The sequence below is a fragment of the Klebsiella sp. EMBS2024 genome, from assembly GCF_036233805.1.
In the GTDB taxonomy this organism is placed as follows: domain Bacteria; phylum Pseudomonadota; class Gammaproteobacteria; order Enterobacterales; family Enterobacteriaceae; genus Klebsiella; species Klebsiella pneumoniae.
On sequence record NZ_JAZARW010000001.1, the window covers coordinates 1,992,959 to 2,040,134 of the forward strand.

The following is a 47,176-nucleotide window of genomic DNA, read 5'->3' on the forward strand; positions in this document are numbered from 1 at the left end:
GATGTAGGCCGGGCAAGCGCAGCGCCGCCCGGCAATGGGTATAAGGGCTGGAGGGTTCCGTCCGCCAGACGCCTGCGCCGCGGGTCAGGCTTTGCTCTCCTGCAGCAGCTGCTGGATCACCTGCTCCTGGCGGGCATAATCCCCTTCGCCGAAGGCGGTATAACGCAGCTGCCCGCGAGCGTCGAAAATGTAATGCGCCGGCCAGTACTGATTGCCGAAGGCGTTCCAGATGGCGTACTCATTATCCGCCACCACCGGGTAGGTTATCCGCCAGTCCTTCACCGCCTGGCGCAGCAGGGGCAACGAACGCTCCCAGGGATATTCCGGGGTATGAACGCCAATCACCACCAGGCCCGCCGCGCGGTATTTGTTCGCCCAGTCGCGCACGTAAGGCAGGGTATGCTGACAGTTGATACACTCCCGGGTCCAGAAATCCACCAGCACCACTTTGCCCTTCAGACGCTCCGGAGTTAACGCCGGGCTGTTGATCCATGCGCTGCCCCCCGCCAGAGAGGGCATCGCGCTACTGGGCTGCGGCGCGGCGATCGGCTGGAGGCTGGTCTTTTGCTCCGGCTGCGGCAGACGGGCGGCCAGCCGCTGCTCCAGCGCCTGGCTCAGTCCACCAGCGCTTTGCAGATAGCGATCGCCGCCGCTAGCGATCAGCGCCACCGAGGCCAGCATTGCCCCCCCTGCCAACCGGCGCAGCCGTTCGCCGAACGCCTGTCCGCGACGCAATCTGGCGATCAACGCCGCCCCGCACCACCCCAGCAGGAATAACATCAGCGCCCCGCCGCTGCCGTAGGCCAGCAGCAAGCCGCCGGTAGTCGCCTGCCCCGGATGCACAAAGCCCAGGCTAAGTATCGCCCCCAATACCGGCCCGGCGCACGGCGCCCACAGCAGGCCCACCGCCAGCCCGGCCAGCAGAGAACCGATCCAGCCGCGCTGGCGTGAACTGGCATCGTTAAGCTGATTCCCCAACGCTACCAGGGGTGAGGTCAGCCGTTGCGCGACGCGTTGCGAAAGCAGACTCAGCCCGACCAGGGCGAAGAACGCCAGCGCCAGACCGCGGCCTGCGAGGGTCAGATTCACCACCCAGCCGCTGGCGACCGTCACCAGCCAGGAGACAGCGCCGAACATCAGCGCCATTCCTGCCAGCATGATCGCCAGCTGCCCCCGGCGGCCCCGGACGCTGGCGAACAGCAGCGGGATCACCGGCAGTGTACAGGGGCTCAGCAGGGTTAACATCCCGCCCAAAAATGCAATTAATATCGACATCGCCTTCTCCTCATTATGCCGTCGCTGCCGAGAGTGGCAGCCACGACATTACAGCAAGGCCATGTAAGGCGAATGTGTCGGGAAAGGGGGAGAATTGTCGGCTTAGTTATCCGTCTTACCCGGAGATACAGCAGGATACAATCCCGCCGCGGCAAGGCGAACACTGGCGTCCAGGCCGCCCTGCGGGCGGTTGGCCAGGCGCAGCGCGCCGTCCATCTGGCTGACCAGCTGCGCGGCGATCGCCAGCCCCAGGCCGGTGCCGCCGGTATCGCGATTGCGCGAGTCCTCCAGGCGATAAAATGGCTGCAGCACCTCCTGCAGCGAGGCCTCGGGGATCCCCGGCCCCTCATCCAGCACATGAAGGGTGATATCCCCCACGGCGTCACGGGTCAGGGTTACCGTGGCCGTCGTACCGAATTTCAAGGCGTTATCGATAAGATTGGTCATCACCCGTCGCAGAGCCTGCGGCGGGATCCACACCACCCCGGCGGTCTCTTCGGGACAAAACTGGACCGGCCGGCCGACATCGGCATAATCGCAGACGATGGTGTCGAGAAACGCATCGAGATTCAGCCGCTGTCGCGCCTCCTCCAGCGGCTGCGAGGTGCGGGCGAAGGCGATGCCCTCCCGCACCAGACGGGTCATATTGTCGAGATCCTGCAGTAGCTTATCGCGCAGTTCCGGCTGGTCGGCCATCTCCACCCGCAGCTTCATTCGGGTTATCGGGGTTTGCAGATCGTGGGAGATGGCGGCAAGGATCCGCGCTCGCTCCTGCAGATGATCGTGGATGCGCGCCTGCATCGCGTTAAACGCGCGGGCGGCGCGACGCACCTCCTCCGGCCCCTGCTCGGCCATAGTTCCCGCCGTGTCGCTGGCCGGCTCCAAGGCATTTACCGCGTGGGTAAAGCGGGAGATGGGCAGCAATACCTGGCGAACCGCGTACCAGGCGCAGGCCAGCAGGAGGACAAACTGAGCGATCAGCACCACCGGCAGCCAGCGGGCGATGGCCGGTAGTTTCGGCCACAGGTCGAGGGTCAACGGCGCGCCGTCGTGAAGGGTAATATGGGCCTGAATATGCTGCCGCGGGCCGGGGATCGCCACAATACTTACCGGATACTGCGCGCTCAGCGCCTCCTGCAGGGAGCGGGCCGCGTCCCGGGCGCGCCAGCTGGCCGGGTAATCGCCGCGCTCCCCGGCGTCCAGCAGATAGCGATAATTGCCGCGCGCCAGCTTCGGCAGCCATTGTGGGCGCTCAGCGGCCGGCAGGCGGTCAAGGATCGCCACGCTGGTGGCGACATCGGAAGCCAGATTGCCCAGCATCACGCTGCGAGCGCTGCTCATACGCTCATAAAACAGCAGCGACAGGGTTAAGGTATTCGCCAGCAGCAGCGCCAGAAACAGCAGCGCCATCAGCCTCGACTGCAGCGAGGCGGGCCAGAACCTCATTCATGCCTCTCGCGAATGGAGACCGGTACCGACAGCACATAGCCTTCGCTGCGCACCGTTTTAATGTAGGCCGGCTCGCGAGCATCCTCCCGTAGCCGCTGGCGCAGTCGGCTCACCAGCAGGTCAATTGACCGCTCAAACAGTTCCGCGTCGCGTCCCTGGGTCAGATTGAGCAGCTGATCGCGGTTCAGCACCCGCTGGGGATGGTCGAGAAACACCCGCAGCAGCCGATACTCCGCCCCGCTGAGGGCGACGATGGCGCCGCTGTCGTCCAGCAGATGACGGGCGGCGGTATCGAGCAGCCAGTCGCCAAAGACGATCAGCCTGCCCGCCTCGGTGATCTGCAGGTTCGGCGGCAGCGCCCGGGTGCGGCGTAAAATGGCTTTGATGCGCGCCAGCAGTTCGCGGGCCACAAAGGGCTTAATCAGATAATCGTCAGCCCCCATTTCCAGGCCGAGGATCCGGTCGCTGTCATCGGTGCGGGCGGTGAGCATCAGCACCGGGATATCCTGCTGCGGGTTAGCGCGCAGCTGGCGACAGAGCGTTAAGCCATCCTCGCCCGGCATCATAATATCCAGCACAATCAGGTCAATTTGATGGTTTTTGAGTACCGACCACATGGCTTTGCCGTTCGCCGCGCCGCTGGCGCGATATCCCGATTTTTCCAGATAGTCGACAATCAGTTCCCGGATGTCGCGGTCGTCGTCGACGACCAGGATGTGGTCAATACGCTCCAAAGGCTGCTCCTGCGGCAAAATAAACTCTTCACAAGCATAAGCCGTGTTGCCGGAAGCGCAACGTCGCGCCGCCGGCAAGGCGCGGGTTACAAACGATCGGCGTCCACCACCGCCTGCACAAACGCCGTCGGATCCTCCTGCGGCGGGTTATGGCCCACCGCTCCCGGCAGATCCCGGTGCTCATATTTACCGGTAAATTTGGCACGGTAGCTGGCGGGAGCCGGATGCGGCGCGCCGTTATTCGCCCCTTCCAGGGTGATGGTGGGCACGGTTATCGGCGGTAGCGCCGCCAGCCGTTGTTCATAGCCGGCATACTCCGCTTCCCCTTTCTCCAGCCCCAGGCGCCAGCGGTAGTTGCTGATGGTGATCGCCACATGGTCCGGGTTATCCAGCGCCCGGGCGGTTTTGGCAAAGGTCGCGTCGCTGAATTGCCACTGCGGCGACGCCTGATGCCAGATAAATTTCGCAAAGTCGTGGGTGTTTTGCCGGTAACCGGCCTCCCCACGCGGGGTGGCAAAATAGAATTGATACCACCACGACAGCTCAGCCTGCGGCGGCAGCGGTTTTTCGCCAATCTGCTGACTGCTGATCAGATACCNGCTCACCGAGACCAGGGATTTCACCCGCTGCGGCCACAGCGCGGCGACGATATCCGCCGTGCGCGCGCCNCAGTCAAAACCGGCCAGATCCGCCTGCCTGATGTTAAGGGCGTCCATCAGATGGACAATATCGGCCGCCATCGCCGACGGCTGACCGTTACGCGGCGTGCTGGCGGAGAGGAAACGGGTCGTGCCGTAGCCACGCAGATACGGCACGATCACCCGGTAACCCTTCTGCGCTAGAGCCGGCGCCACCTGGGCATAGCTCTGAATGTCGTAGGGCCAGCCGTGCAGCAGGATCACCGGCTGGCCGTCGCGTGGGCCGATATCCACGTAGCCAATATTCAGGTCGCCGGCGCGGATCTGCTGGATCTTGTCGAACGCCCCCGCGTCTTCAGCGGCGCAAACGGCGGCGGACCACAGGGTGGATAACCCCAGCGCCACGGCGCTGGTATAGCGGACAAGGGATAATCTGTTCATCGTTTTCTCACCTTTTATCGTCATCAAGAGAGTACGTGACCAGTAAAGCGGAAATTTGTATCCGCCATGTGCCCGACCGGGGCCATTTTTATCTCTTAATGTCAGCGCTGCGCCGCGAGATACAGTGTGATACAAAGTCGAGGTTGGCAATTGTTGCGGGCATGTGAATTTATGCTTGCCCCGGGAGATAAATCCGTTACCGTGGCAGGCATTTTTCACCACTTGAGAACGCAGGAACCCGCTATGGCGATTTTTGATGGTCACAATGACCTGCTGCTGAATCTCTGGCTTCACCATCGCGCGGATCCGGTGAGCGCCTTCTTTGCCGGGATAGAGAACGGCCATCTCGACTATCCGCGCATGCTGCAAGGCGGATTTGCCGGCGGGCTATTCGCGCTATTCGTGCCACCGCAGGAATATATTGCCCGTATGACGCCGCAATACGCCAGCCAACGATGGGATCCGATCGATATCCTCTGGCAGCAACTGGCTATCCTGAAGCAACTTATCGCCCACTCCGCTGGACGCTTGAGATTGTGTCTGAGCGCGGCGGATATCGAACGCTGCCGCGAGGATAAGGTACTGGCGATGGTGGCGCATATTGAGGGTGCCGGAGGTTTTGATGGCGAGGGCCGCGACCTGCAGGCCTTTTATGCCGCCGGGGTCCGCAGCATTGGTCCGTTCTGGAATATTGCGAACCGCTTCGGCAGCGGCGTTAACGGTTCGTTTCCCGGTAGCCCGGACACTGGGCCTGGACTGACAGCGGCAGGTATCGATCTGATTAAGCAGGTCAATGCCTTGAAGATGCAGATGGACGTGTCTCATATGAATGAAAAAGCGTTCTGGGATACCGCCCATCACTCAACGTCACCGCTGGTGGCCACCCACTCCAATGCCCACGCCCTGTGCCCGCAGCCGCGCAATCTGACCGACCAGCAACTGCGGGCGATCCGCGACAGCGGCGGCGTGGTGGGCGTCAATTTCGGCAATGCTTTCCTGCGCGCCGACGGCCGGCGCGATAGCGACACGCCCTTAACCACCATTGTCCGGCATATCGACTATCTTATTAACATAATGGGTGAGGATCATGTGGCCCTTGGCTCGGATTTTGACGGCATCACCCTGCCGGACGAGCTGGGCGATGTGGCCGGCTTACCGCGGCTTATCAATACGTTGCGCGCTAGCGGCTATGATCAATTGGTGCTGGATAAGCTGCTGTGGCGTAACTGGCTACGGGTATTAAAAAATGTTTGGCAACAATAGGTTATATTGTAAACATAAAGTTAATTCCTTACAGATTCCGGGTTGATCTCTCTCCCGGTGAAGCGCAATATGCGGCAGCCGTCACAGATCCACCATTATCCGTGAGGCCTGTAGTCATTTTTAAGAGGAACAAAACATGTGGAAGAAACCTGCTTTTATCGATTTACGTCTCGGTCTGGAAGTGACGCTGTACATTTCTAACCGTTAATCGCCCCGCCCGCCGTTCGCGCGGGCACCTTCATTCATTACCCGGTCCGTCTTCATGTTCATTAAAGTCCTCGGTTCCGCCGCCGGCGGCGGTTTCCCGCAATGGAACTGCAACTGCGCCAACTGTCAGGGTCTGCGCGATGGCACCANTCAGGCTGCCCCCCGCACCCAGTCGTCAATTATCGTCAGCGACAACGGTAAAGAGTGGGTGCTGTGCAACGCCTCGCCGGATATCAGCCAGCAGATTGCCCATACCCCCGAGTTAAATAAAGCCGGCGTACTGCGCGGAACGCATATCGGCGGCATTATTCTCACCGACAGCCAGATCGACCACACCACCGGGTTGCTGAGCCTGCGGGAAGGCTGCCCACATCAGGTCTGGTGCACCCCGGAGGTTCATGAGGATCTCTCCACCGGCTTCCCGGTGTTTACCATGCTGCGGCACTGGAACGGCGGCCTGGTGCATCATCCCATCGCTCCGCAGCAGCCTTTTACCGTTCACGCCTGTCCTGATTTGCAGTTTACCGCGGTGCCTATCGCCAGCAACGCGCCGCCCTATTCGCCGTATCGCGACCGGCCGCTGCCGGGTCATAACGTGGCGCTGTTTATCGAAAACCGCCGCAACGGGCAGACGCTGTTCTATGCCCCGGGGCTGGGTGAGCCGGATGAAACCCTTCTGCCGTGGCTGCAAAAAGCGGACTGTCTGCTGATCGATGGCACCGTCTGGCAGGATGACGAGCTGCAGGCCGCCGGCGTCGGGCGCAATACCGGCCGCGATATGGGCCACCTGGCGCTCGGCGATGAGCACGGGATGATGGCCCTGCTGGCCTCCCTGCCGGCAAAACGCAAAATTCTCATTCATATTAATAACACCAACCCGATCCTTAACGAGCAGTCTCCCCAGCGCCAGGCGCTAACGCAACAGGGGATCGAAGTGAGCTGGGACGGGATGGCAATCACCCTTCAGGATACCGCATGTTGATCACTGACACGCTGTCGCCGCAGGCCTTTGAAGAGGCTCTGCGGGCTAAAGGCGCCTTCTACCATATTCACCACCCTTACCACATCGCCATGCATAACGGCGACGCGACCCGCGAGCAAATTCAGGGTTGGGTGGCGAACCGGTTTTATTACCAGACCACTATTCCGCTGAAAGACGCGGCGATTATGGCCAACTGCCCGGATGCGCAGACCCGGCGCAAATGGGTGCAGCGGATCCTCGACCACGACGGCAGCCACGGCGAGGACGGCGGGATTGAAGCCTGGCTGCGGCTGGGGGAAGCGGTCGGTTTGAGCCGCGACGATCTGCTCAGCGAGCGTCACGTGCTGCCCGGTGTGCGCTTCGCGGTGGATGCCTATCTTAATTTCGCCCGTCGCGCCTGCTGGCAGGAGGCGGCCTGCAGCTCCCTGACCGAGCTGTTCGCCCCGCAGATCCATCAGTCGCGCCTCGACAGCTGGCCGCAGCACTATCCATGGATCAAAGAGGAAGGCTACTTTTACTTCCGCAGTCGTCTGAGCCAGGCCAATCGCGACGTTGAGCATGGCCTGGCGCTGGCGAAGGCCTACTGCGACAGCGCTGAAAAACAGAACCGGATGCTGGAGATCCTGCAGTTTAAGCTCGACATTCTGTGGTCGATGCTCGATGCCATGACCATGGCCTATGCCCTGCAGCGCCCACCCTATCACACGGTCACCGACAAGGCGGCCTGGCACACGACCCGACTGGTGTAATCATGCAGAAAACGTCCATCGTTGCCTTTCGTCGCGGCTACCGACTGCAGTGGGAAGCCGCCCAGGAGAGCCATGTGATCCTCTATCCGGAGGGTATGGCCAAACTCAATGAGACCGCCGCGGCGATCCTCGAGCTGGTCGATGGCCGGCGCGACGTCGCGGCGATTATCGCCATGCTTAATGAACGTTTCCCGGAAGCCGGCGGCGTCGATGACGACGTCATCGAGTTCCTGCAGATCGCCTGTCAACAGAAGTGGATCACCTGCCGTGAACCAGAGTAAACCCACCGTCAATCCGCCGCTGTGGCTGCTGGCGGAGCTGACCTACCGCTGCCCGCTGCAGTGTCCCTACTGTTCCAATCCGCTGGACTTCGCCCGGCAGGATAAGGAGCTGACCACCGAACAATGGATCGAGGTCTTTCGCCAGGCGCGGGCGATGGGCAGCGTTCAGCTGGGCTTTTCCGGCGGCGAGCCGCTGACCCGTAAAGATCTGCCGGAGCTGATCCGCGCCGCGCGCGACCTCGGGTTCTATACCAACCTGATCACCTCCGGGATAGGGCTGACGGAGAGCAAACTGGACGCCTTCAGCGAGGCCGGGCTGGACCATATCCAGATTAGCTTCCAGGCCAGCGATGAAGTGCTCAACGCCGCGCTGGCCGGCAACAAAAAAGCCTTCCAGCAGAAGCTGACCATGGCCAAAGCCGTGAAAGCGCGCGACTACCCGATGGTGCTCAACTTCGTTCTCCACCGGCACAACATCGACCAGCTCGATAAAATTATCGAGCTGTGCATTGAGCTGGAAGCCGATGACGTTGAGCTGGCCACCTGCCAGTTCTACGGGTGGGCGTTTCTTAATCGCGAAGGGCTGCTGCCGACCCGGGAACAGATCGCCCGCGCCGAGCAGGTGGTCGCTGACTACCGGCAGAAAATGGCCGCCAGCGGCAACCTCACCAACCTGCTGTTCGTCACCCCGGACTATTACGAAGAGCGGCCGAAAGGCTGCATGGGCGGCTGGGGATCGATTTTCCTCAGCGTCACCCCGGAAGGCACCGCCCTGCCTTGCCACAGCGCGCGCCAGCTGCCGGTGGCATTTCCGTCGGTGCTGGAGCAGAGTCTGGAATCGATCTGGTATGACTCATTCGGCTTCAATCGCTACCGCGGGTATGACTGGATGCCGGAGCCGTGCCGCTCCTGTGATGAAAAAGAGAAGGACTTCGGCGGCTGCCGCTGCCAGGCCTTTATGCTGACCGGCAGCGCCGATAACGCCGACCCGGTGTGCAGCAAATCCCCGCATCATCACAAAATCCTCGAGGCCAGGCGCGAAGCGGCCTGCAGCGACATAAAAGTCAGCCAGCTGCAGTTCCGCAACCGTACCCGCTCGCAGCTGATCTACCAAACCCGGGACCTGTAATGACGCTGGCGACCCGCACCGTCATTTTGCCGGGCGGCCTGCAGGCCACCCTGGTCCATCAGCCGCAGGCGGATCGCGCGGCTGCCCTGGCGCGGGTCGCCGCCGGCAGCCACCACGAACCGTCGCGCTTCCCTGGGCTGGCGCACCTGCTGGAACACCTGCTGTTTTACGGCGGAGAGCGCTACCAGGATGATGACCGACTGATGGGCTGGGTGCAGCGCCAGGGCGGAAGCGTGAATGCCACCACCCTGGCTCGCCATAGCGCGTTCTTTTTCGAGGTTGCCGCCGATGCTCTGGCTGATGGCGTCGCGCGTCTACAGGAGATGCTGCAGGCCCCGCTGCTGCTCAGGGAAGATATTCAGCGCGAAGTGGCGGTGATTGACGCCGAGTACCGCCTGATCCAGCAGCATGAGCCATCGCGCCGGGAAGCCGCGGTGCGCCACGCCGCCAGCGCGCCCGCGGCGTTTCGCCGCTTTCAGGTAGGCAGCGCCGACGCGCTGGCGGGCGATCTCGCTGCGCTGCAGGCCGCCTTAGGCGATTTTCACCGCACCCATTACGTCGCCCGGCGAATGCAGCTCTGGCTGCAGGGACCGCAGTCGCTGGAGGCGCTCGGCGAGCTGGCGGCCCGTTTCNCCGCCGGGCTTGCCGCAGGCGAGCCTCCGCCGCCGGCGCCGCCGCTGCGCCTGGGCGAGTTCACTGCACTGCAGCTGGCGGTCTCCAGCCAGCCCGCGCTGTGGCGCTGCCCGCTGATCGCTTTAAGTGACAACGTCACGTTACTGCGCGAGTTTTTGCTGGATGAAGCCCCCGGCAGCCTGATGGCCAGCCTGCGCCAGCGCCGGNTGGCCGGGGATGTGGCGCTGAACTGGCTGTATCAGGATCGGCACCTCGGCTGGCTGGCGCTGGTCTTCGCCAGCGACCGGCCGGAAGAGGTCGACCGGCAGATAACCCACTGGCTGCAGGCGCTACAGCAAACGACGCCTGAGCAGCAGCAACACTACTATCAGCTATCCCGCCGCCGCTTTCAGGCGCTGTCGCCTCTCGATCAGCTGCGCCAGCGGGCATTCGGCTTTGCCCCCGGCGCGCCGCCCGCCGGGTTCGCCGATTTTTGCGCCGCCCTGCAGGCCGCCCCGTCGGTCAGCCTGGCCTGTCAAACCGTTTCCCCAGGGGAGCCTGTTGCCACCCAGGGCTTTAGCCTGCCGCTTAGCCGCTGGCGCCGCCGCCCTGAGTCTGACCCGGCGCTGGGGTTCGCTTTTTATCCGCAGGCCGCTGGCGATCTCGTTGCCAAATGCCCGGAGAAAGCCGCGCCGCTGCTCCATCTCCCGTTACCGGAAGAGCCGCCGAGGCTCCTGCTGCGACCGCCCTTCTACTGCTCGCCCGATCAGGCCGAAGGACTGGCGCGTGGGGAACAGCTGCGCCCACTGCTTGCCGCCCTGCGCCATGCCGGGGGACACGGCGAGTGGCATCTGTTCGACGGCAGCTGGCAGTTGACCCTCCAGCTGCCGGAGCCAGGCCGACGGCCGGAGGCGATCCTGCAGGCCATCCTGCGGCAGCTCGCGCTCCCGGTCGCCTCGCTGACCCCACCGCCGGATAGTATCGCTATCCGTCATCTCATGGCTCAACTCCCCGAACGGCTGGGTACATCCGGGCATCAGGAAGGTTGGCTGGCGGCCCTGGCCGGCGGCAGCGCAGAAGATGCGCAGTGGGTAGCGCGTCAGCTGAGCCTGATTACCGCCCCGGTTAATCCGCCGATGCCCGCTCCGGCGCCCTGCCGCCGCGGCGTCGAACGTCTGGTTTATCCGGGAGGCGATACAGCGCTGCTGGTCTTTATTCCGCTGCCGGATGGCGCCTCGCTGGCGGCCCTGCGGCTGCTGGCGCAGCATTGTGAGCCGCTATTTTTCCAGCGCCTGCGGGTGGAGCAGCAGATTGGCTATGTGGTGAGCTGCCGCTATCAGCGGGTCGCCGATCGCGACGGGCTGCTGATGGCGCTCCAGTCCCCGGATCGCCGCGCCGGGGAATTGCTGCGCTGTGGTAAAGACTTTCTGCGCCAGCTGGCCCCCATGGATGAGGCGACCTTCAGACCGCTACAGCAGCGCCTGGCCGCTCAGATCCGCGCCAGCAGGCCGCCAGAGGCGCGGGCGCTGTCCGCCCTGCGTCAGGAGTATGGTTTACCAGAGCTAACGCCGCAGGCGGTTGACGCGCTGCGCGTTGCAGAGGTGGCCGATCTGGCACGCGAAATGACCCGCCGGCGTCGCCGCTGGCAGGTGCTGTTCACGACAGGGGATTAATTGCCGGGGGCATCCGGGGTCAGAAAGGCGCTGACGAAGCGCGTAAGGATCGCCGCGCCCTGCGGGCTCTCCTGCACCTCGTCGTGTAACCGCTGCGCGTCAATACCTTCCGCCTGCAGCACCGCCTCCCGGTGGCGGATCAGCGAACGGGCTATCGGCGCGGTAAATTCCGGGTGAAATTGCGTAGAGACCGCGTGCGGCCCATAGCGCACAATCTGGTGGGGATCGTGGGCGGACGCGGCCAGCACCGTGGCCCCTTCCGGCAGACGAGTCACGGTTTGCAAATGGCTCAGATGCGCAGGAAATGTAGCCGGCAGGCCGCTCAGCAGCGGATCATCGACACCCCATGGCGACAGCGTAATGGTTTGGCTGCCGCTTTCCCGCCCGCCAGGATGATACGCCACCTCGCCCCCCAGGGCATGGGCCATCAGCTGATGACCATAGCAAACGCCGAACAGCGGCATGTCGATAGCCACCGCCTGCCGGATCCAGTCGGCGGTCCGTTCGCTCCACGCCAGACGATCGGTCACCATCGCCCACGAGCCGGTTAGCACCGCTATGGTCTGGTTATCCGGCGTCGGCAGCGGTTCATCTTCAAACACCCGCACCGTGGTGAGCTGCGTCTGCCACGGCGCCAGCAGCGTGCGAAACCAGCGCGGCAGATCGCCATGCGCCTGGCGAATGGCCGTCGGCGGCGTGCCGGTCTGGACCAGCAGTAATCGGTTACGTGTCACCTTTCCTCCTCGCTCCGGGTCATGTTCCCGTAAAACACTATGCCGCCGGGAAGACGATGGGACAAATAACCAATTACTATGGACGATGCGCCTGCGGAATAAGTCCTGTCGCTTACTGGGCATCGGCGCTATCACGCTGCGGCACATCGGCTGCCGCCGAAGATGCCTGCTGCGGGACAAAAATATGGTCCAGGATGGCGCGCGCCGTCGGTCCGGCTACCACCCCATCCCCGCCGCCGTTCTCCAGAATCAGCGCCATCGCCACCTTCGGATGCTGATAAGGGGCAAACAGGGTGTAGAAGATATGGTCGCGCAGACGCACCGGGATCATTTTGGCGTTATAGGTCTGGTTTTGCTTCAGGCTAAAGACCTGCGAGGTCCCGGACTTCGCCGCGATCTGATACGGCGCAGTATGAAACAGCTTATAGCCGGTGCCGTTGGGCTGATTCGCCATCCCATACATGCCGTTGCGCACAATGCCCCAGTACGGGGATTTCGGGTCACCCACCTGCGGCAGGTTCGCCGGCTGCTGATAACGTTCCACATGGTTGCCCTGCTTCATCGAATAGAGCAGATGCGGATCCTGTACTTTACCATTGTTCAGCAGAGTGGTAAGCGCCTTCACCATCTGGATCGGGGTGGCGATCCAGTACCCCTGGCCGATGCCGACCGAGATGGTGTCCCCCTGATACCAGGGCTTTTTATGCACCCGCTGTTTCCACTCCCGGCTGGGCAGCACCCCGGCGTACTCCTCATTAAGGTCGATGCCGGTGGACTGGCCGTAGCCGAACTTGCTCAGCCATTCATGGATCCGGTCAATGCCCATCTCGAAGGCGACCTGATAGAAAAAGGTGTCCGCTGACTCTTCGATGGCTTTAGTCACGTTGAGCATGCCGTGGCCGGTTTTCAGCCAGTCGCGGTAGCGGCGTTGCGTGCCCGGCAGCGTCCACGTCGGCGCCCCGAAGAAGGTGGTGTTCGGGGTGATGACCCCAGCGGAGAGCGCCGACAGCGCCATATAGGGTTTGACCGTCGAAGCCGGAGGATATAGCCCCTGGGTGACGCGGTTGATCAGCGGCCGGTCCGGATTCTCCAGCAGCGATTTATAGGCCTGATAGCCGATACCTTTGACGAACGGATTAGGATCGTAGCTGGGGCTGGAGACCATCGCCAGCACGCCGCCATCCCGGGGATCGACCACCACCACCGCCGCGCGCTGCCCCTTCAGCACCGACTCAATATACTGCTGCAGGTGCAGGTCGAGGGTCAGATAGAGGTTTTTCCCGGCCACAGGCGGCACCTCTTTCAGTAGACGCACCACCCGGCCGTGGTTATCCACCTCCACTTCCTGATAGCCGGTGGTGCCGTGGAGCGCTTTTTCATAATAGCCCTCGATGCCCTGCTTACCGATATTGCGGTCGGCGGCGTAGTTCTCCTCTTCGCCGTTTTTCGCCAGCCGCTGCAGATCGCTGTCGTTGATTTTCGACACATAGCCCACCACGTGCGCCAGCTCTGCGCCGTAGGGGTATTCCCGTTGTTGGTAGCTCTCCACCGTCACGCCGGGGAAACGGAATTCGTTGACCGCGAAGCGGGCCACCTCCACATCGCTGAGGTCTGACTTGAGGGTGACCGCTTTGTAGCGGCTGGTGTGGTGCATATCGTCGCGAAAGCTGGCGATGTCGTCCGGCGTCAGGTCGACGATAGGCGTCAGCTGCTGCAACAGCGCGGCCATATCGGGAATTTTGCTCGGGATCACCTGCAGGCGATACAGGGTGATATTCTGCACCAGCGGAATGCCGTTGCGATCGAATATCAGCCCGCGGCTGGGGGCGATGGGCAGCATTTTGATGTCGTTCTGGTTTGACCGGGTCTGGTAAAAATCGTGCTGCTCAACCTGCAGATGGTAGAGGTTAACGATCAGCACGCCAAAGCAGACCACCACCAGCAGAAAAGCAATTGCGGCCCGGCGGATAAACAGCATCTCTTCCGCGGAGTGGTCGCGAATTTCATCTCTCAAAAGGGGCATTAGCGGTACATCACCTGAATCACTGGAAAAGCCAACGGCGTAACGGCCGGGAAGCATAGCCTTATCGCAGCGTCAGCCCTACTGAAAGGTTGCTAATGATCTGGCAGAAATGTTTCAGCATGTTAGAGGGATCGTTATTCTTAACCTTGCCCGTGACGCGTCAGACTGTATTCACGTTGCCCGACGCGTCGGCGCGGCTCACTGTTCTGCGCGGGCCGCCTTGTCGGAGGCAGCCGACTTCCCTGAGGTATAGATTAAGTACAGCGCCAGGGCCAGGCATATCACCGCCGCCAGTCGCGCAGGCGAGAACGCCATCGTGCTGTTGCCCAGCCAGCCAAAGTTGTCGATTAGCAAGCTCATCGTCAGCTGGCCAAAGATCACCGCCACGGTGGCCGTCGCGGTGCCTATCCGCTGCACCGCCAGCACCATAATGACGATGTAGGGCACACCGCAAAAAGCGCCCAGCAGCTGCCACTTAGGCACCTGTAGTAGCGTTACCGACGTCGCCGGAGCAAAAAACAGGATCAGTAATCCGGTCACCAGCGCGCCGGTGGCAAAGGTTAAAAAGGCGCTGCGCAGCACCCCCACCTGGCTGCCAAGACGGCCGTTTATCGCCGCCTGAATGCTAAGCAATGCGCCGCCGCACAGCGCCAGAATAATTATCAGCGTACTCATTTTTACTCCTTAACCCAGGGCCACCAGCAGTAACGCCGCCATAATCAACCCCAGCGCCACGGCGCGTCGCGGATCGATTTTGCGCCGTGGGCTGCCGAATAACCCGTAATGGTCGATCGCCAGGCTTTTCGCCACCTGACCCGCCAGGATGCCGATCATGGTCATGGCAATACCAATCACCGGCGTCGCCATGGTCAAGATCACCACGTACCCCGCCCCCAACAGACCGCCGGTGAGTTGCCAGCCGGGCAGAGAAAAGAACGACGGGCTGCTACGCGGGCTGAAAAAGAGCATCAGAAAAAAGGTTAACACTGCGCCAATCCCAAAGATGCTCATGGTTGCCCACAGATCCCCCACCTGGCTCGCCAGCGGCCCCAGCAGGCCGGCCTCGACCGATAATCCCATGCCGCCGGCAATCACTAATAAAATGAATAATAACGCCATTACTGCGCCTCCTCTGTACAACAGGCGGCTGAGGATAAAACAGCGTGCTGATGCGATAAACGGTATAATGCAGAAAACACTATTGCAGGAATTGCACAGATGGCCGATGCCAGCAGCGTCGATTTTCGCGCCCTTCAGCTTTTCATCGCGGTTTACGATAACCAGAGTTTTTCCGTAGTGGCCCGCCGCGAAGGGGTCTCTCCCTCGCTGATCTCGCGAACCATCCAGCAGCTGGAAGATGCCCTCGGGCAGCAGCTGTTCTACCGCAACACCCGTGCCGTGGTACCGACCGAAGCAGGACGCTTTTTCGCAGCGTCCGCCCGCGAACTGCTGGGACAGTACGCCGACGCGCAACGGGCGTTACAGGATCGGGCACAGGTCCCCGGCGGACTGGTGCGGATCAATGCGCCGGTCTATTTTGGTCAGCGTCATATCGCCCCCTGGCTTCCGGAACTGGCGGCCCGGCATCCCAAACTGCAGTTTGACCTGATGCTGACCGACGATTTTATCGATCCCCATCGCGATGCGACGGATATCCTTTTTCGCATCAGCAGCCTGCCGGACGCGGGCTATCACGCCAGAGTGTTTGGCAGCCAGCGCTATTACCTGACCGCCTCCCCGGAGTATGTTTCACGGTACGGCAGCCCGACTTCGCCGGAGGCATTGCATCAACATCGCACGCTGGTGTATGGCGGTTCGCAGGGAGCCAACCGCTGGCTGTTTCGCCAGCGCGAAGAGGCATGGGTGCACTATCCGTTGACCCCGCTCATGACCTCGAACAATGCCGATGCCCTGCTCACTTCAGCCATCGGCGGGATGGGGATCGTGTTATTTCCCGACTGGATGGTCAGCGGGGCGCTGCACAACGGGACATTAGTCACGCTGATGGATCGCTATTCGGCGGCCATCAGCCACACGCCATCGTATATCGCGGCGATTTATCCTTATACCCGCCATCCCTCTCTCAACGTGCGGACAGTGATTGACTATTTTGCCGACGTGTTTGGATCGCCGCCCTACTGGCAGCGCTAATGCGAGATTCGTAGTAAAACTTGTCATATCTCAAACAATTAGCATTCCTTCGCCCAGCTTGACGCGAATCGTTTCCTTTGCCGCCTCGTTACGGCTATGGTTACTAATGAGGTTAATCTCAATCTCCAGGCCGACACGGTCCCACCAGGGGGTTGCCTAACCCTTCATTGAACGGAAATAGCTATTAAATCCGTAGATTCATTCAAATATCGCTTATTGGTAGCAGTGTATATCGTAACGGCATTCACAAAAGCAAACGGAGCCTGATATGAGCACGTCTAACGACCCATCCAACAATGCATCCGCCGGGAAGTGCCCTTTCCACGCCGAGACGCCAAAACAGAGCGCCGGCAGCGGCACCGCCAACCGCGACTGGTGGCCGAACCAGCTGCGTGTCGATCTGTTAAACCAGCACTCCAATCGCTCCAACCCGTTGGGTGAGAATTTTAACTACAGGGAAGAGTTTAAAAAGCTCGATTACTCCGCGCTGAAGGCTGATCTCAGAGCGCTGCTGACCGATTCGCAAGAGTGGTGGCCGGCAGACTGGGGTAGCTATATTGGCTTGTTTATTCGTATGGCCTGGCACGGCGCCGGCACCTACCGCACCGTTGACGGTCGCGGCGGCGCAGGTCGTGGACAGCAGCGCTTTGCCCCCCTGAACTCCTGGCCTGACAACGTCAGCCTCGATAAGGCCCGCCGTCTGCTGTGGCCGGTGAAACAGAAATATGGCCAGAAAATCTCCTGGGCCGACCTTTACATGCTGGCGGGTAACGTCGCTCTGGAAAACGCCGGCTTCCGCACCTTTGGCTTTGGCGCCGGTCGCGAAGACGTCTGGGAACCGGATCTCGACGTCGACTGGGGCGATGAGAAAGAGTGGCTGGCCCACCGTCATCCGGAAAGCCTGGCGAAACAGGCCATCGGCGCCACCGAAATGGGTCTGATTTATGTCAACCCGGAAGGTCCGAACGCCAGCGGCGAGCCGCTGTCCGCCGCGGCGGCCATTCGCGCCACCTTCGGCAATATGGCGATGGACGATGAAGAGATCGTCGCGCTGATCGCCGGCGGCCATACGCTGGGCAAAACCCACGGCGCCGCAGAAACCAGCCACGTCGGCGCCGAGCCAGAAGCCGCGCCGCTGGAAGCGCAGGGTCTGGGCTGGCACTCCAGCTACGGCAGCGGCGCAGGCGCGGACGCCATCACCTCCGGTCTGGAAGTGGTCTGGACGCAGACGCCCACCCAGTGGAGCAACTACTTTTTCGAAAACCTGTTCAAATACGAATGGGTGCAGACCCGCAGCCCGGCTGGCGCGATCCAGTTCGAAGCCAAAGACGCGCCGGAGATTATCCCAGATCCGTTTAACCCGGAGAAAAAGCGCAAACCGACCATGCTGGTCACCGACCTGACCCTGCGCTTCGACCCGGAGTTTGAAAAAATCTCCCGCCGCTTCCTCAACGATCCGCAGGCCTTTAACGAGGCGTTCGCCCGGGCGTGGTTCAAGCTGACCCACCGTGATATGGGGCCAAAATCCCGTTACCTCGGGCCGGAAGTGCCGAAAGAAGATCTGATTTGGCAGGATCCGCTGCCGGCAGCGACCCATCAGCCGAGCGCGGAAGATATCGCCAGCCTGAAAACCGCCATCGCCGGCGCCGGCCTGTCGGTCAGTGAGCTGGTCTCGGTCGCCTGGGCGTCCGCCTCCACCTTCCGCGGCGGCGATAAACGCGGCGGCGCTAACGGCGCGCGTCTGGCGCTGGCCCCGCAGAAAGACTGGCCGGTTAACGCCATCGCCAGCCGGGTGCTGCCGACCCTGCAGGCGATCCAGCGCGCCTCCGGCAAAGCGTCGCTGGCCGATATTATCGTGCTGGCCGGCGTGGTCGGCGTTGAGCAGGCGGCCGCTGCCGCCGGCGTCAGCGTCAATGTGCCGTTTACCCCAGGCCGCGTCGACGCTCTGCCTGAGCAGACCGACGTCGAGTCGTTTGATCTGCTGCAGCCGCTGGCGGATGGCTTCCGCAACTATCGCCGTATCGAAGGCGGTGTCTCGACGGAAACCCTGCTGATCGATAAAGCGCAGCAGCTGACGCTAACCGCCCCGGAAATGACCGTGCTGGTCGGTGGCTTGCGCGTACTGGGCGCGAACTACGATGGCAGCAAACACGGGGTGTTTACCGACCGCGTCGGCGTGCTCAGCAATGACTTCTTCGTCAATCTGCTGGATATGGCTACCGTCTGGAAAGCGGCCGATGATAACGCGGAGCTGTTTACCGGCAGCGACCGTAAAACCGGCGAAGCGAAGTACAGCGCCACCCGCGTGGATCTGGTGTTTGGCTCCAACTCGGTACTGCGCGCCCTGGCGGAAGTGTACGCCTGCGCCGACGGGCAGCAGAAGCTGGTGCATGACTTCGTTGCCGCCTGGACTAAGGTGATGAACCTCGACCGCTTCGATCTGTAATCCTCTCGCCCCGGCTCCCGCCGGGGCGTTTTCCTTATACCGCCCGCGGCAGCTGTTGCAGGCGACTCCGCGTTCGTTGAATATCCTCCAGTTCCACCCCTGCCACCAGCGTCTCCAGGTCGCAGCGGGTCACCAGCAGCAGGCGGATCTGCTTTTCATACAGCACATCAATCACATTGATAAAGCGCTGCTGGGCCGCCGGCCCCACCGTAGCCAATGGCGGCACCTCGTCCAGTAGCCAGACGGCATAGCTTTCGCAGAGCGTCAGATAGTCCATCACCGCCGTGGCGGCCTGACAAAGCTGGGTAAAGGTGAAGTGCAGCAACGCGGGCGACGCCGCGGCCGCCAGCAGCGTGCGATAGCCTACCGTCAGCGAAACCGGTTCGCCAGGCAGCGACGGCAGGTCATACAGCTGACGCTGTTGTGCATTCGGATTAACCCACATCCGCCCGCTGCAGAAGGCGTTATCCTGGCTCAGATGCCGTTCGCGATAATCCTCCTCGCCGTTCAGCGCCACCACCGTTAGATGGGCGCGGATCAGCGCGATCGACGGTAAAAAGCGATCGTGATACAGCGGATTGGGCAGCAGCATCTCCGGCGGGTAGTTTGAGGTGGCCAGCAGCACGATACCGTGTTGAAAGAGGTGTTCCAGCAAGGCTTTAATCAGCATGGCGTCGCCGGGGTCGTGCAGATGAAATTCGTCGAAGCATAGCAGGCGGCAACCGGATGTCATCTGCCTCATCACCGTCTGCAGGTCGGGCGCTCCGGGGGCATTCAGCCGCTGGTGCAGTTCGCGGAAGAAGTGATGAAAATGGACCCGCCGCCTGGCGGCGAGCGGCAGGCTGGCGAAAAAGTGGTCGAGGATAAAGCTTTTCCCTCGCCCGGTACGTCCCCAGACGTACACCCCCTGCGGCCTGCCTGTCGTGGACACCAACTGCTGACCGAGGGCGTCAAGGCGGGCGATGAGTGACAGCTGATCGTCGTCCAGCGTCAGACGCGCCCGCGCCGCCTGCTCGGCCATCACGCGGGTAAAACGAAAATCAGCCGTCACCTCTGTGGGACCAGATTCCGAGGGTACACATCCATTATTTAACATTCTTATAACCTCCTGCGAGGAGGCCATTCTAGCCGCTTTCCCGCGGGATGGCGAATCGCGCGACGAGCGGCCATTTCCGCTGCTCCGCCGCCAGCCCCTACGCCTCTCCGACACGCCAGTGCACCGATGTGACGTTCTGCTGAACGCCCATCTGCGCCATAATTTGCGCCAGCGTTTTTTGGTGCTGCTTATGGCTAATCAGCTGCGCGCAAATCTCCAGATGGTCCGCGGTGTCCGCCGCCGCCGACTGCAATCCCTGCAGGGTAAACCGCTGCTGCTGCGCAATATTCAGCAACAGCTGACGCACGGCATTTTCATGTTCGCGCAGACAGGTGACGCGTAAGACATAGCGTTTCTCTTCGTCACCGGCCCCCGGCAAGGCATGAATGCGCTGCGCCGCCTCGCGCAGCAGGATATTGGCGCACAGAATAATCAGCGTAGCCGCCGTCGCGTTCCAGAACTGTCCCAGGCCGCAGAGTACGCCGATCCCGGCCGAACACCACAGCGTGGCGGCGGTATTGAGGCCGCGGACGTTCATGCCATCACGCATAATCACCCCTGCCCCAAGGAAGCCGATACCGGAGACGATCTGCGCTGCAATACGCCCCGGGCTGTCCGGCGAGGCCGACATCGCGCTGAGAATAAACACCGCCGCGCCGGTGGCCACCAGGGCATTGGTGCGTAAACCGGCCATACGTTGTCGCCACTGTCTTTCCGCGCCGATCAGCGCCCCCAACAACATTGCCGCGAGTAAATGTGTCATATAAGGAAATACCATCGCGCCTTCCTCCAGAAAACAGAAAGCCAAAAATTACAGATGTAGCGCTCAGCCGCGCCGGGCGATTAGCGGGTGGATGATGGTGGAGGAAATAAGGGTCTGGAAAACATAAACATAACGCTGCCTCTCGCGCTCAATGGCGCATAAATTATTGAGGGAGGCAATCCGGAACTGAGAGATTGCTGCCCGCCGGGATGGCAAGCAGCGAAATGATCGCGTTAGCTTGCCGGAAAATCGCAATAAGGGTGACTGTCCAACGTATGACTCCTGAATAAAAGTGGGCACATTATAGCCCGGGGTAATGATGGGTAAAGCACGAAAACGCCGCCGGTGACGATTCGTTTAGTTTGTCTTTCGCGGGTCCTGCGTAGCGTGACATCGCCAGGCGACTAAAATGCCGTCAGCGGTGATTTACTTCAATTCCGTCGCTGGGATGCGGCGAAAACCAGCATGAATATCATCTTTATGTCTCCCCAGCGCGATCTTACGCTAAAGAATGTCGCTAAGGCTAAGGATTAAAAATTTAAAACTATTAACAATCAATTAACATTAGCAGGCAAACCATTCTTCCTGANGAACACAACACCATGTCTACCACCCAGGTTCTCGGCGAAACGCCCTATGCTTCGCCAGGACAACCGCACGCCAGCTTAACCGGACGCATTGATGCGCTGCCCGCCTCATTTGGGTTATGGTCGTTTATTACCCTGCTCTCACTTGGCGGCTTCTTTGAGCTCTACGATCTCTTCCAGACCGGGTATATCAGCGCGGGCCTGCTGGCGGAGGGCATTTTCCACACCGGACAGGCGGGCATCTTCGGCATCGCCGACCAGGCGGCCTTCGCCTCCGCCACCTTTATGGGGCTGTTTATCGGCGCCAGTCTGCTGGCGCCGCTGGCGGACAAACTGGGCCGCCGCCTGACCTTTATGGTGGCGCTCGCCTGGTACGGTCTTTTTTCGCTGCTGATGGCGACGCAGAGTAGCGCTGAAGGGGTGATCTTCTTCCGCTTTCTGGTGGGGATCGGCCTCGGCATTGAGCTGGTGACCATTGATACCTATCTCAGCGAATGGGTGCCAACCCATCTGCGCAATAAAGCCTTTGCCTTTGCCTTCTTCATCCAGTTCCTCTCGGTTCCGGCGGTGGCGCTGATGTCCTGGATGCTGGTGCCGACCACCCTGTTCGGCCTCAGCGGCTGGCGCTGGGTGATCATCTTTGGCGCACTGTTCTCACTGGCGATCTGGTTTATCCGCAAAAAGCTACCGGAGTCAGCCCGCTGGCTGGAAAGCAAAGGGCGGCATGATGACGCGCATACGGTGATGTGTGAGATGGAAGCCCGCTGCGGCCTGACGCCGTCGCCGAAGCATGCGCATGCGGCACAGAGCGTCGTCAAACGCGGCACCTTCCGCGAAATCTGGGCGCCGCAGTATCGGCAGCGCACCCTGATGCTGATGGTGATGAACTTCTTCCAGGCGATCGGTTTCTTCGGCTTTGGCAACTGGCTGCCGGCGCTGCTCTCCGGTCAGGGCGCCAGCATCACCCATAGCCTGCTGTACGCCTTCTTTATCACCCTCGCCTATCCGCTGGGCTGCCTGTTCTGCACCCGCTTCGTGCATCGCTTTGAAAACAAGTGGCAGATTGTCCTCTCCGCGCTGATGACCGTTATCTTCGGCACCCTGTTCGCTCTGCAAAACAACCCGATTCTGCTGGTGATCTGCGGGTTTATGATCACCTGGTCCAACGCCTGGCTGACCATCAGCTACCACGCCTACCAGGCCGAGGTCTTTCCGACCCATATTCGCGCCCGCGCCGTCGGCTTCTGCTACTCGTTCAGCCGGCTCTCGACCGCGGTGACCAGCATTCTGATCGGCATTATTCTGCAATACGCCGGCACGCCGGGAGTAATTAGCTTTATCGTCGTCAGTATGCTGATGGTGATGCTGTCGGTGGGGATCTTCGGCCCGAGAACGCGGGGCATTCGTCTGGAGAATATCTGATGGCGGTCGCCGCCGAGGGTGCCGGCGGCGACATATTTTATCAGTTGCGATGTTGCAGCTGGCGCTGAACCTCAATAAGCTCCGCGATCAACTCCCGCGCAAGCATAGAGGTCATTATATGATCCTGGGCATGTACCAGAATAAGATTAACCGGTACTTTGCCACAGCCCTCATCCATACCGATAAGCATGGTTTGTACATCATGCGCGCGTTTTGCGGCATCTGCGGCGTCCTGCATCAGCCTATCAACGTCCTGCCACACTCCTTTTCTGGCGGCTTGCAGCGCCTGCATCGCCAGACTGCGGGACTCACCGGCGTTAATGATGAGTTCCATGACGGTTGCTTCCATATCCATACGGTTTCCCTACTTGTTAAGTGAATGACGACTGTTGCCATAGTTAATATTTGTGATGTGTACTGCAGAAGGGATAAAATATTGTCATTAAGGCTTGTAACTTCTGGACAGCATTAAGCGGCGCCGCAATACCACTTTTACCAACGGTCCAGCATCACCGGGGCTATATTGACACTTTCCCATCAGAGGGGCGTTTAGGCATTTTAGTGACAAGCCGCCAGGTCGGCGGCCCGGCCTCAGCCAAATATCCCCTGCGCCTCGGCGAAGCATTTTTCCGCCAGGGTCGAGACTGGTTCCTGCTGGCGCATAATCAGCGCCAGCTGTGAATCAACATGAGTTTCGGCGATCGGCAGAATTTCAAGATTATCGCTTAGCGCTTCGAGGCCGTTGTTAAGCGGCATAATGGCGCAGCAGATCCCCGCCTGCACCGCCTGGATAATCTGAAACGTCGAATCACTTTCAAAGACATACCCCGGCGTTAGCCCTTTGGCCTTAAAGCTGATTTCAATCGATTCCCGGTAATACATCCCCTTGGTCAGAAAGCCGAGGGGCAGCGTCGCCAGCGTCTCCCATCCCGGCGTCCCGGCGCTGAAGTCGAAATGGCGTTTATCGTGCAGCAGTCCCATCCGGGTTTGCGGCAAGCGAGCAATCTTGAACTGACCTTCATCCAGATGCTGCAGATAACAGATCCCCAGATCCAGCTGATTACGGCTGACGCCATCGATAATCTGCTCCGAGGTCATCGACAACAGGCTGAACTGCAGCGCCGGATATTTCTCCGCCAGGGGTCTAATCAACTGCATCGGATTGAGGCTCGCCAGCGGCACCATACCGACCCGCAGCTGGCCGACCATCTGCCCGCGACAGATGGCCGCCTCTGCCGCCAGGCCGTCATGAGCGGCCAGCACCGCCCGCGCCCAGGCCAGGATCCGCTCTCCCTCTGGGGTAAAACCTTCAAAGCGTTGGCCGCGCTGGATCAGCGTCAGGTTCAGCTCCTCTTCCAGGTTACGAATGCGCATGGAGAGCGTCGGCTGGGTAATATGACAGGCCGCCGCCGCCTGGCCNAAATGGCGCGTCTGATCGAGCGCGATCAAATACTTGAGTTGCTTAATATCCATTCTCTTTCCCGTTTGAACCCCGCCGTTCACCCCCGGGGCCGCGCACAGGTTACCAGAATGTTAGTTTCGCTAGCGATAAATTCAAGCGAGGACACCACGAGGTGCTGCGGGGCGCAGGACGGCGCGACGCCGCTCTGCGCTATACCTTTTTAGCGCCCGCCGGCCAGCGGACGGATCTCTTTCGAGCGCAGCGTCAGACGAACGGGAACCGACTTATACGAAGGGGTGCCGCTCTCTTCATCCAGATAGTTCAGCGGCACCAGCACGTTGGCTTCCGGATAATAGGCGCCGACGGTGCCCGGCGCAATGCCGTAGGCCACCACCGTGATATCTTCCAGCGTCAGCGCGCTTCCCGGCAGCGCGGTATGAATATCCACCCGATCGCCATGCTCCAGACCCTGGGCGGCCATATCCTGCTCGTTCATAAACAGCACGTCGCGGCGGCCAAAGACGCCACGGTAGCGGTCATCCATCGCGTAGATGGTGGTGTTGTACTGGTCATGACTGCGCAGCGTCACCAGGCGCATCACGTCCTCACCCTCCACCACCACGTTCTCATGCACCCCTTTAAATACCGAGAACATGGCTTTACCAGTGGCGGTAGGCCAGATGCGCTCGGTCGGCGGCAGCGGCATGCGGAAGCCTCCAGGATGGCGAATGCGCTGGTTATAATCCTCGAACCCTGGAATGGTCTGTTCGATCAGATCGCGAATGCGATCGTAGTCTTCCACGAGGTACTGCCAGTCCACTTTGCTGGCGGGCAAGGTGGCCTTCGCCAGACCGGCGACAATCGCCGGCTCCGAGCGCAGCATCGGCGAGGCGGGCTTAAGCTTGCCCGACGAAGCATGCACCATCGACATCGAATCCTCGACGGTGATCGACTGCCGGCCGCTGGCCTGCAGGTCAAGCTCGGTGCGGCCCAGACACGGCAGAATAAAGGTCTCTTTCGCCGTCAGGAGATGTGAGCGGTTGAGCTTGGTGCCGACGTGAACGCTGAGCTCAAGGCCGCGCATCGCCGGGAAGGCGCGTTCGTGGTCCGGCATCGCCACGGCGAAGTTGCCCCCAAGGCAGATCAGCGCTTTGGCTTCGCCGGCGATCATGGCCTCCAGGGCTTTTACCGCATCGTGGCCATGATGCCGCGGCGGCGTAATCCCCATCACCCGCTGCAGGCTGTCGAGGAAAGCCGCGGAGGGTTTTTCGCTAATCCCGACAGTGCGGTTACCCTGGACGTTCGAGTGACCGCGCAAAGGACAGATCCCGGCCCCCGGCTTGCCGATATTGCCGCGCATCAGCAGCAGGTCGGCAATCAGACGCACGTTGGAGGTGCCTTTGTTATGCTGGGTGATGCCCATACCGTAGGTGACGATGGTGGCCCTGGATTTGGCGTAAGCCGCCGCAACCTGGTTCAGGGATTCGCGCGTCAGGCCAGACTCCTGTTCGATGTCCTGCCAGCGGGTGGCGTGGAGGTCATCGGCGAAGGCGGTGAATCCCTGGGTATGTTGGGCAATAAACGCGTGGTCGAGCACATTGCCCTGCTCCTCCTCCAGCTGCAGCAGCGCTTTGGCGATCCCTTTCAGCGCCGCCGCGTCGCCGCCGGCCCGTACCTGGTAGTAGGTCGAGGCGATCGGCGTCGAGCGCCGGGTCGCCATCTCCATTACGTTCTGCGGATCGGCAAAACGCTCCAGCGCCCGTTCACGCAGCGGATTGAAAACGATAATCGGCACGCCGCGGCGGGATAGCTCATGCAGGGTGCCCATCATCCGCGGGTGGTTGGTGCCCGGATTATGGCCGATGGAGATCACCAGCTCGGTCTGGTCAAAATCGTCGAGGGAGACGGTGCCTTTACCAATGCCGATCGACTGTGGCAGGCCCACGCTGGTGGATTCATGACACATGTTGGAGCAATCGGGGAAGTTGTTAGTGCCATACTCGCGGGCAAACAGCTGGAACAGCCACGCCGCTTCGTTGGAGGCTCGGCCAGAGGTGTAGAATTCAACCTCATCCGGCTGCAGGCCGCGGAGGATCTCGCCGATACGGGCGAAGGCTTGCTCCCACGCCACCGGGCGCAGGGTATCGCTGTCCCGGTCGTAAACCAAAGGATGGGTTAAGCGGCCGTAGCCCTCCAGTTCAAAATCGCTTTTTGCCAGCAGGGAAGATACGGTATTTGCCGCGAGGAATGCGGGCGTCACCCGTTTGGTGGTCGCCTCCCAGGTCACGGCTTTGGCGCCGTTTTCGCAAAACTGGAAGGTCGATTTATGTTCTTTATCCGGCCAGGCGCAGCCCGGGCAGTCAAAACCGTCCGGCTGGTTGGTACGCAGCAGCGTGGCGGGCGCCTCAAAGGCATCCATCTGGGTGCGCACGGCGATGGCCGTGGCCTTCAACGCGCCCCACCCGCCTGCCGGACCGTCATAGGGGTGAACACCGGGAACCGCGCGTCTTTTATTGGTCATCTCTTTACTCCTGCTGCTCTGTTCTGGCTGTCTCTAGCCGAAAAAGGCGTACGACAACCCCGGCGACGAAGCGTGAATCGCATGGCGTCACCTGAAAAGAATGCTGTTTCTCAAGGATAGTACGATGGGAAAGCGTAGGTACTGCGTTTGTTAACTGAATAATAACATACACCACAATTCTGTATAATTGATGTTATCTATCAGGTGTTAAATTTAACTTATTTGCAAATTTTGCGGTTTTCACCGCGGTGCTGTGACGGATAAATTGCTACGGAAAGTGATGACCGGGCAGCGAAACCGCCCGGTGGGCCAGGCTCAGGTCAGATTGAAGTAACGGTCCGGACGCAGCGTCTCCGGCAGCGGATGCTGACCGGTCATGTCGAGCAGATTGCGCTCGATGGTATTGCACATCGCGTTCAACGGCAGGTCATTGGCTGCGGTGCCGAACGGATCTTCCAGCTCTTCCGCCAGCGAATCCCACGATAAAAAGGTGTAAGAGATAAAGACCGAGACAAACGGCGTCATGTAGTGCAGATCGCCGACCAGGGCGAACGGCAGCAGCGTACAGAACAGGTAGACGGTACGCTGCAGGATCAGGGTATAGGCGAAAGGCACCGGGGTGGTGGCCAGCCTTTCACAACCGCCCAGCACGTGCGCCAGCTCGTCGAGTTTGTTGTCCATCAGCCCGTAAGTGATGTCGCTGAGCTTGCCCGCCTCCCGCAGCTGGCCAATTTCGTTGCCGGCCAGCAGCAGGATCCGGTTGGTGGGCATTGAGCTGGCGAGGATCTCCGTCACCCTCTCCTCCGGTAGCAACCGCCGCAGGTCAGCCGTCGGATCGGTTTTGCGCAGCTGGTGCTTCAGGCTCCAGCTAAAGCCCACCAGATAGCTGACGATGCGGCGATGGGCATCGTGTTCCGCCGGCAGGATATTGCGCAGCTGACGCACCAGCGTGCGTTCGGCGATAAGCACCGTCCCCCACAGATTGCGCGCCTCGACGAAGCGGCTGTAGCTGGCGCTGTTGCGAAAGCCGAGGAAAATCGCAATCGCAATCCCCAGCAGGCTGAACGGCGCCACGGTTAAGTGGATCCCCAGCTGTTCGTACCATTGATAGCTGATAATGGCGATGATCGACATCAGCACATTTAGCAGCAGGCGAAAGATGATTTTCGACAGCACGGAGCCGTGCCAGTCAAATAGGCGAAGAAACCAGTGTTGTTCTGGCCGAATGATCATTGTCTGACTTCCTGAATTACCGCTCTGGTCATTATCTCTGAATACAGAATAGAGATTATCTATGAGCCGATTGGTTTATTTTATCGTTAACTGCGATGGGCAGATCTGCGCCATTATTTAGCGATGGTAATGGCGTTTTTAGTATGGGCCTTTTTTATATTTCAGGCAATCAATGCGCCAGCAATAATGGCTCAGAAGAAAAAATAACCGCTGAGCCAATTCATTTTTCCGCTTATGCTACCGGGTGTATCAGACCGCTTTCGTCAACCCCTGCGCTTCGCAGGGATCGAGATGCACCATCACATTAAGCACCGGATGCTGCGCCAGCACCCGCTCCCGCGCGTGACGGGCAATCTGATGCCCTTCGGCTACCGACATCTCGCCAGCCACCTCGAGATGGACATCCACCAGCACCAGATCCCCCGCCTTACGGGTTTTCAGATCGTGGAGGCCCGCCACGCCCGGCGTGGTTCGCAGCGTATCGGCGATCGCCTGCTGCATCTCTTCATCAACCGCACGGTCCATTAAATCATGCAGCGCGCTGACGGCGAAACGATAGCCCATGCGCGCAATCAGCAGCCCCACCGCCAGCGCGGCGAGCGGGTCGAACCAGGCGAACCCGGCCAGATTACCGATAATCCCCAGGGCCACCACCAGGGAGGATGCGGCGTCAGAGCGGGCATGCCAGGCATTGGCGATAAGCAGCGACGAATTCAGCCGCCTGGCGGCCGCCAGCATATAGCGAAACAGCCCCTCCTTGACGGCCAGCGCCACCAGCGCCATCCACAGCGCCGCGCTGTGCACCGGCGGAATAGTTTGCGGTTGCGCGAGATGGCCCGCCGCGGACCATAGCATGCCACCCCCGACGAGCAGCAGCATCGCGCCGATGATTAGGGAGGCGCCGTTCTCATAGCGCCAGTGGCCATAGTGGTGATCGTGGTCAGACGGTCGACGGCTCTTTTTATTCGCCATCAATACCACGCCATCGGCGACCAGATCGGAAAAAGAGTGCATTCCGTCAGCAATTAATCCCTGAGAGCCGGAAAATATTCCCACGACTACCTGTAAGGCAGAAAGGAAAATATTAACCACCACGCTTACAAGGGTACTCTTTCGCGCCTGCACCGAACGCTCNTGATATTTATTATCATTTTCAAAATTATGTTGTGTCATTATTTCTCTCCCTTTGTGAGCGAGAAGAATAAACTGACAAACTGAGTTTATGCTTAACAATATAAAAGCCATTGCCTTGCCGTTTAACGATATCGCGGCGGTCGGTAATGACTATTTACTGTATGTGCCGTTGGAACGCTGCAACCTTGCGCCTATGAACTATCTTTTGAAGGGTGGCCACAGGTCGGGCCACTTTAGCTTAGCCACCACAGGAGTCAGCGATGTCACATAACAAACCATCCCGGCTGCGTTTCGCCATTAATCTGGGCAATGCGGTCCTGGCCCATCTCGGGGAGACAGGAAAGCCAGCGGGCATCACCGTCGAGCTCAGCCATCGGCTGGCGACGCGCTGGGGCGTCAGCGCCGAATTCGTTCCCTATCCTGCCGCGGGTAAAGTGGTGGCTGACGCCGGTGGCGAGCACTGGGATATTGCCTTTCTGGCCATCGATCCGGCGCGGGAAGCCACCCTGCGCTTTACCTCGCCCTATATCACCATCCAGGGCACCGCGCTGGTCAGCGTTGATTCGCCCTGCCAGAGCGTGGCCGACATGGATCGCCCGGCAACCACCATTAACGTCGGACAAAACGCCGCATACGATCTATGGCTAACCCGCCATCTGCAGCACGCCAGCCTGCATCGCCTTCCCTCTTCGCAGGAGGCAATCGACGCCTTCCTCGCCGGTGAAGGGGATATGGTCGCCGGTATCCGCCAGCCGCTGGAGGCGACAGCCCGTCAGCACGCCGGGGTGCGGGTACTGGCGGATAATTTTACCGAGATCCAGCAGGCCATCTGCGTCGCCCGGGCGGACGTGGACCGTTTTCACGCGGTAAACGACGCGCTTAGCGAGTGGCGGGCAGATGGCAGTCTGCTGGCGCTGATTGCCGGTCACCTGGGCCAAGCGAACTGAATCACGCCTCCGTCATCCGGCGCATGGCGCAATGCCAGGCGCCGTTGCGTACCGAGGCGCGCAGTACGCGGGCCACGCCATGCACCACCAGGCGCGTCGTGCGCCGCTGCAGCGGCGTGAGCGACAATCCCAGCATCTCCTGCGCCCATTCCGGCAAAAGGTCAATTCCTGCGTTCATCATCACCCGGCCGACCGGCTGGCTCATCCGCCCCGGCAGACGGGTGGAGAGCAGCACCTGAGCTACCTCCCGGGTACGTTCGTCGCAGCGCAGTCGCGGGCGCATCGCCTCGAGATAGTCCGCCACCTCCTGCGGTGTCTGAGGGATATCCCGAGCCCCCAGCCGCCGGGCGATTTCCGCCGACTCACGAAAATAGTCCTCCTGGCGCTCGGGACTGACCACCGTCCGCTTGTAGCGCAGGTGGGAGGCCATAAAGCAACTGCACTCGGCGACGTGCACCCAGGTTAACAGCGCCGGGTCGCTCGCCTGATACGGGGTTCCGTCCTTATCCACCCCGGCGATCCGCTGATGGATCCCCTGTACTTTGGCGATTAGCCGTTCGGCGTCGGGGGTAGTGGCAAAAGTGGTGGCAGAAATAAACTGGCTGGTGCGGCGCAGGCGGCCCAAAATATCCTCGCGAAAACGAGAGTGATCCCAGACGCCGGCCAGCGCCAGAGGATGCAGCATCTGCAGCAACAGCGCGCTAATGCCGCCGCAGAGCATCGAGGTAAAATCGCCGTGCACCTGCCAGATGGCCGACTGGGGACCAAACAGCCCCGGCTCTCCTTTGGGTCGTTCAAAGTCGATCTCTTTTAGCGCCATGCCGGTCAGGCCGAGCACCTGCGCCTCGATCATCCGGCGAATGCCGATCATGATGGTATNNNTTACGTGCAACTAAAGGACAAAAGATACCACTGTTGGACAGCATTGGGAGAGATATTGCGGAAAGAGTGCCCGCAGCACGCGGGCACGACGGCTTACGGATTCAGCTGGTAATCGAGGGTAATGTTGGCCTTTAGCACCTGCGATACCGGGCAGCCTGCTTTCGCTTTCTGGATGATCTCATCGAACGCCGCCGGAGACACGTCCGGCAGGACGATCTGGCTTTGCAGCGCGATATCGGTAATCGCAAAGCCGCCGTCGGTTTTATTGAGGGTGACCACTGCGGTAGTGTCAATGGACGTTGCGGTATATCCCTCTTCGCTGAGCATCAGCGACAGGGCCATCGAAAAGCAGGCGGCATGTGCAGCGCCGATCAGCTCCTCAGGGTTGGTGCCCTTCACCCCCTCAAAACGGGTGTTAAATCCGTAGGGCTGCTGGCTCAGCGCCCCGCTTTCTGTCGACACGGTGCCTTTGCCATGCTTCAGGTCGCCTTCCCAGTGCGCTAGCCCTTTCTTATGAATCGCCATTTGATTCCTCCTGTAGTGATGTCGAACAAAAAGTATAGTGCGTGATGCCGAAGCTGCGTCTTTTCGCAGCCTCTGGCTCCCACGTTCCCCTGGTTTTCGTGTCGTTNGTGACGCTATCGGCCATCCTGCGGATGCCAGGGATCAGATTTGTCATCCTTGCTGTCGTCCCGTTTACGCGGAACTTCGCCCTGCTCCCCGGGCGCCTCACGGGCAGGTTGCTTACCGCGCTCTTCGTCTTGCGAGTGAGAAAAGGTGCTCATATCGACGTGCTCCGCTTACTTAGGCGACTGCTTGAGCAGACGATCGATTCGCACGACCGGCGGCGTCATTTTGCGATCCAGACTGCCGTTGATATTGACCAGATCGTCTGGCTCTACGTGTTGTTCGTTAAACGCGGCGACCGGGATAATAACGGTGATGGTGCCGCTTTTATCACGAAACTGATAACGGTCATCTCCCTGCCGCTTGAGCAGATTGCCGCGCAGCGAAACGGTCGCGCCATCGTGCATGGTTTTCGCCTGCTCAACGGTCATGATCCGGCCATCCTCGACGCCGCGATAGCCGTCATCGAGTTTGTGCGGCGGCGGCGGCGCGGCATCCTGGCTAAACCCTCCCTTATCGTCCGCCTGCGCGACACCTACGGCAAACAGACATGCCATGGCCAATGCTAGTTTTTTCATCATGCCTCCGTTTTTTGCTGACGATGAGAATAAAGCCTGGCTGATGCTGGCCATTTTTACAAAGTCAATTGTTCTGATATCGTCTAATATAAGAATGTCCTTATCGTTACGCTCCTGGCGAAACGAAACGCGGGGAAAATATTAATGATTAAGAATCAACAGCCTTGTCCTATCGTCGATGAGAATGAACGCTCCTTACGCTTTGAATATCGTTTCCGCCGCTATGGGATAATTGTTTTGAGTCTCATCATTCTTACCGCGTTAAGCGGCCTGTGGTCCTCCGGTTATTTCAGTGAAGCACACAGGGAAACCAGTGGAGGCGAATTAAGCGTCGATTATCAGCGCTATGCCAGGCTGATGAGTGAAACCGAGTTTAATATTCAGATTAAACCGGATACGGCCAGCGACACAATTATCAGCTTCGCCGCCCCGTTATTAACCCGCTACCAGATCGGTGATATCCGTCCGCAGCCGGATAAAATGTATAGCGCCGACGGGAAATTACATCTCGTCTATCAGCGGTCGACCCCCCCTTCACCGATATCTGTGTGGTTAGCCGTTACCCCAAAAACGGCCGGTAATATCTCTCTGCAGGCGGTAGTTAACGATCGCTATTCTGTAACCTGGCAGCAGTTTGTCTATCCGTAGGAGTCGCTATGGAAATGGTCCTTAGAGCCGCAGCAATCTATCTGATCCTGTTGATTATTTTTAAGATTGCCGGCAGAAGAACCCTGATGCAATTAACCAACTTTGACCTGATACTGTTGCTGATTATCAGCGAAGCCACCCAGCAGGCGATGCTCAGCACAGACTATTCGGTTACCGGGTCGATGCTGACTATCGTCACCCTGGTTAGTATTGATATTTTGTTCGGCTATATTAAGAAAAAATTTGCTCAGGCAGAAAATTTTCTCGATGGTACGCCGGTTATCGTGGTGGAAAATGGTGCTGTCATCGACGAGAAGATTAAGCTCGTCAATATCTCTGTCGATGATATCCTGCTGGCGGCCAGGCAGCACCATGGCATTTATGAATTGAAAGCGATCAAATTCGCTATTCTCGAGCGTAACGGCCAGATATCCATTATTCCTGGGCAGGAATAGTATCGGCTTCGCTATTTATCACGCTCCGGTTGTTTATCACCTGATTCCGGAGCGCGAGTGGCGTCATCCTCTTCTTTTTCACCGTTAACAACGTTCAACATTAACATTTTTCCTCCTCGCTGGTTGTCAGGGATCCTACAAATTATAGAACGCCTTCGCCGAAGTATGTAGGATCTGCCGAAACTAACCAGGAGATGCCGCCTGATTCACATTGCGCTTATTCCAGGATATTTCCCACCTCGTCATTGCCATTGGTGAGAAATAATTAACCGATCCGTACAGTCAATATTGTGAAAGCCAAAACATAATGAGGTCACTATGTCTGTGATGGTTATTACCGGTGGAACCGCGGGAGCGGGCAAAGCTACCGCGCTGCGTTTCGCCCGCGCTGGATATCACGTGGCGCTGATCGCCCGAGACGAAACGGGTTTACAGGAGACGCGACAGGCCTGTGAACGGTTTGGCATTAAAACGCTGGCTATTAGCGCCGATGTCGTCGATGCCGGGGCGCTGCAGCGCGCCGCCGCCGAGGTGGAAACCACCCTCGGGGCAATCGACGTCTGGATCAACAACGCCATGACCACCGTGCTGGCGCCCTTTCGTCAGATGAGCGAGGAGGAGTTTCGCCGGGTGACGGAGGTGACCTATCTCGGGTACGTGAACGGCACCCGCGCGGCGCTGGAGGTCATGATCCCCCGGGATCGGGGGGTGATTATTCAGGCCGGCTCGGCGCTGGCCTGGCGTTCAATCCCACTGCAGTCGGCTTACTGCGGAGCGAAAGCGGCGATCCGCGGCTTTACCGATGCCGTGCGAACCGAACTGATGCATGAGAAAAGCCACATCCAGTTGACCATGGTGCAACTGCCGGGGATGAACACCGCCCAGTTTGGCTGGGCGCGAAACAAAATGGATCAGGCCATGCAGCCGGTGCCCCCGGTCTATCAGCCGGAAGTCGCCGCCGAGGCTATTTACAGCGTCATCCAGCGCCCGGTCAACGAGCTGTGGGTCGGAAAAAGCACCATCCAGTCGATCCTCGGCCAGGTCTTCTTCCCTCGCCTGCTCGATCGGCTGATGGTGAAAAAAGCGTGGGAGGGACAGTTTACCGGTCAGCCAAAGTCGTCAGACCAACAGGACGACCTGTTCACGCCGGTGCGCGGCAATCATCCGGGCCACGGCTCCTTTAACGATGGCGCACGGCGTAAAGCAGTCACCATCAGCGCCGATCTCCCGGGTAAAGTCGCCGCCGGCGTCGGGGTAGCGGTGGCGACGATGGCGCTGCGGGCGTTGTTCCGTCGTTCCGGAAAACGGCGCTAACTCAGGCTGCGGCTGAACCAACGGTAACCATACCCGGAGAGTGCCAGCCGCGCATCTTTCCCGCCGTGCAGGCCATCCTGATAGAGCTTATCTTCCAGAATTGGGCTCCAGTAGCCCTCGGCCAGCGTCGGGAGCAGGACCTCTACCGCCTGCTGGCTGCAGTTGGCCAGCATCAGTACCTCCCGCGATTCGCTGCGATAGAGCAAGCCCAGCACCGCGTCGGGCTTTAGGGTAAGGAGAGTAAAAGGGAGGGATCCCGGTTCAGTATATTCCGTGCGCGCCAATACCATATTGCGTACCCGATGCAGCAGCGACCTGGGATGGCGCAGCGCCGTTTCGACATTGATCCGTTGGTAGCGGAACCGCCCGCTGGCCACCGGTTTTACCGGCAAATCATCCCGCGCCGCCCGGGAAAAGCCGGCGTTGGCCGCGGCCGACCACTGCATCGGCGTTCTGACCGCGTAACGCTCCGGTAAGGAGAGATCATCACCCATGCCAATCTCGTCGCCATAGCGCATCACCGGCACGCCGGGCAGCGCCAGCAGGATAGCATGGGCTAACGCTATGCGTCGGGTATCGCCGTCCAGCATCGGCGCCAGTCTTCGGCGTACGCCGCGCTGGTAAACGGACATCGATTTATCAGGGGCAAAGGTGCGGATAACCTGGCGCTTGTTGCGCTCGCCAATCCCCTCAAGATCCTGTTCATCATGGTTGCGCAGCCAGTTGACGAAGCAGCACCCGTCCGGCGGGGTCACCATCGCCTGCAGGGCCTTCACCACCGGCGCGGCGCCCTGCTGCGCCAGGCTGAGGTAGAGGTATTTGTTAAGCCAGAAATTAAGCACCATCTGCAGCCGATCGCCCTGGCCGAAATAATGACGGTAATCTTCTACCGCGACGTCCACTTCCCCCAGGAGTATCGCATCGGGATTGAGGCGCTGTACAACCTGCCGGAGATGGGTCAGCAGCGGGTAGCCGCGCGTCTCGTCGCCCTTTCCGGCCTGCTTGACCAGATGTGACGCGGCATCGAGACGAAAGCCAGACACCCCAGCCTGCAGCCAGAAGGTGATAATGTTTTCGATTTCAGCGATCACCGGCGGATGGGCGAGATTCAGGTCGGGCTCGTGGTGATAAAACATGTGGCGATAATATTGCCCAGCCTGTTCGTCCCAGCGCCAGACGCTCTCCTCAACGCCGGGAAACATGGGAGGATCGTCGTTTTCCGGCGGCCGATCGGCCCACAGATAATACGGCCGCCACGGCGACCGGGGATCGCGTCGCGCCGCCTGGAACCACGGGTGCTGCGCGGAGGTGTGCTGGATCACCAGCTCAACGATCACCCGCAGTCCCAGCTCGCGGGCGCGGGCAATCAGCTCAATCACGTCAGCGATAGTGCCGAACCGCGGATCGGGCTGCAGATGATCGCTGATATCATAGCCATCATCCTGCAGAGGAGTGAGATAGAACGGAGTCAGCCAGAGCACCGTCGCTCCGAGGCTGCGAATGTAGTGTAGCTTTTGGCGAATGCCCGCGAGATCGCCAAAACCATCGCCATTGGCATCATAAAAGAGCGAACTGTCAACCTGATAGATGACCGCTCTGTGAAACCACTCTTCCCGTTGCATCACTCTCACCTCGCGTTCTGCCCGTCCCTGTCAGCCGCCTCAGCGCGATCCGGACCCCGCCCTGGCCTTCGCGCGCGGTTTGCCGACAGGCGATACGGGATTGCGTTCCGCTGGTAGCATCCTGTTCGCTACCGCGTCCACCAGCGCCTGCTGCCTGGCGGTTAATACCAGCGGAACCTCTTCCTCGGCGGCGAGGAGCGCGATGGTTTGCCGTTTGACCATAGCGTTCTCCGGCGGCTTAATGCCCGGCCTCAACGCCAGGCATATCGGTATCCATAAGATATTGCCCGGTCAGCGCTGGCAGATAATGGAGCAGCCAATCAGCCATTCCTCTCTCTTCAGCCAGGATACCCTCCAGTGTATGCATCGCGCTGTGGTCGCCTACTCTTTTCGCCGCCGTTAATAAAGCGGTATAGCAGGCGACCTCAAAATGGGCAAAAACGTAGGCAGTGATAATCACTTTAATAACCTCATCACCGGGCAGCATGATGCCAATGGTCTGTCCTAACGCCGCCACCCGGCTCATCGCATCCTTCAGCGCAGAGCGGGAAATATGGTTGCGGGCGATGATATCCTGCAGGGCGGACAATTGCCGTCGGGTTTCATAGAGATGTTGTTCAAGGCGGGTGCGTAACTGCGGTTCATTATCGAGGCGTCTGATGGTGGCCACCAGCAGCGACTCAGCCTGTTTTTCCATGGCATGCGCATCGCGAAGCCAGTTGTGATAATTTTCAATATCCGTCATATACACCTCTGATCATTAACCTTTTATTTTGACGTGGAATCTTCACTCTCTTCCGCCGCCTGGTCAGCTCGCGCTGCGCTATATCCGGATAAATGGCCAACAATATTGGCATAAATACTGATGAGAATGACCCACAGTACGCTGTCTTTCCACCAGATCAACGAGGGTATCGCCAGACCCACCCACATAACGGCGGCGACAAGATGACAGCGCTTAATAAACACTGGCGTCAACTTCATTTTATTACCTTAGGACCGAACAATATTGAGCGACCATTTTATCGACGCTCTGACCGCAGCGTCAGGCGCTAAACCTTACGCTGAAAATGTCTTTCTTTTGCCTAAGCATAAAAAAGAAAGTAGCGTTGCGTATTGTCCCGTTCCGTTATTTTCTGTCTTTACCGTCCGGCTAATTTATTGCCGCTGCGGCCGTCTTTTATTGCTAGTGATGCGGCGACTTCCTCCTCACCTTTTAGTTTCCCCACATCGCGGATAATGAATGTCGTTATAGATAAATAAACCCTGAATATGCAGAAACCTGCGGACCATCTGGCCCACAGGTTTTGTCTCAACGCCGATTTGTCGGCGTCACAGCTCATCAGTCGCTAGCTGTCACCGGATTTACGGCCGCCGCCATGACTGTTCTTACCACCCTTCTTACCGGCTTCGGATGCACGTTCAGGATCATTTTTAAAGTTCCCGCCGCTGTGCTGTCCGCCTTTACGCCCGGCTTCGGATGCTTTCTCACGATCTTCTGCAAAATTACCTGAACCGCCTCTATGCTCTGCCATAATTTTCACCTTTGGTTTGATCAATATCGGTTGGTAAATGGAAAATGACCCTGTTACAAATCATCGCCCTCGATATCTAACACTAGAGGAATGCCTGCAGGAGTCAAATTAATTTCAGATACCCATCCGCGCACTGACAAAATAAAGCTTTACTAACGAAGCGGTAAGATAAAATATACCTCACACAACTCCTTTATTTGACGTAGGTTATGTTCACCGGCGGGTAAAACAGAATCGTCCAACGGCCGTTTGTAAAAAAATGCAAACGATTTAATGAATAAATATTTCTTTATCTCGCGGAACACAANNNCAGAAATATTACCCCTAAAGAGGTATTACCTTATAGACCATGGTTTGCTAATGAACATCTTCATCGTTTATTCATGCAGCACCTTCATCGTAACTTGAGAAAAAGATCATGCGCGTTACGAAAATAGCCCTTGGCCCTTGATTAAGGATGGAATAATCCTAATTTAACGTCAGCAATAATAACGCAACGCTATCCCCCGAAATACGCCAAGGATCAGTCGGTTAAAGCATACCGTTACGCCTACGGTTGGCCATTGACTGCGATGTTGCGAGTCATCCAGGGTCTGTCGCCAGGAGAAGCTGACCTATTCTTAGAGCTGGCCCGTTCTGTCTGAAGGAGATGACTATGCAAGATGAAAAACCGCCAATGAAGAAGTTACCCACCTCCATGTTGCCAGAAGAGACGGCTCCACGTCCGGAGTTCCCGGAGCAAGAACAAACCCCGCCGGGTCTGGATGCGGAAATGGAGCCATCCCCGGACCACGGTGAAACCAGCTACACCGGCTCCGGGCGGCTGGCCGGTAAGAAAGCGTTAATTACCGGCGGCGACTCCGGTATTGGCCGTGCGGTGGCGATCGCCTTTGCCCGCGAAGGCGCCGACGTCGCGATAAACTATCTGCCCGAAGAGCAAAAGGATGCGGATGAAGTTATCGCCCTGATCAAAGCCGAAGGGCGCACCGCGGTGGCCCTCCCGGGTGATATTCGCTCCGAATCCTTCTGCCAGTCGCTGGTGGCCGACGCGGTGGAACAGCTGGGAGGTCTGAGCATCCTGGTTAATAACGCCGGGCGTCAGCAATACTGTGAAACCCTTGAGGAACTCACTACCGAAGATTTCGACGCTACCTTTAAAACCAACGTCTACGCGCCGTTCTGGATCACCCGCGCCGCACTGCCTCACCTCCAGGCCGGAAGCGCGATTATCAATACCACCTCGGTGCAGGCGTATAAACCCAGCCCGATCCTGCTCGATTATGCGCAGACCAAAGCCTGTCTCGCGATCTTCACTAAATCGCTGGCTAAACAGGTGGCGAAACGAGGCATTCGCGTGAACGCCGTAGCGCCTGGCCCTTACTGGACGGTGCTGCAATCCAGCGGCGGCCAGCCGGACGAGAAGGTGAAACAGTTTGGCAAAGACACGCCGATGGGGCGCCCGGGACAACCGGTAGAGATCGCCCCGCTGTATGTCACCCTGGCATCCGATGCCTGCTCATATACCTCCGGACAGGTGTGGTGTTCTGACGGCGGGGATGGTGTGGTCTAAGCCTCCCGGCATACCGACGCGCGCCAGCGCGCGCCGGTATTTTCCCGGCCAACCCTTGCGGCTATATACTGGCCCCTCGCCTCCCGGTTGCGGCAATTTTTTCTTTCCTCCACTCCGTTACTCTGGCCGCATGCTATGATGTCCGCCCGCCGCTGTGCGCTAACCCTGGCCCCGACGCCACCCCTGAGGACGACAGATGAGTAATGACATCCCCCTGAAATTTTATGACATCGTGGACGAATACGAGACCGAAGCGGCTGCGCCGGTAAAGGATGAAGAACGCGATGCGCTGGCGCGCTATTTCCAACTGCTGATTGCGCGGTTAACTAATAACGAAGAGATTGACGAAGAGGCGCAGCGAGAAATGGCCCGCGAGGCGGCCATTAACGAAGACCGCATTGACGATATCGCTAATTTCCTTAATCAGTGGGGCAACGAATAAAGCTCAACGTCAGCCTACCGGCGGAATTGCCTTCCGCCGGTGCTGTCGGGGCGCGAAGCGCCAAGACTCAGCCGTGGCCAGTCTCCTCTCCCAGACGCCTCTGCAGCGCATCAAGAAATAGCGGTAATCCGTCAGGTTGGTAGTCGCGGGAAAGATAGATGCCGTAAACGCTCAACGCCTTCGGCGTCCACTCCGGAAGCACCACCTCCAGCGTGCCGCTGGCAATCGCGCCCCGGGCCTCCAGTTCGGGAAGCATCGCAATGCCGCACCCGGCAACCGCCGCCTCCAGCAGCAATGAAGATATCCCTGCGCTCAGATTACCGTTCACCGCCACCGACGCTTCCCGCCCCTGCGCATCGCTGAACTGCCAGTGCTGGCTGGCGAAATGGCTGTATAGCAGGCAGTTATGTCGTTGCAGATCGTCGGGCGTCGTCAACGGGCCATGCTGGCGCATCCAGCGCGGCGCGGCGCAGAGCAGCGAACGGCACACTCCGAGGCGACGAGCGATGGCCCCCGCTTCCGGGTTGTCGGTAATGCGAATGGCCACGTCGATACGCTCGCCGATCAGGCTGACCGGATGGTTATTGATATCCAGCTCCAGGCGCAGTAGTGGATAGCGGGCGAGAAAGTCCGGCAGCAGCGGAGAGATCAGCTGCATGGCGGTAAAGTGCGCGCAGGCGACGCGCAGTGTGCCGCTGGGATCGGCCCGCTGACGCTCGCCGGCGATTTCATCGGCGATCCGCGTCAAACCGCGGGTCTTGAGCAATACCTTCTCCCCGGCCGGGGTCAGCGTCAGCCGCCGGGTTGAGCGATGGATCAGCCGGGCGCCGGCCCAGCTCTCCATTTGTTCCAGATAACGGCTCACCATCGGGCGCGACATACCCAGCGCCCGCGCCGCGGCGCTAAGACTTCCCAGCTCGCAGATGCGCAGATACACCTGCGCAGCAATCACCCTGTCCATCACTCCCCCTGATCTGCACGTTTTATGAAACTCAGCATCTCTTGTTTCAGGAATTTTATCAAATAGCGAAATCCGTACAATGGAACGCATTCACCTGTTACTGAGAATAAATCATGAAATTATCTGCCCTTGCTGTTGCTACCGCCCTGTTCAGCGGCGCGGTCTTCGCGGCGCCTCTGACGCTGCAAACTTACAACCCGCAGGAAAAAGGACTTTTTGCCGTCAACTCGACCCTCGTTTCCGGTCCGCATGAAGCGGTACTTTTCGACGCGCAGTTCAGCGTCAAAGATGGGGAAAAGCTGGTGGAGATGATCAAGAAAAACGGCAAACCGCTATCGCGGATTGTGATCACCTCTGGCGATCCGGATTTCTATTTTGGTCTTGAGCCGCTGGTAAAAGCCTTCCCGCAGGCGGAGGTGGTCGCCACGCCGGAGGTCGTCAAACATATTGCAGCCACCAAAGCGGCCAAACTGGCGTACTGGGGCCCGCAAATGAAAGACGGCGCGCCGTCGCAGGTGTATGTCCCACAGGCGCTGGAGGCCAACAGCTTTACCATCGATGGCGAGAAAGTGACCATCATGCAGCCGCATGACTACGCGGCGTTCGTCTGGATCCGGGCGAACAAAACGATCCTCGGCGGCACCGGCGTGGCGTGGGGTATGCATCTCTGGACCGCCGACACCCAGACGCCGGCCAGTCGTCAGCAATGGCGTAATACGCTGGACCAGATGATCGCCCTGCACCCGCAGCGGGTGATCCCGGGTCATTATCTCGGCACCCCGCCGGAGGGAGACAGCGCGGTGCGCTTTACAAAAACTTATCTCCAGCAGTTCGAGCAGGCGCTGAAGACGCATTCGGATTCGGCCGGGGTGATCAAGGCGATGGAGGCACAGTGGCCGGGCCTGGCGGAGACCAGCTCGCTGGAGTTAAGCGCCAAAGTTAATACCGGTGAGATGAAGTGGTGACCCCTGCGGCGCGCAAGGAGGACTGTTCTTAATCTGGCTCCCCAGGGTTGCTATTACCGAGAAAATGGACCACCCTACCTGTGGCCGCACAAAAAACGCGCGGCCGACTTTGGGTTACATTTCATCCGGTCATTACCGGGTTTGCCCTTGAAACCAGAACAGGATAAAGGAGTCAGAATGAAATCGAACCATCAGGCACGTCATCTTCTCGGTCTGAACTATAAGCTTTCCCGGCAGAAAAAAGTGGTGCTGGAAGGCGATGAAGAAACCACCATCAACCACATCCATGCTACCGGCCGCAAACGCCGCGGTGGTTAATTTTCAGCCTGAGTGATGATAAACAACACCGTCCTGTTGCCAGGATGGTGTTTTTTTATGGCAATTGACTGCTTGTTTACCCGCTTGAAGACCTTCTGCTCTATACTCTGCCCGCTGCTTTCCACCCGCCCTTCGCTTATCGCCGCGCCGGGACTGTGGTCATGATCAAGGAGTTAGTGCGATGCAATTTACCCATAAGAAAAACCGTTCCCTGTACATCCCCTACGCGGGTCCCGTTCTGCTTGAATTCCCCCTGCTCAACAAGGGAAGCGCCTTCAGTATGGAAGAGCGCAGCAATTTCAATCTGCTCGGCCTGCTGCCGGAAGTGGTTGAAACTATCGAAGAGCAAGCGGAACGCGCCTGGATCCAGTATCAGGGATTCAAAACTGAAATCGACAAACATATTTATCTGCGTAACATCCAGGACACCAACGAAACCCTGTTTTATCGCCTGATCGGCAACCACCTTGAAGAGATGATGCCGGTTATCTATACCCCGACGGTAGGCGCGGCCTGCGAACGGTTCTCCGAGATCTATCGTCGCGCCCGCGGCGTCTTTATCTCCTACCAGAATCGCCATAACCTTGACGACATCCTGCAGAACGTCCCGAACCACAACGTGAAAGTGATTGTGGTCACCGATGGCGAGCGCATTCTCGGCCTCGGCGACCAGGGAATCGGCGGAATGGGGATCCCGATCGGTAAACTGTCGCTGTACACCACCTGCGGCGGCATCAGCCCGGCTTACACCCTGCCTATCGTGCTGGACGTCGGAACAAACAACCAGCAGCTGCTCGACGATCCGCTGTATATGGGCTGGCGCCATCCACGCATTACCGACGACGAGTACTATCAGTTCGTTGACGACGTGATCCAGGCGATTAAGGCCCGCTGGCCGGACGTGCTGCTGCAGTTTGAAGATTTTGCGCAAAAGAACGCCATGCCGCTGCTCAACCGCTACCGCAATGAAATCTGCTCGTTTAACGACGATATTCAGGGCACCGCGGCGGTGACCGTCGGGACGCTGATCGCCGCCAGCCGCGGCGCCGGTAGCCAGCTGAGCGAGCAAAAAATTGTCTTTCTCGGCGCGGGTTCGGCCGGCTGCGGTATCGCTGAACAGATTATCGCCCAGATCGTCCGCGAAGGACTCAGTGAAGAAGAGGCCCGCCAGCGCGTGTTTATGGTTGACCGCTTCGGCCTGTTAACCGACGGCATGCCTAATCTGCTACCGTTCCAGAACAAGCTGGTGCAAAAGCGTGAGCAGCTGCAGAGCTGGGATACCACCAGCGAGGCGCTGTCCCTGCTGGACGTAGTGCGCAACGTGAAGCCGAACATCCTGATCGGCGTCTCGGGTCAGCCGGGACTGTTCACGGAAGAGATTATCCGCGAGATGCACAAGCACTGCCCGCGGCCTATCGTGATGCCGCTCTCCAACCCAACCTCACGGGTGGAAGCGACGCCGCAGAATATCCTGAGCTGGACCGACGGCGAAGCGCTGGTCGCCACCGGCAGCCCATTCTCCCCGGTTACCGTGAAAGGCAAGCAGTATCCCATCGCCCAGTGCAATAACTCCTATATCTTCCCGGGTATTGGACTGGGGGTGATCGCCTCCGGCGCGTCGCGGGTCACCGACGAGATGCTGATGGCTGCCAGCGAAACCCTGGCGCAGCACTCGCCGCTGGTCAACAACGGCGAAGGTCCGGTGCTGCCGGAGCTGAAGGATATCCAGACCGTCTCACGGGCAATTGCCTTCGCGGTCGGCAAGGTGGCCCAGGAGCAAGGCGTGGCGGTGAAAACCTCCGCCGAAGCGCTGCTGCAAGCGATCAGCGATAATTTCTGGTTACCGGAATATCGCAATTATCGCCGCACCTCGATTTAATCACGCTCACCGGGTCGACATATCGGCCCGGTTTTTAATAACGTCAGAATAATATCTCCCGCCACAGAAACGTTTTTTTCGCCCATATTCATTCATCGTAAAAATATAAAACGGATAGCATTTGCCGCGCGCCCTCCGCTGTGCAAAATAGTTGTTTCTCACCCCCTCACAACGGAATGTGAAATGCTAAAATTAACCCCTGGCGCGAATAAAGCGAATGCGATTCTGATCCGTATTGTCTTGTTTCTTATCGGCGGTATCGCCATCATCACCGGAATGTGCCTCTTCAGCGGTGATATGTGGATGCTCACCCCGCGCGCTGAGCAGTATCAGCCCACCACCGGCGATCTGGTGGATGTCGTCATCTATGAGCCGAGTAAATTTATCTTCGCCCTGCTCTACGTGTTTATTATTACCCTGGTCTGGCTGCTGGCGGTACGTAAAATCCCCTGGCGGCCGATACAGCATCCTATATTACCGCTGATGGTACTGATTGCCGCCGGGATATTTATTTTCCTCCACCCGGAGGTCACCCCGGGTCGGGATGCCAGTATTCAGTACGGTAAACACAATACCTATTATGCGTCTATATTCTGGATGAAAACCCGGTCAGGTAGTCATTCCGCTAAGCAATCAAAATATGAAACCTTTGTTGAAGCGAAAGATCCCCGCTGGCTTATCGACAGAAACAATCTTCGCCGCGCCTGGCGCTGTGAAGTGCAGCGGCATACCCAGTTTTACACCCTGTCATTCAATGAGGGCTGGTTCCCGAACGGCGATCTGCAGGTCCTTGCCAACCAGTGTAGTCAGATTGCCGATCTGGATACGGTCTCTGAAGACGAGCTGCTTGTCACTAAAACCATCAGGAGCCGTAAATGAGCCAGCAAAAAATGGTTTTGCAGCCGATATTACGCCTCTGGCTGGGGCTGTTTAGCGGACTGTTGCTGGTGAGCGCCATCAGCGCCTTTCACGGTGAGTACTGGTATTTCGGCGATAAGCAGGCGTTTTACGCGGCGAAAGCCGGCGAGGTCTCTGTGCATGAACTCTATACGCCGGCGAAAATCCTCTTTGCTTTTATCGTCAGCACGATCCCGCCGCTGCTGTGGCTGCTGCTGGTTAACCGTCGGGCGCCGCGGCTGCTGACCCACACTCTCCCATCGGTGTTACTCCTGCTGGCGGGTTTGCTGTTTTTCTTCCTGAGACCCGACGTGATTCCCGGCGGGGAAACCCCTGTCTATCGCTACGGCGAGCGGGAGCGCTACTACCAGACGATACGCTGGCAGAAACCGGAGCCTGGCGCGTGGCGGGGTACCCGCTCTGAGTACAACGTGTATATCGAATATCGTGATCCCAGGGGATATCGCAAAGTCGACAATATTAAAAACGCCTATACCTGTGAAACTCACCGGGAGTCTCGCTTTTTTACCTTAACGACCGAAGAGGATTGGTATCCGGATTCGTATCCGAATATTCTCGAGGCTCCCTGCCAGGCGATAAAGGATCCCCAGGCGATGACGGAATATACCCGCGACCACGCCCGCTGGTTTCCCATTACGTTTTAGCAAACACACTAGCCTTCTGCGCCAACAATATCTCGCCGGTAATGGCACTGAACACGAAAACTGGTGGGTATCGGCCCCTGCCAGTTTTGTCACTGGCGCGCTTTCCCTTTCCCCACTACACTGCCATCACCCATCAACTTACTGAATAAAAAAGGAGGCCCCCCATGCTGTATTGTGAAATGTTTATTGTTTCACATGCCTTAGGCAATTGCGCCAGCTCAAGCGTTATCGGTATCGTGCTGCGATAACTATGGCTTGAGCGAAGACCCTTCACGCAATCCCTTCTCTCCGGCTTACCGGGTTATCGTCAGCGAGTTTTGACGAGGCATTTGCATGCCTGTAACTCTTGAGTAAGTTGACTATGAGTACATTACTAATTGCCCATGCGCTCCACGTGGAGACGGCTTTTGGGCCGCTGTTTAACTCCCTCTCCTTCACCCTGAAGAAAGGCGACCGGATCGGTCTCATCGGCCATAACGGTTGCGGCAAAAGCACCCTGCTGCAAGTGCTGGACGGCACCCTCGCGCCCACCTCGGGCAGCGTCTCGCTCGCCGGTCAGTGTCTGATGGCCCGCGTTGAACAGCATCTGCCGGAGGCGCTGCATACGCAGTCGCTGCTGCAGGCGGTGCTGGCCCCATTACCCGCCGACGCGCGGGAAGCACAGCGCTGGCTGGCCGAGCGCCTGCTGGCGCAGATGGGCTTTACCCCGGCGGTGATGGAGCAGCAGACCGCCACCCTGAGCGGCGGCCAGCACACGCGTCTGCTGCTGGCCCGGGCGCTGATCCGCCAGCCTGATCTGCTCTTGTTGGATGAGCCGGGCAACCATCTCGATCTGCCCACCCTGCTGTGGCTGGAAAGCTTCCTGCAAACCTGGCAGGGGAGCTTCGTACTGGTGTCACACGACAACACCTTACTGGATGCTGTAACTAATGCGAGTTGGATCCTCCGTGACCAGACGCTACATTGCTTCGCCTTGCCCTGCAGCGCTGCCCGTCAGGCACTGCAGGAGCAGGATGAAAGCGCCGCGTTACGTCATAAGGCGGAGCAAAAAGAGATCGACCGGGTCAGCGCCAGCGCCCGGCGGCTGGCCACCTGGGGTCGGGTCTATGACAATGAAGATCTCGCCCGCAAAGCCAAACAGATGGAGAAGCAGGTCGCCCGCCTGAAAGACGAGCAGACCGAGCTCAGCGTCGGCCCGCCGTGGCGCCTGGTGTTACAGGGGGACGCCCTGCCGGCCGACCGCCTTTTGGAGATGGACACCCTTCCCGTCTCGCCCGCGCCGGGTCAGCCATCCCTCTTCACCACCGGCGTGGCGCGCCTGCGCAGCGGCGATCGCGTGGCCATCATGGGACGTAATGGCGGCGGCAAATCGTCCCTGCTGCGCCTGCTGTGGCAGCAGATGAACAACGCATCGCCTCTCCCGGGGCTGCGCCTGCATCCCCGGTTGCACCCCGGCTACTATGACCAGACGCTGGCGCAGTTGCCGGACGAGGCCAGCCTGCTCGAGGCCCTGACGCCGTTTGCCCCGTCGGCGGACACCCGTAAACGGGCGCTGATCGCCGCCGGGTTTGGCTGGGCGAGACATAGCCAGAAGGTCAGCACCCTCAGCGGCGGCGAGCGATCGCGGCTGCTGTTCGTTGGCCTGTCGCTGGCGCGCTACAGTCTGCTGCTGCTGGATGAACCCACCAACCATCTTGATATGGAGGGTAAAGCGGCGCTGGCGCAGACGCTGCGCGATTACCCCGGCGGCGTGCTGCTGGTCAGTCATGACCGCCAGCTGATTAGCGAAAGCTGTAACCGCTTCTGGCTGATTGACAGCGCCGGGCTAACGGAGTGGCACAGCCTGGAGGAGGTCTATGCCCGTCTGCAGGCCGTGGCGCCCGCCCCGGACAGTCGGCTCGCTTTGCAGAGTACACCCGCCGGGGC

At 59.3% G+C, this 47,176-nt stretch carries 49 protein-coding genes (1 of these 49 only partly in view); 23 read left to right on the plus strand and 26 right to left on the minus strand.

Annotation, left to right across the window (positions count from 1 at the left end; all coding sequences use genetic code 11):
• Window positions 1-84: 84 nt before the first annotated feature.
• The 4 genes from VZP09_RS09015 to VZP09_RS09030 all read right to left on the minus strand — a co-directional run bounded on the left by VZP09_RS09015 (window position 85) and on the right by VZP09_RS09030 (window position 4,537).
• The gene (locus tag VZP09_RS09015) at window positions 85-1,275 is read right to left on the minus strand and encodes a cytochrome c biogenesis protein/redoxin (RefSeq protein WP_004184155.1); all 1,191 of its coding nucleotides are present in this window, start codon (window positions 1,273-1,275) and stop codon (window positions 85-87) included.
• Window positions 1,276-1,377: 102 nt separating this feature from the next.
• On the minus strand, window positions 1,378-2,721 hold the full coding sequence (locus VZP09_RS09020; protein WP_040211359.1) for an ATP-binding protein: 1,344 nt from the start codon (window positions 2,719-2,721) through the stop codon (window positions 1,378-1,380).
• Complete coding sequence (locus VZP09_RS09025) at window positions 2,718-3,458, minus strand: response regulator (RefSeq protein WP_004176065.1); 741 nt, start codon at window positions 3,456-3,458, stop codon at window positions 2,718-2,720. Before VZP09_RS09025 ends, VZP09_RS09020 begins: the two co-directional genes overlap by 4 nt.
• 86 nt (window positions 3,459-3,544) lie before the next feature.
• Window positions 3,545-4,537, minus strand: a complete 993-nt coding sequence (locus VZP09_RS09030; RefSeq protein WP_328795061.1) for an alpha/beta fold hydrolase — start codon at window positions 4,535-4,537, stop codon at window positions 3,545-3,547.
• 243 nt (window positions 4,538-4,780) lie between these two features.
• On the opposite strand from VZP09_RS09030, the gene VZP09_RS09035 reads away from it, so the two are divergent.
• The 7 genes from VZP09_RS09035 to pqqF all read left to right on the plus strand — a co-directional run bounded on the left by VZP09_RS09035 (window position 4,781) and on the right by pqqF (window position 11,433).
• Complete coding sequence (locus VZP09_RS09035; RefSeq protein WP_004184157.1) at window positions 4,781-5,800, plus strand: dipeptidase; 1,020 nt, start codon at window positions 4,781-4,783, stop codon at window positions 5,798-5,800.
• Between the two features lie 136 nt (window positions 5,801-5,936).
• A complete protein-coding gene (pqqA, locus tag VZP09_RS09040; RefSeq protein WP_002905689.1) occupies window positions 5,937-6,008 on the plus strand; it encodes a pyrroloquinoline quinone precursor peptide PqqA in 72 nt (23 codons plus the stop codon).
• A 54-nt stretch (window positions 6,009-6,062) separates the two neighbouring features.
• Entirely contained in the window at window positions 6,063-6,989 is a 927-nt protein-coding gene (pqqB, locus tag VZP09_RS09045; protein WP_328795062.1) for a pyrroloquinoline quinone biosynthesis protein PqqB, read from the plus strand.
• Entirely contained in the window at window positions 6,983-7,738 is a 756-nt protein-coding gene (gene pqqC / locus VZP09_RS09050; protein WP_004143685.1) for a pyrroloquinoline-quinone synthase PqqC, read from the plus strand. Before pqqB ends, pqqC begins: the two co-directional genes overlap by 7 nt.
• Window positions 7,739-7,740: 2 nt before the next feature.
• Entirely contained in the window at window positions 7,741-8,019 is a 279-nt protein-coding gene (gene pqqD, locus VZP09_RS09055; RefSeq protein ID WP_004143686.1) for a pyrroloquinoline quinone biosynthesis peptide chaperone PqqD, read from the plus strand.
• Window positions 8,006-9,148, plus strand: coding sequence for a pyrroloquinoline quinone biosynthesis protein PqqE (gene pqqE, locus VZP09_RS09060; RefSeq protein WP_015958461.1), 1,143 nt, complete (start codon window positions 8,006-8,008; stop codon window positions 9,146-9,148). Before pqqD ends, pqqE begins: the two co-directional genes overlap by 14 nt.
• On the plus strand, window positions 9,148-11,433 hold the full coding sequence (gene pqqF / locus VZP09_RS09065) for a pyrroloquinoline quinone biosynthesis protein PqqF (protein ID WP_328795063.1): 2,286 nt from the start codon (window positions 9,148-9,150) through the stop codon (window positions 11,431-11,433). Before pqqE ends, pqqF begins: the two co-directional genes overlap by 1 nt.
• Here pqqF and VZP09_RS09070 read toward each other — a convergent pair.
• From VZP09_RS09070 to VZP09_RS09085, 4 genes are all read right to left on the minus strand, one after another.
• Entirely contained in the window at window positions 11,430-12,167 is a 738-nt protein-coding gene (locus tag VZP09_RS09070) for a glutamine amidotransferase (RefSeq protein ID WP_040211365.1), read from the minus strand. The two genes, pqqF and VZP09_RS09070, sit on opposite strands and share 4 nt — an antisense overlap.
• Before the next feature lie 112 nt (window positions 12,168-12,279).
• Window positions 12,280-14,190 (minus strand): penicillin-binding protein 2, encoded by a 1,911-nt coding sequence (gene mrdA, locus VZP09_RS09075; protein WP_002905759.1) that lies wholly within the window; start codon window positions 14,188-14,190, stop codon window positions 12,280-12,282.
• Between the two features lie 198 nt (window positions 14,191-14,388).
• Window positions 14,389-14,865 carry a DMT family transporter gene (locus tag VZP09_RS09080; RefSeq protein ID WP_032435253.1) on the minus strand — a complete coding sequence of 159 codons (477 nt, stop codon included), beginning with the start codon at window positions 14,863-14,865 and terminating at the stop codon, window positions 14,389-14,391.
• Between the two features lie 9 nt (window positions 14,866-14,874).
• Window positions 14,875-15,309 carry a DMT family transporter gene (locus tag VZP09_RS09085; RefSeq protein WP_040211367.1) on the minus strand — a complete coding sequence of 145 codons (435 nt, stop codon included), beginning with the start codon at window positions 15,307-15,309 and terminating at the stop codon, window positions 14,875-14,877.
• A gap of 99 nt (window positions 15,310-15,408) precedes the next feature.
• Here VZP09_RS09085 and VZP09_RS09090 point away from each other — a divergent pair, with 99 nt between their 5' ends.
• Entirely contained in the window at window positions 15,409-16,341 is a 933-nt protein-coding gene (locus VZP09_RS09090; RefSeq protein ID WP_016530119.1) for a LysR family transcriptional regulator, read from the plus strand.
• A 268-nt stretch (window positions 16,342-16,609) separates the two neighbouring features.
• Window positions 16,610-18,787, plus strand: coding sequence for a catalase/peroxidase HPI (gene katG, locus VZP09_RS09095; protein ID WP_004176050.1), 2,178 nt, complete (start codon window positions 16,610-16,612; stop codon window positions 18,785-18,787).
• A 34-nt stretch (window positions 18,788-18,821) separates the two neighbouring features.
• On the opposite strand, the gene zapE is transcribed toward katG, so the two are convergent.
• A complete protein-coding gene (zapE, locus tag VZP09_RS09100; protein ID WP_004153572.1) occupies window positions 18,822-19,883 on the minus strand; it encodes a cell division protein ZapE in 1,062 nt (353 codons plus the stop codon).
• Between the two features lie 97 nt (window positions 19,884-19,980).
• The gene (locus VZP09_RS09105) at window positions 19,981-20,661 is read right to left on the minus strand and encodes an MgtC family protein (protein ID WP_002906011.1); all 681 of its coding nucleotides are present in this window, start codon (window positions 20,659-20,661) and stop codon (window positions 19,981-19,983) included.
• Window positions 20,662-21,248: 587 nt separating this feature from the next.
• Between VZP09_RS09105 and VZP09_RS09110 the strand changes: the two genes are divergently transcribed.
• A complete protein-coding gene (locus VZP09_RS09110; RefSeq protein WP_004180040.1) occupies window positions 21,249-22,655 on the plus strand; it encodes an MFS transporter in 1,407 nt (468 codons plus the stop codon).
• 40 nt (window positions 22,656-22,695) lie between these two features.
• Here VZP09_RS09110 and VZP09_RS09115 read toward each other — a convergent pair whose 3' ends face one another.
• The 5 genes from VZP09_RS09115 to VZP09_RS09135 all read right to left on the minus strand — a co-directional run bounded on the left by VZP09_RS09115 (window position 22,696) and on the right by VZP09_RS09135 (window position 28,984).
• The gene (locus tag VZP09_RS09115) at window positions 22,696-23,010 is read right to left on the minus strand and encodes a PTS lactose/cellobiose transporter subunit IIA (RefSeq protein ID WP_004180041.1); all 315 of its coding nucleotides are present in this window, start codon (window positions 23,008-23,010) and stop codon (window positions 22,696-22,698) included.
• 236 nt (window positions 23,011-23,246) lie between these two features.
• The gene (locus tag VZP09_RS09120) at window positions 23,247-24,128 is read right to left on the minus strand and encodes a LysR family transcriptional regulator (RefSeq protein ID WP_328795065.1); all 882 of its coding nucleotides are present in this window, start codon (window positions 24,126-24,128) and stop codon (window positions 23,247-23,249) included.
• A 149-nt stretch (window positions 24,129-24,277) separates the two neighbouring features.
• Window positions 24,278-26,578, minus strand: a complete 2,301-nt coding sequence (locus VZP09_RS09125; RefSeq protein ID WP_002906020.1) for an FdhF/YdeP family oxidoreductase — start codon at window positions 26,576-26,578, stop codon at window positions 24,278-24,280.
• 315 nt (window positions 26,579-26,893) lie between these two features.
• Window positions 26,894-27,811, minus strand: coding sequence for a bestrophin family protein (locus VZP09_RS09130; protein WP_328795066.1), 918 nt, complete (start codon window positions 27,809-27,811; stop codon window positions 26,894-26,896).
• Window positions 27,812-28,060: 249 nt separating this feature from the next.
• Complete coding sequence (locus tag VZP09_RS09135; protein ID WP_328795067.1) at window positions 28,061-28,984, minus strand: cation diffusion facilitator family transporter; 924 nt, start codon at window positions 28,982-28,984, stop codon at window positions 28,061-28,063.
• Between the two features lie 49 nt (window positions 28,985-29,033).
• On the opposite strand from VZP09_RS09135, the gene VZP09_RS09140 reads away from it, so the two are divergent.
• The gene (locus VZP09_RS09140) at window positions 29,034-29,216 is read left to right on the plus strand and encodes a hypothetical protein (protein ID WP_004143707.1); all 183 of its coding nucleotides are present in this window, start codon (window positions 29,034-29,036) and stop codon (window positions 29,214-29,216) included.
• Window positions 29,206-29,892 carry an ABC transporter substrate-binding protein gene (locus VZP09_RS09145; protein WP_004200024.1) on the plus strand — a complete coding sequence of 229 codons (687 nt, stop codon included), beginning with the start codon at window positions 29,206-29,208 and terminating at the stop codon, window positions 29,890-29,892. Before VZP09_RS09140 ends, VZP09_RS09145 begins: the two co-directional genes overlap by 11 nt.
• Window position 29,893: 1 nt before the next feature.
• On the opposite strand, the gene VZP09_RS09150 is transcribed toward VZP09_RS09145, so the two are convergent.
• From VZP09_RS09150 to VZP09_RS09165, 4 genes are all read right to left on the minus strand, one after another.
• The gene (locus VZP09_RS09150; RefSeq protein WP_040211375.1) at window positions 29,894-30,763 is read right to left on the minus strand and encodes an oxygenase MpaB family protein; all 870 of its coding nucleotides are present in this window, start codon (window positions 30,761-30,763) and stop codon (window positions 29,894-29,896) included.
• Window positions 30,764-30,867: 104 nt separating this feature from the next.
• A complete protein-coding gene (locus tag VZP09_RS09155) occupies window positions 30,868-31,299 on the minus strand; it encodes an OsmC family protein (protein WP_002906030.1) in 432 nt (143 codons plus the stop codon).
• Between the two features lie 113 nt (window positions 31,300-31,412).
• Window positions 31,413-31,559, minus strand: coding sequence for a hypothetical protein (locus VZP09_RS09160; RefSeq protein ID WP_002906033.1), 147 nt, complete (start codon window positions 31,557-31,559; stop codon window positions 31,413-31,415).
• A gap of 15 nt (window positions 31,560-31,574) precedes the next feature.
• The gene (locus VZP09_RS09165; RefSeq protein WP_002906035.1) at window positions 31,575-31,979 is read right to left on the minus strand and encodes a YdeI family stress tolerance OB fold protein; all 405 of its coding nucleotides are present in this window, start codon (window positions 31,977-31,979) and stop codon (window positions 31,575-31,577) included.
• 144 nt (window positions 31,980-32,123) lie between these two features.
• On the opposite strand from VZP09_RS09165, the gene VZP09_RS09170 reads away from it, so the two are divergent.
• The 3 genes from VZP09_RS09170 (at window position 32,124) to VZP09_RS09180 (ending at window position 34,396) form a co-directional block, all read left to right on the plus strand.
• Entirely contained in the window at window positions 32,124-32,627 is a 504-nt protein-coding gene (locus VZP09_RS09170) for a hypothetical protein (protein ID WP_004151247.1), read from the plus strand.
• Between the two features lie 8 nt (window positions 32,628-32,635).
• Entirely contained in the window at window positions 32,636-33,082 is a 447-nt protein-coding gene (locus VZP09_RS09175) for a DUF421 domain-containing protein (RefSeq protein ID WP_004176033.1), read from the plus strand.
• A gap of 318 nt (window positions 33,083-33,400) precedes the next feature.
• On the plus strand, window positions 33,401-34,396 hold the full coding sequence (locus tag VZP09_RS09180) for an SDR family oxidoreductase (protein WP_040211377.1): 996 nt from the start codon (window positions 33,401-33,403) through the stop codon (window positions 34,394-34,396).
• Here the strand turns inward: VZP09_RS09180 and VZP09_RS09185 are convergent.
• From VZP09_RS09185 to VZP09_RS09205, 5 genes are all read right to left on the minus strand, one after another.
• A complete protein-coding gene (locus VZP09_RS09185) occupies window positions 34,393-36,018 on the minus strand; it encodes an alpha-amylase family protein (RefSeq protein ID WP_040211379.1) in 1,626 nt (541 codons plus the stop codon). The two genes, VZP09_RS09180 and VZP09_RS09185, sit on opposite strands and share 4 nt — an antisense overlap.
• Window positions 36,019-36,057: 39 nt before the next feature.
• The gene (locus VZP09_RS09190; protein ID WP_020324736.1) at window positions 36,058-36,240 is read right to left on the minus strand and encodes a hypothetical protein; all 183 of its coding nucleotides are present in this window, start codon (window positions 36,238-36,240) and stop codon (window positions 36,058-36,060) included.
• A gap of 16 nt (window positions 36,241-36,256) precedes the next feature.
• Window positions 36,257-36,763, minus strand: coding sequence for a ferritin-like domain-containing protein (locus tag VZP09_RS09195; RefSeq protein ID WP_004151243.1), 507 nt, complete (start codon window positions 36,761-36,763; stop codon window positions 36,257-36,259).
• A gap of 23 nt (window positions 36,764-36,786) precedes the next feature.
• Window positions 36,787-37,002 (minus strand): hypothetical protein, encoded by a 216-nt coding sequence (locus VZP09_RS09200; protein WP_004143717.1) that lies wholly within the window; start codon window positions 37,000-37,002, stop codon window positions 36,787-36,789.
• Window positions 37,003-37,367: 365 nt separating this feature from the next.
• Entirely contained in the window at window positions 37,368-37,553 is a 186-nt protein-coding gene (locus VZP09_RS09205) for a general stress protein (protein ID WP_004143718.1), read from the minus strand.
• 655 nt (window positions 37,554-38,208) lie between these two features.
• Here VZP09_RS09205 and VZP09_RS09210 point away from each other — a divergent pair.
• Together VZP09_RS09210 and VZP09_RS09215 are read left to right on the plus strand one after the other, a co-directional pair.
• Window positions 38,209-39,123, plus strand: coding sequence for an SDR family oxidoreductase (locus VZP09_RS09210; RefSeq protein WP_004151242.1), 915 nt, complete (start codon window positions 38,209-38,211; stop codon window positions 39,121-39,123).
• 196 nt (window positions 39,124-39,319) lie between these two features.
• A complete protein-coding gene (locus VZP09_RS09215; RefSeq protein WP_002906114.1) occupies window positions 39,320-39,565 on the plus strand; it encodes a YmjA family protein in 246 nt (81 codons plus the stop codon).
• Between the two features lie 67 nt (window positions 39,566-39,632).
• Here the strand turns inward: VZP09_RS09215 and VZP09_RS09220 are convergent, their stop codons facing one another.
• The gene (locus VZP09_RS09220) at window positions 39,633-40,526 is read right to left on the minus strand and encodes a LysR family transcriptional regulator (protein WP_004891688.1); all 894 of its coding nucleotides are present in this window, start codon (window positions 40,524-40,526) and stop codon (window positions 39,633-39,635) included.
• Between the two features lie 113 nt (window positions 40,527-40,639).
• On the opposite strand from VZP09_RS09220, the gene VZP09_RS09225 reads away from it, so the two are divergent.
• Both VZP09_RS09225 and sra read left to right on the plus strand, forming a co-directional pair.
• Window positions 40,640-41,491: a Vmh family MBL fold metallo-hydrolase gene (locus tag VZP09_RS09225; RefSeq protein WP_029602101.1), complete on the plus strand. Its 852-nt coding sequence runs from the start codon at window positions 40,640-40,642 to the stop codon at window positions 41,489-41,491.
• 177 nt (window positions 41,492-41,668) lie between these two features.
• Window positions 41,669-41,809, plus strand: a complete 141-nt coding sequence (gene sra / locus VZP09_RS09230; protein ID WP_004143727.1) for a stationary-phase-induced ribosome-associated protein — start codon at window positions 41,669-41,671, stop codon at window positions 41,807-41,809.
• Here the strand turns inward: sra and VZP09_RS09235 are convergent.
• A complete protein-coding gene (locus tag VZP09_RS09235) occupies window positions 41,806-41,934 on the minus strand; it encodes a hypothetical protein (RefSeq protein ID WP_002906122.1) in 129 nt (42 codons plus the stop codon). The two genes, sra and VZP09_RS09235, sit on opposite strands and share 4 nt — an antisense overlap.
• Window positions 41,935-41,990: 56 nt before the next feature.
• Here VZP09_RS09235 and VZP09_RS09240 point away from each other — a divergent pair, with 56 nt between their 5' ends.
• The 4 genes from VZP09_RS09240 to VZP09_RS09255 form a co-directional block, all read left to right on the plus strand.
• Entirely contained in the window at window positions 41,991-43,688 is a 1,698-nt protein-coding gene (locus VZP09_RS09240) for an NAD-dependent malic enzyme (protein WP_002906125.1), read from the plus strand.
• A gap of 183 nt (window positions 43,689-43,871) precedes the next feature.
• On the plus strand, window positions 43,872-44,567 hold the full coding sequence (locus VZP09_RS09245) for a hypothetical protein (RefSeq protein WP_040211381.1): 696 nt from the start codon (window positions 43,872-43,874) through the stop codon (window positions 44,565-44,567).
• Window positions 44,564-45,250, plus strand: a complete 687-nt coding sequence (locus VZP09_RS09250; protein ID WP_004200032.1) for a hypothetical protein — start codon at window positions 44,564-44,566, stop codon at window positions 45,248-45,250. The genes VZP09_RS09245 and VZP09_RS09250 overlap by 4 nt, the downstream gene beginning before the upstream one ends.
• Window positions 45,251-45,611: 361 nt before the next feature.
• Window positions 45,612-47,176, plus strand: the 5' portion of a protein-coding gene (locus tag VZP09_RS09255; RefSeq protein WP_328795068.1) for an ABC-F family ATP-binding cassette domain-containing protein. The gene runs 151 nt beyond the window's last position; the window shows 1,565 of its 1,716 coding nt (coding positions 1-1,565); it begins with the start codon at window positions 45,612-45,614; its stop codon lies off the right edge, out of view.

Coding starts and splice junctions, on each gene's coding strand:
- VZP09_RS09015 (WP_004184155.1), bottom strand. CDS start 1,275: ATGTCGATATTAATTGCATTTTTGGGCGGGATGTTAACCCTGCTGAGC.
- VZP09_RS09020 (WP_040211359.1), bottom strand. CDS start 2,721: ATGAGGTTCTGGCCCGCCTCGCTGCAGTCGAGGCTGATGGCGCTGCTG.
- VZP09_RS09035 (WP_004184157.1), top strand. CDS start 4,781: ATGGCGATTTTTGATGGTCACAATGACCTGCTGCTGAATCTCTGGCTT.
- pqqC (WP_004143685.1), top strand. CDS start 6,983: ATGTTGATCACTGACACGCTGTCGCCGCAGGCCTTTGAAGAGGCTCTG.
- pqqD (WP_004143686.1), top strand. CDS start 7,741: ATGCAGAAAACGTCCATCGTTGCCTTTCGTCGCGGCTACCGACTGCAG.
- mrdA (WP_002905759.1), bottom strand. CDS start 14,190: ATGCCCCTTTTGAGAGATGAAATTCGCGACCACTCCGCGGAAGAGATG.
- VZP09_RS09080 (WP_032435253.1), bottom strand. CDS start 14,865: ATGAGTACGCTGATAATTATTCTGGCGCTGTGCGGCGGCGCATTGCTT.
- VZP09_RS09085 (WP_040211367.1), bottom strand. CDS start 15,309: ATGGCGTTATTATTCATTTTATTAGTGATTGCCGGCGGCATGGGATTA.
- VZP09_RS09090 (WP_016530119.1), top strand. CDS start 15,409: ATGGCCGATGCCAGCAGCGTCGATTTTCGCGCCCTTCAGCTTTTCATC.
- katG (WP_004176050.1), top strand. CDS start 16,610: ATGAGCACGTCTAACGACCCATCCAACAATGCATCCGCCGGGAAGTGC.
- zapE (WP_004153572.1), bottom strand. CDS start 19,883: ATGTTAAATAATGGATGTGTACCCTCGGAATCTGGTCCCACAGAGGTG.
- VZP09_RS09105 (WP_002906011.1), bottom strand. CDS start 20,661: ATGGTATTTCCTTATATGACACATTTACTCGCGGCAATGTTGTTGGGG.
- VZP09_RS09110 (WP_004180040.1), top strand. CDS start 21,249: ATGTCTACCACCCAGGTTCTCGGCGAAACGCCCTATGCTTCGCCAGGA.
- VZP09_RS09115 (WP_004180041.1), bottom strand. CDS start 23,010: ATGGATATGGAAGCAACCGTCATGGAACTCATCATTAACGCCGGTGAG.
- VZP09_RS09125 (WP_002906020.1), bottom strand. CDS start 26,578: ATGACCAATAAAAGACGCGCGGTTCCCGGTGTTCACCCCTATGACGGT.
- VZP09_RS09130 (WP_328795066.1), bottom strand. CDS start 27,811: ATGATCATTCGGCCAGAACAACACTGGTTTCTTCGCCTATTTGACTGG.
- VZP09_RS09140 (WP_004143707.1), top strand. CDS start 29,034: ATGCTTAACAATATAAAAGCCATTGCCTTGCCGTTTAACGATATCGCG.
- VZP09_RS09145 (WP_004200024.1), top strand. CDS start 29,206: ATGTCACATAACAAACCATCCCGGCTGCGTTTCGCCATTAATCTGGGC.
- VZP09_RS09150 (WP_040211375.1), bottom strand. CDS start 30,763: ATGATCGGCATTCGCCGGATGATCGAGGCGCAGGTGCTCGGCCTGACC.
- VZP09_RS09155 (WP_002906030.1), bottom strand. CDS start 31,299: ATGGCGATTCATAAGAAAGGGCTAGCGCACTGGGAAGGCGACCTGAAG.
- VZP09_RS09160 (WP_002906033.1), bottom strand. CDS start 31,559: ATGAGCACCTTTTCTCACTCGCAAGACGAAGAGCGCGGTAAGCAACCT.
- VZP09_RS09165 (WP_002906035.1), bottom strand. CDS start 31,979: ATGAAAAAACTAGCATTGGCCATGGCATGTCTGTTTGCCGTAGGTGTC.
- VZP09_RS09170 (WP_004151247.1), top strand. CDS start 32,124: ATGATTAAGAATCAACAGCCTTGTCCTATCGTCGATGAGAATGAACGC.
- VZP09_RS09175 (WP_004176033.1), top strand. CDS start 32,636: ATGGAAATGGTCCTTAGAGCCGCAGCAATCTATCTGATCCTGTTGATT.
- VZP09_RS09180 (WP_040211377.1), top strand. CDS start 33,401: ATGTCTGTGATGGTTATTACCGGTGGAACCGCGGGAGCGGGCAAAGCT.
- VZP09_RS09185 (WP_040211379.1), bottom strand. CDS start 36,018: ATGCAACGGGAAGAGTGGTTTCACAGAGCGGTCATCTATCAGGTTGAC.
- VZP09_RS09190 (WP_020324736.1), bottom strand. CDS start 36,240: ATGGTCAAACGGCAAACCATCGCGCTCCTCGCCGCCGAGGAAGAGGTT.
- VZP09_RS09195 (WP_004151243.1), bottom strand. CDS start 36,763: ATGACGGATATTGAAAATTATCACAACTGGCTTCGCGATGCGCATGCC.
- VZP09_RS09200 (WP_004143717.1), bottom strand. CDS start 37,002: ATGAAGTTGACGCCAGTGTTTATTAAGCGCTGTCATCTTGTCGCCGCC.
- VZP09_RS09205 (WP_004143718.1), bottom strand. CDS start 37,553: ATGGCAGAGCATAGAGGCGGTTCAGGTAATTTTGCAGAAGATCGTGAG.
- VZP09_RS09210 (WP_004151242.1), top strand. CDS start 38,209: ATGCAAGATGAAAAACCGCCAATGAAGAAGTTACCCACCTCCATGTTG.
- VZP09_RS09215 (WP_002906114.1), top strand. CDS start 39,320: ATGAGTAATGACATCCCCCTGAAATTTTATGACATCGTGGACGAATAC.
- VZP09_RS09220 (WP_004891688.1), bottom strand. CDS start 40,526: ATGGACAGGGTGATTGCTGCGCAGGTGTATCTGCGCATCTGCGAGCTG.
- VZP09_RS09225 (WP_029602101.1), top strand. CDS start 40,640: ATGAAATTATCTGCCCTTGCTGTTGCTACCGCCCTGTTCAGCGGCGCG.
- sra (WP_004143727.1), top strand. CDS start 41,669: ATGAAATCGAACCATCAGGCACGTCATCTTCTCGGTCTGAACTATAAG.
- VZP09_RS09240 (WP_002906125.1), top strand. CDS start 41,991: ATGCAATTTACCCATAAGAAAAACCGTTCCCTGTACATCCCCTACGCG.
- VZP09_RS09245 (WP_040211381.1), top strand. CDS start 43,872: ATGCTAAAATTAACCCCTGGCGCGAATAAAGCGAATGCGATTCTGATC.
- VZP09_RS09250 (WP_004200032.1), top strand. CDS start 44,564: ATGAGCCAGCAAAAAATGGTTTTGCAGCCGATATTACGCCTCTGGCTG.